The organism is Bacillus sp. FG16 (assembly GCF_057809515.1).
In genome coordinates this window covers 1-57,281 of the sequence record NZ_JBMDKC010000031.1, presented here as the reverse complement: position 1 = coordinate 57,281, position 57,281 = coordinate 1, and the positions used below count along the sequence as shown (strand labels likewise).

The following is a 57,281-nucleotide window of genomic DNA, read 5'->3' as shown; positions in this document are numbered from 1 at the left end:
TATCAAGCTGCCTAATGAAATAACCGTGTCTAACTTTTAGGGGTCACTTCATTTTGAATTGCTCTTTTTTTAAAACGTCTATGAATACGGTAAATGAAATTTTTTATTGTCTTATTACGCCGTTTTCAACACTTTAATACCTTTTACGATATTCCAAATGAAATAGTAAATTCCTACAAGAATGAACACTGCATATGTGATAATCATTCCAATTTCAGCACCGTCAGATTGATTAAAACCTAAGCCGTACATGCCTGATACTGCTAGTCCTCCAAATAAGATTGCGTATGGGAAAACATGTGACCAAAATGCTTTTTTCGCGTGATATTTCACTTCATCTTCTGCAACAAAGTACACGATAATTGGTAGTAAAAATGGTGCAAAAAAGATACTAAAGTAACATAACGAAGATAAAATATTATTTCCTTTCATCCGATTCACCTCTAAATAGTTTTTGTTACCTTCATTATGTCAGGAAACCATTCTAGAAACTATCGCTTTACCTTTCACTAACGTGACATATTTGTAAGATTTTCCTCAAATTAAATCCCGTCTGAATTTTCAGGCGGGATCACTTTCACTATATTCGATTCATAAACCAATACTGTGTAATTGCTAAATATTCTCGTACATTCGATGGAATGATGATTGGTTTCGGTGTTTTTGCCGGAAGACCTTCTAATTGTAAGCCTTGTTTGGCCGCTATTTTTTTCGCTCTAAACATATGAAAATCGTTTGTTACGATCATACCTTTTTTCATATCGGCTGGAATTAACGGTTTTGAGAATGTAATATTCTCATCTGTACTCGTAGATTTGTCCTCCATTATAATACGGTCTTCTGCGATGTTTTGTTTTATTAGTCCTTGTTTCATTGCTAATGCTTCTGAAATGTCTTCACCTTTTCCTTGTCCTCCAGATACAATAGCGATTGTTTTCTCATGTGATTTTAAATATTCAGCTGCTTTATCAATACGATATTGCAATGAATAAGATGGTTTCGTTCCATTTACTTTCGATCCTAGTACAATTATGTACTCAGCATCGTAGGTTGCATTCATATGTCCATGCTTATAAATGTGATATTGTAAAAACCCCGCATATACGGCGCAAATCATTATAACAACTAAAATGCACTTTATTATTCTCTTCTTTCTCATACTCATATACTCCTATTTTCTTTTACTTCCTTCATGATAATATCCATTTATTTGTTTGTATACAGACAAATTCCAATAAACCCTAATTTATCCTCTGAAAGGTAATATTTATATTACTTTCGGGAATAGTAAGTACAACTTTACACGAAGGAGTGTCTCTATTGCTTCTCTTTTTATGTAACGTGTCGTTCTTTTTCATCTTATTTTTACTATCGCTTAAGTTACTCGGTAAATCCGCGTTAGCGCAACTAACTCCTCATGATTTTGGGGCTATAATTTTTTTATCTTATTTAGCTTTCCAGGCCATCCCCGTCTCTGGTGCTTTACAAGCATTTCTCGGTATGGTTGTTATTACATGTTTACATTTACTCCTTACAAAATTAAGCCTATTCAACAAACTAAATCGTTTTATTCTCGGACACCCTATCATTTTAATTAAACATGGTGATATTATTTTTGAGAACTTACAAAAAAGTAGATATCCCATTGCCGAACTACTTTCTAATCTTCGCGTTGCAGGATATCCAAGTGTTCATGAAATTGAATACGCCATTTTAGAAGCGAACGGAGCTATTAGTATTTTACCAAAAAGAGAACTTGTACCATTAACTCCAAAAGATTTAAACATAGATGTTAAGTATGCTGGATTACCAATTGCACTTATCGTCGATTCACAAATTCAATATGATAACTTAAAGTTAATACATAAAGATGAAAAATGGTTATATAAAGAATTAAAAGAAAAAGGAATTACAAATATTAAAAACGTTGCCTTTGCTTCTGTTCAAGAAACGGATGGATCTTTTGCGATTAGTTTAAAAGAATAAGAAAATCCCCTTAATTGCTTAAGGGGATTTTTTATCATATCGCTTCTTTCTCTCCTGCCATATTTAATGGAACAGGATGTTTCATACGATTCATTGTAAATACGATAATTGCTGTCATTACTTCAGCAACTGGCATAACGAGCCAAATCCCATTTATACCAAATAATTTCGGCATAATCCATAACAATGGAATGATAAATAGTAATCCACGGCTCATTATAATAAGTACTGATTTCTTCGTTTGTCGCACTGATTGGAAGTACTCTCCATACACAATGTTATAACCTAAAAATACGTATTGGATAAAGAATAAACTAATACCTGTTAAAGTTAACTCCAATAATTCTGGAGATTGAACATCAAATAAATCAATGATATATTTCCCGAAGAATAATCCGACAATTATCGCAACGCCTCCGAGGACAACTGCAATTTTCACAGCAAACTGTAATCCTTCACGAAGTCTCTCTGATAAATTTGCCCCGTAATGAAAACTAGCAATTGGTTGCAATGCTGCTCCAACACCGAAGAATAATAGTAATGTCATTGCATGAATACTATTCACCATCGCATAGGAAGCTACTCCTACTTCTCCTGCATATTGGACAAATGCGATATTAAAACCAATCGTTACGATTGCAACCGTGCTTTCTGCTGTAAAACTCGGGAAACCAATCACCATAATTTGTTTGACAGTATCCCATTCAAAATGGAATTTCGTCCATTTTAAAATGCTACTTTTTCTAAAGAAATGAGTTAATAATACAAGGAAACCAATCGCTGCTGAAAGAATAGTCGCTGAAGCAGCACCTGTTACGCCCCATCCAAAGATAAAAATAAAGATATAGTCAAACAGTATATTTAATACAGCTGTTACAACAAGACCAGCCATTGCTAAATTAGGATTTCCATCATTTCGTATAAATGTACTTAAAATATTTTCTAAAACGTATATCATTCCAAATGTTAGTAATACGTGTAAATAGTCTAACGCATATGGTAAAATCACTTCATTTGCACCAAATAAGTACGCTAAATCTTCTATTCTCCATAAACAAATAGCCGCTAAAACACCTACGATAACAACTGCTACCGTCATGGATTGAGTAAAAATAGACCTTGCTCTTTCTCTTTTATTTTCACCTAATGCAATAGAATATAACGTTGCCCCGCCCATCCCGATCCATAATGAAATAGAGAAGAAAATCGAAAACGCTGGAATAGCCACGTTTACTCCTGCTAAACCGTTCGCCCCAACTCCTCTACTAATCATGACCGCGTCAATTACAATATTCACTGACATTAAAACCATTCCAAGAACGGCTGGTATTAAATAAGAAATAAATAAACTTTTAACTGGTTTTTCTCTTAATTTTTCTGTTGCTTCCATACTATTATGCTCCTTTTTCAACGCTCTGTTCACAGTTTAAACCTTCAAGTAACTTGAAGGTCAAGAGAGAATTAAAAAAATAGGAAATTTAATTATCGGAATTGATGCAGGTTTGTAATTAATAAAAGTCCTACACTCTATTTTTTCATTACTGGAATTTGAATTTCTGTTACTTGCTCCTCTGGATTTTCTGTTACAGACCAATCAATTAATCCAATCTCAATTGAATCTCCACTTATTTCGTATCCTTCTTGATCAATGTATTCCATTAATTTCTTATATGTTTCACCTGTTTCTTCATATGATCCATGATGATAAGCGCACGCAAACATACCAGCTTTAATTGAATCTGAACTATGTACTTGATAAGGCATATAATCCAAAAGAATAAATACGCTGCTATATGCTTGAAACTCCTTTTGCATGAATGCTTTTTTGGAAATTGTCACACCTATATCTCCTGAAAATAGACTATCATCCATTTGCTTCATATTTTTTTGAAGCGAATGGATATAATAATCAAACATATCATCTGTCGTATTCGGCGCCACTGCAATCGCTGTTATTTTTCTTTTTGGTATTTTTTTAATAAGTATTCGATCGGTTTCCGCTTTCGTCGCCTTCTTTATTAAATGAATTCTATGTTCCATTTTTGCTAAAGCATATTCAATTTCTCTTTGTTTCTTCAGCATCATTTCTTGTTGTTTTTCCAGTAAATTGAGTGCGTATGTTGGATTTCTTTCATCAATATATTTCTTAATTTCCTTTAACGGAATATTTAACTGGCGTAAAAATTTAATCGTATCTAACAGTGAAAATTGATCGATTGTATAATAACGATAATTCGTTTGAGGATCAACAATGGACGGATGAAAAATTCCTTTTTCATCATAATACCTCAATGTAGATTCTGCGATATTATGCATTTTTGCCATTTCTCCAATTGTAAAGCGTTTATTTAATAACATGTTTCCTTCTCCAATTCATTAAAAATATTGCCTTATTTCTTCTTATTATATAGCCATTCCCTTCATACCTAAATCAAATTCCATCATGAAAATCTGCTATTTTTCCATTGATTTTTAATAAATTTTATTATATATTAATTACAGGTTCAAATTACGAGTTCAAAAGAACTTGTAATCAGACCCTTTTGTTTAATGGGTTTTACATATTTTCATTAGGCAAATTCCGAGAAATCGTATGATAAAACTAAAAATGATGAGGAGAGGATCAGATGGAATTCGAATTTTTCTTTCAAATTGCACTTATTTTATTAAGTACAAAGCTTGCTGGTGATCTTAGTGTTAGATTAGGTCAACCTTCTGTATTAGGTAAATTAATTGTCGGTATCGTTATCGGTCCAGCTGTATTAGGTTGGATTGAAAATTCAGAGCTTCTAACTCAATTAAGTAATGTCGGGGTTATTCTTTTAATGTTTATGGCTGGACTTGAAACAGACTTAGAAGAATTAAATGCAAATCGTAATTCTTCCTTAGCCGTTGCACTCGGAGGTATCATTCTTCCATTCGTAGGTGGTTACGTTTCCGGTCTTGTTATGGGAATGGAACAAGGAAACGCTGTATTCTTAGGATTACTTCTATGTGCGACAAGTGTTAGTATTTCCGTACAAACACTTCGTGATTTAGGTAAAATGAAAACACGTGAAAGTACGACGATGCTTGGAGCCGCTGTATTTGATGACATTCTTGTTGTTATTTTATTAGCATTTGCAATGAGCTTCTTAGGTACTGATGATGTTAACTTAACAATGGTTATCTTGAAGAAAGTAGTATTCTTCGCTTCTATTATTTTAATCGGATGGAAAGGTGTTCCTGCGATTATGCGCTGGTTATCACCACTACGCGTATCTGAGTCTATCGTGAGCGCGGCTCTTATCATCTGTTTCTCATTCGCATATTTCGGCGAATTATTAGGAATTGCTGGTATTATCGGTGCTTTCGCAGCTGGTATTGCTATTTCTCAAACGAACTACAAACATGAAGTAGAAAAGAAAGTAGAACCAATCGCTTACGCTATGTTCGTTCCCGTGTTCTTCGTAAGTATCGGTATGAATATTACATTTGACGGTATTGGCAATCAAATTTGGTTCATCTTAGCATTAACTATTATCGCTGTATTAACGAAATTAATCGGTTGTGGTGTTGGTGCACGCATGACTGGATTTGACGCTAAGTCTTCTGCAATTATCGGTGCTGGAATGGTTTCTCGTGGTGAAGTTGCACTTATCATCGCAGGAACAGGACTTTCTTCAGGTCTATTAGCGCAAGATTACTTTACAGCAATTGTTATTGTCGTTATTTTAACTACAATGATTACACCACCAATGTTAAAATACACTTTTGGTGCAAAAGATAAAGCAATGAAAGCAAGTAAATAAATTTCATATTAATAAAAGGAGATTGCTATCTTATAAGATAGCAATCTCCTTTTTATTTTATCTTTAAACAATCCCGTTCTTTTTTAACCATTTTTCAAAAATAATTCGTACTTCATTATCATCAATATCATTCTCAAATGAATACACCATAATGCCATAATCATCTATATATTTACCTAGCTTCATTCCCTCCACTTTCTTATAAAAATCGTCTGCCTCATAGTGCGGAATATAAGCATCCCAAACTGGTTCATTTATTCTTTTGTACGCCGTCACTTCTAAATCATATCCGTCTTCATAATATCCGATGTGATAATGTTTGTTAGGATCATATTTCTCCATTAAAAGTCCCCTCCTACTAAACAAAAGCGAGCCTTATATTACAGCTCGCTCCTCTCTCTATTTATTAAATACGCTCCATCGCTGTCTTCAACGTTCCAACAACGAAAGCAATCTCTTCACTTGAAATAACAAGAGGCGGCGCTAATGTTAAAACGTTATTATATCCTGCTGTTGTCATACCGTTTCGTCCTATAATTAAGCCCTTTTCTTTACAAGCATTTACTACACTTGCAATTTTGTCATTATCAATTGGCTCTTTCGTCTCTTTATCATTTACTAATTCAATTCCAACTAATAGACCTTTTCCTCTAATATTCCCAACAAGTGGATGTTCCCCAATTTCATCTTTTAGTTGCTCTAATAAAAGGGAACCCATTTGTGCAGATCGCTCAATTAAATTTTCATTTTCCATAATCTCTAAATTTTTAAGTGCTAATGCACAAGCTGCTGGATTCCCACCAAATGTATTAATATGGCGGAAAAATTCATATTCTCCTTTACCTTTAAAAGCCTCATATATTTCTTTTTTCACAGCTGTTGCAGATAATGGTAAATATGCGCTCGTAATACCTTTTGCCATTGTAATAATATCAGGCTTTACATCATAATTCATAAATCCAAATGCTTTTCCTGTACGTCCAAAACCGCAAATCACTTCATCACTAATAAGCAAGGCACCGTGTTTTTGACACGTCTCATGAACAGCTTTCATATAGTCTTGTGGTGGCATTAATATGCCCCCGCCTGTAATAATAGGTTCCATAATAAACGCAGCAATTGTTTCACTTAATTCCCACGTCATAACACGATCGACTTCTTTCACACATTCTACATCATAAATATGCTGCCCTTCAATTTCAGGCATACGGTAACAATCCGGTGGTGTTACATGTAAAAAACCTGAAGCAAACGGCTCATATTGATATCTACGCTGCGCTTGTCCCGTCGCTGCCATTGTCGCCATTGTATTCCCGTGATACCCTCGATAACGTGACATAAATTTATAACGATGTGGTTCACCTTTTTGAGCATAGTATTGTCTTGCTATTTTAAAAGCTGTTTCGTTCGCTTCTGAACCACTATTTGAGAAGAAAATAACATACTCTCCCCCAAGCCACTCATTTAACTTTTCAGCAAGCTTTATAGCTGGCTCATGGGATTGTGACATTGGAAAGTATGATAATGTTTGTAATTGCTTATAAGCCGCTTCTGCGAGCTCTTTTCTTCCATATCCACTATTCACACACCAAAGGCCACTCATACCATCTAAATATCTTTTTCCTTGTATATCTTCAACCCAGCACCCTTCAGCTTTTGCCCCTACCATTGTACTATTTGGACTAAAGGGACGCATTCCGTGCCAAACATATTGCTCATCTTTTGCTAATAATTCATCAGTTTGCTTCGTTTTCATCATTACTTCCACCTTCCATAACAACTTATTTTTCACAAAAGCTGCGCTGGTGCCATGATGACTTAAATTTCTCCCTGCTATTTTCATTCCACAAAATTAAGACAAATCCTACTTACAAATCAGTAATATTTACAAGAAAATGACAAAAGAAAAAAGAGCTTTTCTTATCTATCGAAAAGCTCCTCTTTTATTTAATGTGAAGACGCATCGCTAATGCCATGACCAGTATTAGATTTCACGAGAATTTCATCAAATTTCGCTGCATCTTCTTTCTTACTAGATAAAACCGTTCCTAAATATGCTGCAAGAAATCCGAGTGGAATTGAAATAATTCCTGGTGTCGTATATGGGAATAACGCTTCCCCAACAAAAATAGCTTTTCCAGCTACAGGGTTCCAAACATTCGGACTCAACGCTACGAGAACAATTGCTGATACGAGACCTACAATCATACCCGAAATAGCACCCGTTGTATTAAAACGCTTCCAATATATTGTAAATAAAATTACTGGTAGATTTGCACTCGCTGCAACTGCAAATGCTAATGATACTAAAAATGCTACGTTTAATGTTTGGGCAAATAATGCAAGTATGATAGATAGTATCGCTACTCCAATAGATGCATAACGAGCCATAGATACTTGCTCTTTTTCCGTTGATTTTCCTTTACGAATGATTTCATTATAAAAATCATGAGCGAATGCTGATGCTGCTGTTAATACAAGACCTGCCACTACAGCCAAAATCGTTGCAAAAGCAATTGCTGATACGAAAGCAAATAAGAAGTCCCCACCTAACGCTTTAGCTAATAAAGGTGCTGCCATATTACCCGCTGGATTCGCTTTAATAATTGCCTCATTTCCTACAAACGCTGCTGCTCCAAACCCTAAGAAAATCGTCATAATATAAAACGCACCAATTAACCACGTCGCATATACAACAGATTGACGTGCTGTTTTTGCATCACGTACTGTAAAAAAGCGGACAAGTATATGTGGTAATCCCGCTGTACCGAGAACTAGTCCTAAATTTAAAGAAAGTGTATCAAGGCCAACTTTATACTTTACTCCTGGATTTAAAAACGAATCTTTTAATGGCGTAGCTGTTTTCATTTGTGCAAACATTTCAGTCACACTAAAATTAAACTTTGCGAAAACGATAACAGAAATAATAAACGTACCAGCCATTAGTAGTACCGCTTTAACAATTTGTACCCAGCTTGTTGCTGTCATCCCTCCAAAAATAACATACACCGTCATAAGTGTTCCAACGATTAATACAGATGTCGTATATTCAATCCCTAATAATAATTTAATAAGTGCACCCGCGCCAACTAATTGTGCAATCATATAAAAGATAGAAATCGTCATCGTATTAAGAGCTGCAACTCCCCGAACTTTTTTCGCATCAAAGCGTGCTGCAATCATATCCGCCAAAGTATACTTCCCTAAATTTCTAAGCGGTTCTGCAACAAGATATAGTACAACTAAATAAGCAACTAAAAAACCGATACTATAAAAGAATCCATCAAACCCAGTTAATGCGATTGCTCCGGCTATACCAAGAAATGAAGCAGCAGACATGTAATCTCCAGCGATGGCCAGACCATTTTGCCAACCAGTTAATCCCCCCTCCAGCCGTATAAAATTCACTCGCATTTTTCGTTTTTTTCGATGCAAAATATGTTATGACGAGCGTACCAAGAACAATAATTAAAAATAGTGCAAATGCAGTAGTATTCAAGTTCAGCCCCTCCTTTTTTGCATATCTTGCAGAATTTTTTGGGAGATTTCATCAAATGATTCTGCTTTTTTGCTATAAATCATACATAGTGCCCATGTCATGATAAATTGGGAAAAAGCAAATACCCACGCCCATGTAACGTCACCAAATGCAGGTGTATTAAGCACCTTTGAATACGACGTTAAAATAGGCAGTGCAATAAAAAAACTAAAAAAGAAAATACTCATTGGAACGATAAACTTCTTTTTCGTATTTAATAACAATTGAAATTCTTCCGACTGAACGACCTCTGTATAATTCACTTCATTTTGCAACTTACGTGCTGACGTATCATCTCGTTTCATTAACCGATCCCCTCTCTTACTTGAAATACACTTCCTCCTTGTATACCTAAAGACTAAATTTTATAAATATTCAGAAACTTATACTTATTTTAGACAATCCATGCATTCATGCAAAGATTTTTCGATAGACATTTTTCGGCAATTTCTCCTAAATTTTTAATATACTTTTTCAAAATAAAGTGACACCTTACTTATTTTTTCCTCATTAAGACAAAAGCAGTGCTTAACGCACTACTTTTGTCTTTTTTTCCTTTTCTAAATTACGAGCTGTTTCGCTTAACTCAACATCTTTTCCGTCTTTAAGTGTTCCAAATATAAAATCGAATACTGGATTTGAAACACCGAACCAAAACTTTTCGTTTTTATAATGGTGTAATATATGTTGTTTTTTTAGCCATCTTCCAAACTTAGTGACGGGACGAATCGGTCTATGGGCAATATAATGTTTCCATTCGTAAACGAGCAGCATGATAATCATTCCGATTCCAAATGAAAGTGTAATAGTAACACTTTTTGTAATACCATATGCTATAAGCAAATAAATAGTAAAACTAGGTATACTAAACCATACAGGTAAAAACAAAAGTTTTAAATCATCTGGATATACGTGGTGATCATAATGTAATCTTCTTAACATTTTTAATAGAAATGTGTTTTTAGGCGGCTTAATATGGAATAAAAAACGATGTGTCATGTATTCATTAAGTGTATAGAAAACAATCCCAAACATACATGCTAACATGCCAAACCACGTGAAAAATTGCATTTTTAAAATAATAATGAAAATAAATAGAATGCTATACATAATAACGATATCATGTTGTAAAAAGAACTCTTTCCCCACTTTCTTCATCTTGTTTCCCCCTTTTCCAAAAAAACAGCCGCAACATATCGTTACGACTATTTCTTTTCTATTCTTATTCTATTCATTTTACAAATTTGCCTGCTGTTCTATTGTCGAGAAAAAATTGTTCGGTCCAAATATATTTTGCTTCGGAATAATATGTTCCACCGCAAACACTGTTACTTCTCCTCTTTGCACTTCTCCAATAATGAGACCAAATATTTCATGATTTACTGCAAACGTCGGTTGCTTTGTTTGTAGCAATCTTGCAGCATTATGAAATACCGCTTCATATAGTGGATTTCTATCAGTAATTTCTCTTCGGACTTTTGGCGCTAACGTAATTATAATTTCTTTTCCGTCAATAGTGGTTCGATACATAAAAATCTCCCCTTCAATCTTATGTGAACAACTGTAAAGCTTTGTATGCAAAATGTATAGAGTACCCTACTAAAATAATACCTGCTCCGGCTGTTATATAGCCAAGCGCTTTTGGTTTTAATAAAGTTCTTCCAAAATGTACAGAAAAAGCAATATTTAAATTCCATAAAATAATACCGGCAATAATGCAAAGACTGTACAAAAAAGCTTCTTGTTTCGTTACCTTCGTAAGTAATGAGCTAAGTGTACTTCCGTATATACCAAACCAAAAAACAAGATTTAATGGATTGGATATCGCAATTAAAAATCCTGCCATAAACGATTGCTTAAGGCCACCTACCTCTTCTTTTTTATATTCCATATTCGAGTGGAAAATTCCTTGTTTTACACTTTGAAATCCTAAATAAAATAACAAGAAAAAACCCGTGCAATACATGAAGGCTTGTACATATGTATACATAAACACAGAAGATAAACCGAAATAAATGAGAAGCATAAATAAAACATCTGCAGTCATTCCACCAATTCCAACAACCCAAGCATGCCAAAACCCACGTTCAATTCCTCGTTTTAACATTTCAATATTAATCGGCCCTACTGGCGCAGCTAATGAAATACCTAATACGATTTGCTGTATAATTGCTCCAAACATCGCTCTATCCTTTCTTCTCTTTTTACTACTAGTTAATGATGTAATTTTAAAAAATAGACTAGCTTTCATAATAAAATACCCTTTTTTATCCAAAATATACAAAAGAGCCATCCAGATGATGGCTCTTATTTTTCTATCCTATGAAGAAAAGGACATTTCCCTTTTATTAGCTCTACATCGTCTCCTATGAAATATTGTTTCCATTCACGATGTTCTGGGTCACCGTAATGACTAATGTTAGGATGTTTCGGCAATTGATCCCACTTTTCAACTCGCTCACGGACCATTTGTCTTGAATATGCTCCTTTAGGACGATCTCCCTCTAATCCATCAAAAATAGTGCGTGGCTGAAACCCAATAACGAGAGAATTCCCTAAATGTCTAGTTTTTCGTTGTTTATAAGCTGGCGCATTTCCAAATGCAAATATTGGCTCACCACCAAATGAAAATTCCCATAAATAATGGTCTGGATCTTCAGGAATTTGCTTTGGCCATGCTTGATTATCGTTTTCATGTAAATACTGTAGCACTTTCCAAAAGGAATCACGGTAATATTCGAGTGATTGTTCTTCACATTCCGGTTCTACAAAAAGGAAAAAGCCTCTTCTCACAATCGGCCTCTCTTTCATTAACTCTAAAAAAGATAACATTGTATGTGGCAAATGACTCCAATCATTATGAGAAAGAAATGAATAGCGAAGTTCATTCTTTTTCAAAGCTGTTAAACCGAAATAACATGGAAAAGTTGGTTCTAACACGACACTTGAAAAAATCTCAAATTCTTTTGCAACCCAATCCGGTATGTCGGTTCTCGTTCTCATTTCTTCATTATCTAATAAGTAAGACTTATTCATTCTTTCACCTCATTATGTATAGCATTCAATTAAGAATATTACATACTCGGCCTGTCCTATACCTATTTAAAAATTCGACTGAAAAATTATTTAAAAATACAAAAAATAAAATCGCTTACTTGACTAAATTCTCCCAATTCGTGTATATTTAAATTAATCATTTAGCAGAATATTCAAGAATATAGCATTTTTAGTTTATATTATTTTTCAAATGAATTTCACTAAATGAAAATAGTAAACGCTTTTAGGAGGAATTATAACATGCAAGGAAAAGTAAAATGGTTTAACAACGAAAAAGGTTTTGGATTTATCGAAATGGAAGGCGCTGACGATGTATTCGTACATTTCTCTGCTATTCAAGGAGATGGCTACAAAGCTTTAGAAGAAGGTCAAGAAGTATCTTTCGACATTACTGAAGGTAACCGTGGACCTCAAGCTGCTAACGTAGTAAAACTTTAATCCAACATATAACAGGAGGTTACCTTACTTGGTAACCTCCTTTATTATTCCTTTGTATATTTCCGTTTTACAGAGCAAAAACTATGTGAAATGCGCAATATACAAAGGAGGCAGTAACAATGGGATCAGAAGTAAATGATTTTGAAGAAGTAAAATTCCGTGTAGAAACAGCACAAAAGATGGTAGGTTCTGCAACAATTTCAATGGATCCAGACACATTAGAGCATGCCACTACTGCAGTAGAAGCAGCTCGCTCACAGCTTGAAATTATGAAATCTGTTGCAGTAGATTTAGATGAACCATTTTTAATGAACGAGGAAAAGAAACTAAGCAAATGCGAGCAGCAATTAAACGAAGCAAAGCACTAAAAAAACATCCAGAGAATTTTCTCTGGATGTTTTTTTATGACAACTGTTCTCCATACTTTTTCAATGTTTCTCCAACTGTACATTGTCTTATACAAAATGAATGAGCATAATACTTACTATTTGTCTTTCGATTATGTTCTCGCAAGAAACATCCTTCACAGTATGTTTCTAATAAGTCATTTACCTCTGTAATGAGTTGCTTTTTATCCACCGTTGCACCTCTCTATTCGGTTATTTCTTTATGACTATCAATGACTGTCCCTTCTAATGCTTGCGTTGCTAATTGATGTGCTTCTTTATTTTGTTTTCTAGATATTGGTTCACATACAAGTTTTAATTTCATTTGCTTCGCCTTTTGTTCAATTTGATCTAAATAATGGTTTAAATGCTCATCATAACAAGGCCATTCTCCGGCTAATTGCTGCAATACAACTTGAGAATCGCCGCGAAGTGTAACTGCTTCATATTTAATCCCTAATTCCTCGAGTATATTCATACCGTATAATAGTGATGCATACTCCGCTTCATTATTATCATCTATACCTTCTATATATGCATTGCGGCGAATGCGGTAGTTTGTATTTCCTTTTTTATAATACACACATATACCAACGCCAGCTTCTTTCGTTTGCACATCATACCCCCCATCAAAATAAACGAGTATTTCTTGGGGCTCTTCCTCTACTTGCTTACTTAACTTTTTCATCTCTTTTAATGACCATTCTGCGTCCATTTCATCATAAAATGAAAATTCTTTTACTCTTCCTGTTTTCTCAAAATCCTCTGCAAATTGAAGTACTTCTTCTATGTTCATATACTCTGTTGTTAATTCCGTCTGCAATCCACGCTTCGTTTTATACAACCAATGAATTTTATATTTCATACTACATTCCCCTTATGTAAGACTTCTTATATATATCCGGCTAATTGAAGCCTCACTTTATTTTATTATATTTTATCTAGAGTCACAGCATTATATTCAATATGATTACATACAAAAAGAGCTATCCCTATAGGAATAGCTCTTTCATCTATTACATAAATCTTTCAAATTGTACTCGCTTATTAATCCAGTACATTACAGGCATACCGATCGCCATGACAACAAATTCACCAATTGCACAAGTTAACCAAGACAACATAAATGGTAAACCCAATGCAAGATGAAGTTCAATTGCAATCATAAACATTGTAATCGTAAAGATAACTGTATTAAAAATCATACGAGCCCAAACACCTTTAATAAATCGCATAGAAATAATCGTTGCAACTAATGCAAGAATAGATTGACCTACTCCAAATACTAAATCATAAGCGATCATAGGTGAGAACAAGAGATTCGTTAAAAATACACCTAATACAATTCCGTAAATTGCTTTCTTGTTAAATACAACGAGATGATTAAACATCTCTGAAATACGAAATTGTACATTCGTAAAGCCAAATGGCTGAATAAGCATAGAAACAGCAATATATAATGCCGCTAAAATACCATTACCGACTAAAGTTCTAATATTCATGACAAAATCTCCTTAGTTTTTTTACGTGGGATGGTTTCGAACCACGTTATTCGTTTTTTAAGCAACAAGATTATATTTTACGTCGTAGCCCCTCTTTCGTCAATAGATTCCTATCATAAACTACCTTTTTCCTTTTAGACAACGTATAATGAAACATATGAAAGATTTAGGAGGTTTCACTTCATGACAGCAACAATTCAAAATGAAAAAGTGATCGTTTCCATTTCTGACAAAGGTGCAGAATTACAGAGCGTTCGCTTAAAAGAAGACAACACAGAATATTTATGGCAAGGTGATTCTACTTATTGGGGACGCCGTGCACCAATTTTGTTTCCAATTGTCGGCCGATTAGTAGATAATACATACTACGTAGACGGTAAACCATATTCATTAACACAACACGGTTTCGCTCGTGATCTTACTTTCTCTGTGAAAGAACAAAGTGAAACAAAGATCACTTATATCGTTACTAGTAATGAAGAAACATTAAAAAAATACCCATATGAATTCGAATTACTCGTTTCTTATGAGCTAGATGGACAAAGCGTTCATGTAACATATGAAGTAAACAATCCTACTTCTAAAGAGATGTTCTTCTCAATCGGAGCACATCCTGGATTCAACTTCCCTTTATTGGACGGTGAATCATTTACAGATTATCACTTAGCGTTTAATGGTTCGGAACACTTAGAAACAAGCGTATTAGAAGGACCTTACCTTTCAAACAAAAAGCAATTAATCGCTGAAAATATGACTGAACTGCCACTTACATATGATTTATTCAAAAATGATGCGCTTATTTTTGAAAATATGAATACGGATGAAATTTCTATTCGTTCTCATAAACATAATAAATTTGTAAAAGTAGAATTTGATGGATTCCCATTTGTCGGCGTATGGACACCAGGGGATAACGCACCTTTCTTATGTATTGAACCTTGGTACGGAATCGCTGATGAAGTAAAACCAGCAAAAGATTTCAAGGACAAAAAGGGAATTCAATCTTTACAAGCGAATGAAACATTTACATGTCGTTACAGCATCACAATCGGATAACTACTCTATCCCCTACTTCAAAAAATATTTAAGTAGGGGATAATCTTATAATTTGGAGGTTTCTCATTTTGATTGAAGTATATATTGATGGTGCATCAAAAGGAAATCCTGGTCCTTCTGGTGCAGGAGTGTTTATTAAAGGCGTTCAGCCGCCTGTACAATTATCATTACCACTTGGAACAATGTCCAATCATGAAGCAGAATATCGCGCTTTACTTCTAGCATTAAAATATTGCATCGAGCATAATTATAGCACTGTCTCTTTTCGTACAGATTCCCAGCTTGTCGAACGGGCTGTTGAAAAGGAATACGCAAAAAATAAAATATTTGCACCTCTTTTAGATGAAGCACTGCAGTACATAAAAAACTTCGATCTCTTTTTTATTAAGTGGATTCCAAGTAGTCAAAATAAAGTAGCTGATGAATTAGCTAGAAAAGCTATATTACAAAATTAACGGGGGTATGAGTGTGAAAAAAGAGTGGATTGCTCCTCTTGCTTTATTATTTGTCTCTTTTATTTGGGGAGCTACGTTTGTTGTCGTTCAAAACGCTATGTCTTTCGTTGGTCCATTTACGTTTAATGGTATTCGCTTTTTATTCGCTGGAATTATTTTATTATTCGTTCAAATTATTTTCTCACAAAAAGCTTCAAAACAAGATATAAAACATAGTAGCACGGCAGGGATAATCGTTGGTTTTTTCTTATTTGTCGGTTATTTATTGCAAACATTTGGCTTACTCTATACAACATCTTCAAAAGCAGGTTTCTTAACTGGGCTAAGCATTGTTATGGTCCCAATCTTATCATTTATCTTTTTAAAACAAAAAGCTACCATTTTCATCGTACTTGGTATTGCTGTAGCTACAACGGGTTTATACTTATTAACAGCTGCTGATTCTTTTCAATTAAACATTGGAGACATACTCGTTCTCGGTTGTGCAGTCGCTTTCGCTGCCCATATTCTTGTTAACGGCTTCTTCTCTAAGAAAATATCACCTTTATTGTTAAGCACGTCGCAAGTATTAGCTGTCGGTATGTTTTCTTCTATTTGCGCCTTTTTGTTTGAAGATTGGGAAAAATTACTTTCAGTAGTACTATGGACGAATTCTTCCTTTTTATTCGCTCTATTTTTAACTTCCCTATTTGCGACATCCATTGCTTTTTTCATTCAAACATCAGCACAAAAACATACGTCTCCAACGAGAGTAGCAATCATTTTCGCAATGGAACCCGTTTTTGCTGCCTTAACAGGCGTTCTCGTTGCAAACGAACAACTTTCTATTTCTGCTATTATCGGATGCCTCTGTATTTTCCTAGGCATGATTTTTGTTGAATTACCTTCCAAAACAAAAAAAGAAGCGCAGGCTGCGTGAAGTTACGCTTGTAACTTCCGCATAAAAGCCTTAGCGCTTTTTTATCTGTAATTTCTTCCTCTTTCAATCGTTCTAATAACGCAACGAAATAACTACCATCAAACTGCAATTGATGTTTAATTGTTGCTTCTATTGCTGCGTTCACAATCCCATCAGACGCACCAGTATATCCTTGTCCGAACATAATAAACCCTTGTGCTTCCTCTGATAATTTAAATCCTTTCGTATGTAAGAATGAAAGATAATCTTCTACTGTTTGCATGTTATTCCCACCTACTCAAAAATTCTCCATCTCCTATCATACATGTTTTTACACGCTATGAGAATGAAATTTCTTTGACAACTTTGTAAATCAATCTTCTACTTCGCTTACAATGGAGGATTTCCTAACAACCTGAAGGAATATGTAAAGTGGAACTTATTTCATATTAAAGGGGAGACACGATGAAACAAGCACTATTAATTATCGACGCTCAACAAGAATTAATTGATGGAAATGAGCAAGAAAATGAAGTTTTTCGCAAAACCGAGCTATTATCTACACTAAATACAGCACTGCAGAAAGCAATAGATTCAAATGCTCTTATTGTTTTCGTAAGAGATATCGATGTTGCTTCTGGCAGCGGCGAAGGATTTGAAGTACATAATCAAATTCAAGTACCCCAGTCTGCAATCCTTATTAATAAAGCAGCAACCAATTCATTCTACGGCACTTCTTTACTTGAACTTTTAAAAGAAGAAAACATTAATCATATTGTTATAGGCGGATGTAAAACAGAACATTGTATTGACACTGCCGTTAGGACAGCAACTGTACAAGGATTTGACTTACATTAATTAAAAACGGGCATTCAACAACTGATTCTAACGTATTGTCTGCAGAACAAATTATTGGTCATCACAATAAAACTTTACACGGTCATTATAACGTTGATAATTTTTCTATGGTGAGAGATATCGAGGAAGACCTCTTTCAGCCAACTCATGACCAATATCGTGATTAAATTGGCTATAAAAAAGAATCCTTTTCACGAAAGGATTCTTTTTTCACCCAAAAACTTGTGCTGCAATGCTATACAGTTCATTACTCCTTTTTAATAATTTATCGCTATTTTTCATCATAATTGGTGGTGTATTAACCTTTTGAAAACCAGTAATCTCTAATTCATTCATGAAACCATTCTTTCCTTCTGGTACATCCATTCTTAATTTACCATGATGCTCTCTTGCTAAATAATGTACAATCCTCATTGCCATCGTATCATTTTTCGCAACAACTGGTCCTATTATTTTATTTTCTGATGTTTGTATACTTAAACCGTAACCTAATACATTTCGTTTGTTGTCCTTTACAACGATGCACTGTTCACTTTGTATCATTCTTTTCTTTAAGAATACTTTTCTATTTGTTCCAAACGCATTTTCATCTAATTTTATTATTTCTTCTAAATCACACTCTTCATACTTCACCATATAATCTTCATTTCCTACACAATAATCATTCACATTGTACGAGTTACAAATATATTTAGAAACATAGCTTACTACCCTAAATCCTAATTTTTCATATAAGGGCTTCCCTTCATCCGTAGCAATAAGTATAATGGGAGTTTGAACCGATACGCTCTTAATACATGAATTCGTTATCGCCTTTCCAATCCCTCTCCCCTTATAATCTGGATGTACAATGACCATTCCGATAGACGCTAATTTCTCCCCATATAATATTATTGCCGCGCTAGCAATTAGTTTCTCCCTCTCATTCCACACACCATATACGATACCTGAATCAAAAATAGTCTCAATTTCTTCTCTGTTATAATCCCAGCCAATATAAGAAGATAACGATACAATATCGCCTATTTGTTCTTTCCTAAGACGCTCCACCCTAATTTCCAATTCAATCATACTCCATCCCCTTATCTAGACATTTAAATCATTATTACTAAATCAACTTGTACATGTTTCCATTCATTTGTCACATACATATGTTATTTTGACCAAGACTATATTGTAAATGAGGTGACAACATGCCCATTACGAATCGATTTTCTACCACCACTAACGGCGCACTCGCTATTACTGGAAATACTTTAGGCTTAAGTAAAATTAGTAATCAAAACCGTGCTGGTACAATCGGGGCAATTGGTGCATTCGCAACTACGAATACTGCTTTACAAGTACCTACTTTTCCTGCTGGTACAACGTTAAACTATACACAAAATAGTTCTACCGCTATTTTAAATATCCCTGCTGGTAGTACTATTCTTTACGCAGAACTCGTTTGGGGTGGAAACTATTTATCTCGTGATCAAAACATTACGAGTGTATTAGGAAACCCAGTTTCTTTTACAACACCTGTTTCAACATACTCGATTACTCCTTCAGCTGTTACGGCTTCAAACCAAACATTCGTTTCAAACTCTATTACATTTGGATTTTACACTCGTTCAGCAGACGTAACAACCCTTATTCAAGCGGGAGGTTCTGGTTCCTATACTACAGGCGCGGTTCCTGGACTTGTAGATCCTATAGATGCTTCTAATGGAACAATTAATTCGGCTGGATGGACGCTTATCGTCGCTTATCAAAACGGGACATTGCCAGCAAGAAACTTAACCATTTATGTAGCGGGTAACCGTGTTTCTGCTGATACCGGTAGTGCAGATGTAGCTGTTTCTGGATTTTTAACACCTTCAGGAGGACCTGTAAGCGGGAGGTTATTTTTAAGTTCTATTGAAGGAGATGCAGATTTAATAGGGGATCAAGCTTTATTTGGACCAAATTTCAGTTCATTAAATGCTTTATCTGGGCCAAATAATGCTGTAAATAATTTCTTCGGTTCTCAAGTTAATAATGCTGCAGGAAACTTAGATACAACTGGGACATTTGGAACGCGAAATCAAAGTGCTTCTACAGGTACAAACATCTCCGCTGGAAGACAGGGCTGGGATATTACTTCTATTGATATTTCTCCTTATTTAACAAACTCACAAGTATCCGCCGCAATCCGTTTAACTACTAACGGAGATGCATATATGTTAAATACAGTCGGCTTACAAATTAATATAAACTCCCCAAATATACAAGCAACGAAAAGCGTAAATAAAAGTGTTGCTGCAATTGGAGATATTCTCACTTATACAGTTACTATCCCTAACACCGGGCTTCTTCCTGCCAATAACGCTATTTTTATAGATAGTCTCCCTAACGGTACTTCTTTTATACCCGGCACTGTAACAGTAGATAACGTACCACAAACAAATGCAAATCCCGCGGCTGGTATATCTCTTGGAACAATTAATAATGGTACTTCTCGCACAGTAACCTTCCAAGCTACTGTCGTTTCTCTTCCAAGTCAAAATCCTATCTCTAACACTGCGAATATTACATTTCAATATACACCAATCGCCGGAGGAACAACCTTTAACGGTCTTGCAACAAGCAATTCTGCTGGAACGCAAATTAACCTGGCAGATATTAATGGAACAAAATCAGTCAACAAATTTTTTACCGATATTGGTGAAACATTAACTTACAGTATTGCCTTAGCTAATATAGGAAATATCTCTGCAACAAATGTTATATATACGGACCCGATTCCTAGCGGGACTACTTTCATTCCAGGGAGCGTAACTGTGAACGGAGTTACTCAAGCTGCCGCAAATCCCGCTAATGGTATATCAATTGGGTCAATTGCTGCAAATTCTACTACTACTATTTCATTTCAAGTATTCGTTCCTTCTATCCCCCAAACAAATCCAATATTAAATAGTGGTACAACGACATATCAATACATTCCTGTACCAAATCAACCTGCAGTAAGTGGGACTGATACGACCAATATCGTATCTACTCAAGTAAATAACGCCACTGTAACAATGGCAAAAGCAGTAGATAAAAATTTCGCAGATATTGGTGATACACTAACGTACACCGTTTCCTTTACAGGTACAGGTAATACAAATGCGAACAATGTTATTTTTACAGATATCATTCCTACTGGAACAACTTTTGTTCTAAACAGTTTAACAATAGATGGCACGACACAAGTGGGCGCAAATCCCGCTACCGGCGTGAACATTGGATCCATCCCAAGCGGCACAATAAAAAATGTTGCATTTCAAGTAGTAGTAAACACAATACCCGCGTCAAATGTCGTATCTAACGGATCAAGCGCTTCTTATCAATATACCGTAAACCCTAGCCAATCTCCCGTTACAAAAAACATTTCTTCTAATCTCGTTTCCACTCAAATTAACAATGCGAATTTAACTTTAACAAAATCAACTAACAAACAATTTGCCACAATTGGCGAAACGATAAGTTATACAATCCTTATTACAAACAGCGGAAATGCAGCCGCTAATAACGTTCAACTAACAGACCCACTTCCAAACGGAACGATATTGACTCTTGGCACTGTAACACTAAACGGAGTTTTGCAGAATGTAGATTCTCTCGTTGCTTTACCTATCGGCACAATTCCTGGTGGAGCTACTTTTACCTTATCCTTTCAAGTAACAGTCATTAACATTACTGCCCAAAACCCTATTATTAATAACGCTTTCGCCTCTTATATTTACACTGTAAATCCAAGTTTGCCACCTACTTCAAAAACAGCAAATTCTAATTCTGTTACATCAACAATTAGACTAGCAAATCTCCATGTTAATAAATCTGTAGATAAAACGTTTGCGGAAGTTGGCGATGTATTAACTTACACCTTTGCTCTTACTAACGATGGAAATGTTGCAGCGAACAATGTATTACTATCTGATTCAATTGCGAATGGAACCGCCTTTGTCCCAAACAGTGTTATAGTTAACAGTGTTACTCAGCCAGGCGTTACACCAGCTAGCATCAATATTAGTAACATCAATGCTAATACTACAATTACAGCTTCATTCCAAGTAGTAATAACTAGCATTCCAAATCCAAACCCTATTTCAAATAGCGCTTCCATCTCCTATAACTTTATCGTTGATCCAAACACTTCACCTGTAAGTAAGAACACTACTTCAACCACTACATTTACTCAAGTAAACGATGCAAATGTCATTTCAGCCAAAACAGTGGATCGAGAGTTCGCTACCGTAGGGGATATATTAACTTATACTGTTACTTTGACGAATGCAGGAAGTGTTTCTGCTGATAGCCCTACTTTCGTAGATACGAATCCAGACGGTACTACCTTTATTCCAAACACTTTTCTTATTAATGGTGTACTTCAAAATAACGCAGATCCAAATATAGGTGTTCCGCTACCTTCCATTGCTGCTAACGGTTCACTTACCGTCTCTTATCAAGTAACCGTCAACTCTTTACCAACACAAAATCCAACATTAAATTCATCTAGTACACAGTATAGCTTTATTTTAAATCCGGGCGATCCACCAACTATAGAAACATCTGTAAGTACACAAATTAATTTAGCAAATGTCGTTATTGTCAAAGAAGTAGATTTAACTATCGCCGACGTCGGGCAACCAATCACATATACAATTTCTTTAGCTAATCTTGGCAATACTACAGCCAATAATGTTATCGTTACCGATATAATCCCTAATGGCACCACTATCGTTCCAAATAGTATTTTTATAGGTGGTGCTTTACAACTAGGTGCAGACCCTAGTGCCGGTCTTCAAGTGGGCTCCATTCCTTCGGGTGGTTTTACAACGATTGTGTTTCAAATAAGTGCAAATGGGCTACCTTCACCAAACCCAATTCAAAACAGCGCTGCACTTCAATATAGCTTTATCGCTGATCCAAACTTACCTGCTCTTGTTAGAAACACTGCTAGCAATATAGTAACTACACAAATTAATACTGCTAATATCGTTGCTACAAAACTAACGAGTACAAACTTCGCTGATGTCGGTGATGTCATACTATATGCGACTATTTTAACGAATAACGGGAATATCCCTGCTGCTAATGTAACATTTACAGATATCATTCCAGCGGGTACCCTCTTCATTCCTAATACTGTAACGATTAATAATGTCCCTATAGCTAATGCAAATCCTGCTAATGGCATTTCGATTGGTACGATAGGAGCGAGTTCATCACGCACCGTTGCATTCCAAGTTTTTGTACCAACTATCCCTGCTGTAAACCCAATTACAAATCAATCAGGCACAACATTCCAATATACGTATGATCCATCCAAACCAGCTGTAATGCAGATGGTTGCTTCTAACACTGTACAGACAACTATTAATAACGCCTCAATTGCCGCTACTAAATCGGCAGATAAACAGTTTGCTAACGTAAATGATATTATTACGTACACGACTACTTTAACGAATAACGGGAACACACTTGCATCAAATGTAATATTTACAGATGTAATTCCAAACGGAACATCGTTTATTCCTAATAGTGTTACTGTAAATGGGAATACACTGCCTAATGTCAATCCAGCAAGCGGAATTGCAATCGACCCAATAAATCCGAATGCAAATACGATTATTTCATTCCAAGTACAAGTAAATTCTATCCCGAATCCAAATCCAATCCCGAACCAAAGCAATACAACGTACCAGTATGTCGTAGATCCTAACTTACCTCCAGCATCCGCCAATACGTTAAGTAACGTAATAACAACTCAAATTAATAACGCTACTATTGTCGCTACTAAGTCTGTGAATACACCGACAGCTGCAATTGGTGATATCGTTACCTATACGATTGCAGTAACAAATACGGGTAATATCCCTGCTAGTGCAACTGTTTTAACAGATGGGCTTGGCGCAGGAGCTTCATTTATCCAAAACTCCGTAACTATCAATAATGTTCCACAACCAGGATTAGATCCGTCACTTGGTGTTCACTTGGCAGATATTTCGCCAGGAGATACTGTATTCATTACTTTTCAAGCACAAATTTTAGCGATACCACCTAGTGGCACATTAACAAATAATGCTCTTGTAAATTATGAATATACCGTAAATCCAAACCAATCTCCTGCTGTTGGTAGCACCGTAACAAATACAACAGTTACACCAATTATTGACGCTACTTTAGTAATAAATAAAAGCGCTAGTACAACTTTCGCTACAATTGGTGATACAATTACATTCACTTCATCTATTACAAACACCGGAAATACTATTGCGAACAACATTATTTTTACTGATACAATTCCAAACGGTACTACCTTTATCCCAAATAGCTTTAAGATAAATGGTGTAACCGTTCCGAATGCAAATCCACAAAACGGTATCAATATTGGTAACTTGAATTCAAATGCATCTGCTACACTCAGTTTTCAAGTAAACATTACAACACTTCCAAACCCTAATCCAATCCCGAACAAATCATCGCTTCAATATAGCTTTATTGTAGATATAAATGAACCGCCAGTTTCACGAACAATTAAATCTAATAAAACTTTTACACAAGTAAATACTGCTTCTGTTATCGCAACAAAAACTGCAAGCAGTGCTTTTGCTGCTGTTGGAGATACAATTACGTATACAACTACCCTCACCAATAGCGGAAATACTACCGCAAACACACCTGTTTTTATCGATATATTACCACCTGAACTTTCATTCGTTCCTGATAGCGTACAAATTAATACCATCCCACAACTTGGATTTAGACCAGATAGCGGGATCTCTTTAGACTCAATTCCAGTTGGAGGAACGACAACAATTAGCTTTCAAGCTATCGTTGGCTCAATACCAGCTACCAATCCAACTTTGAACCAATCTAGCACAACATACTTGATCATTATTGATCCTACCCAGCCGCCTGTGACGGAAACAGCTACAAGTAATCCAACTTTAGTTCAAATTAACGAAGCGATTATTCAAGCAACGAAAAGTGTGGATCGACTATTTTCTGACGTAGCACCTGGAAATTCATTTTTAACGTATACTATTTTATTGGATAATATAGGAAACGCAACTGCTACGAATATCATTTTTACAGATCCGATTCCAAATAATACAGTGTTTATAGAGGATAGCGTTCGAGTAGGCGGGGTTTTATTACCTGGGGTAAATCCAGCGAATGGGATACCAATTGGGGATATTATTGCAGGAGATTTTACAAACGTTACCTTCCGTGTGCAAGTAGTTAGCATTCCAAATCCAATTTTCACAATTGGACCTGGGGGTCCAAACTCACCTGTTGTAAACGGAGCTTCTATTGATTATCAATTTATGACAGGACCTAATTTACCACTCGTTTCAAGAAATACGACATCTAATCCCGTTTCGACACAAATAAATTCTGGGGAAATTGTGGCAATCAAATCTGTAGATAAAACTTTCGCAACAATTGGCGATACAATTTCTTATACGATTACATTAAGTAACCCTGGAAATGTCACTTCACAAAATATAATTTTCACAGATATTTTACCTGACGGAACAACATTTATTTCCGGAGCTCTTACAAACGATTCTGGTACACAGCAAATCGGAAATCCAGCTAACGGGATTCAGATTGGAAATATAAACCCAAGTGGAACGGCCGTGATTACTCTCAACGTACTTGTTACAAACATTCCAAGTATAAATCCAATTTCTAATTCTAGTTCTGTACAATTTGCACATGTGGTCGATCCTAGCCAACCTGCCGTATCACAAACGAATGTATCTAATGCGGTTTCGACAACTATTAATAGTGCAATTTTAACAACCCAAAAAAGTGCTGATAAATCTATAGTTTCAGTTGGAGATACGATTACGTATACAACTACTATTACCAATACAGGAAATACAGCCGCAACGAATATTACTTTCACAAGCGCTATTCCAGCTAGCACTACCTTTATACCAAATTCAGTCACAATCAATGGTGTTCAGCAGTCTGGTGCGCAACCAGCACTTGGAGTAAATATACCAAATATCGCTCCTGGTGAAACAGTAACTGTTACTTTCCAAGTAAATGTTATTTCTGTTCCCCCTTCCAGTTCGATTATGGGTAATGACACAATTTTATATTCTTATACTGTTGATCCTAACAGCGCTCCTGCTACTACCTCTACTTCAACGAATATTGCTACAAACCCTGTATTAGATGCTATGATAACGATGGTAAAATCGGTCGATCAAACGCTTGTAACACTAGGTGATACCATTACCTATACGACAATTTTAACGAATAGCGGTAATACAAATGCAACGAATATTACTTTCACTGATCTTATACCAGATGGCACAACATTTATTACTGACAGCGTTACAATAAATGGAATCACACAAATTGGATTGAATCCTAATACAGGCATAACGATTGGATCAATTGCCCCTAACAGCTCAATATCTATAGCATTTCAAGTGACCGCTACTTCTACCCCTGTTCAAAATCCTATTGCCAATTCCGCTACTGCTTCTTACACATTTATCGCTGATCCAAATGCACCGATTGTTTCAAGAAATGTTACTTCAAACACAACGTTTACTACAATTAATACTGCTACCATTCTTTCATCGAAACAAGTTGATAAAGCTTTTAGCCACATCGGAGATACACTCACTTATACTGTCACTTTAACAAACAATGGAAATTCCTCCGCACAAAATGTGATTTTCACAGATGCTATGCCGAGCGGAACTACATTTATTACAAATTCATTTTCTATTAATGGAATTCCTCAAAGTGGTGCGGATCCAACAAACGGTGTAAATATTGGGCCAATAACAGCTGGGGCTACAATAACTGTTTCATTCCAAGTAAATGTGACCTCATTACCAACCCAAAACCCAATTGTAAATTTCTCATCAACATCGTACCAATTAGTCTCACCACCTGATGCAGAAACTTCAATTAGTAATCCTGTTTCAACACAAATTAAAGAAGCAATATTATCTATGACGAAAAATGAAAGTGTATCCTTTGCAGATATCGGGCAAACTGCTTTTTATACTACTTCCATTACCAATATAGGCAATACCGATGCAACTAATATAGTATTCACAGATGCATTACCAAATGGACTCACATTTGTTCCTAACACATTAACGGTCGATGGCGTTTTACAACCAAATGCGAATCCAAATACAGGCGTATTACTTGCAACACTTCCACCAAATGAAATATATAGTATCGTCTTTCAAGTTACGGTGAACAGCATCCCACCTATTAATCCTGCACCAAATACAGCAGCAACGACGTATGAGTTTACTGTTGATCCTGTTAATCCTCCCATTTCAAGTACAGCTACTTCCAACACTACACTTCTTCAAATAAACAACGCAACTATTATTAGCACAAAAACAGCAGATCTTACTTTCGCGGATATTGGTAATACAATAACATTTACACTTAACCTCCCTAATACCGGGAATACGGCTGCAACTGATGTAACTATTATCGATATTCTTGATAGTAATTTAAGTTTCGTTCCAAATAGTTTCACAGTTAATGGGCAAACCATTCCAAACGCTGATTTATCTACTGGTGTAAATATTGGTTCCATTAACGGCGGTAATGCAGCAATCGTCACATTCCAAGCAACTGTTACCACACTTCCTACACTTAATCCTATTTCTAATTCTGCTTCTATCACATATCATTATGTCGTTGATCCTAGCCAACCATCTATTACAACGTCCAATCAATCTAATACAACGACCACACAAATTAATAGTGCTATTCTTACTGCACAAAAAAATTCAAATGTATCTACGGTAGATATCGGGCAGGATATTACCTACACCGTTACAATTACAAATAGCGGCAATGTTAGTGCAACAAATGTTATTTTTACCGACCTTATTCCAGACGGAACTTCATTTGAACCGAATAGTTTTACACTGAACGGAACTAGCATCCCAAATGCAAATATCATTACAGGCGTTCCAATTGGTGATATCGCGCCAAACCAGTCTGTAATCGTAGCATTTCACATTAATGCCAATGAAATTCCACCTATAAATCCAATTACTAATCAAGCTAGCGTTAGCTTCCAGCATATCGTTAATCCAGCTAATCCTCCAGTTTCAAAAAACATTGCTTCTAATAGCGTTTCAACACAAATTGAAAGTGCAATTTTAAACACTACTAAAATAGGAGATAAAACATTTGCAACGATCGGTGATACGATTACGTATACAACAACGATTACGAACACAGGAAATATTCCAGCTAACAATGTTGTATTCTCAGACCCTATACCATCGTGGACACAATTTGTTGTAGGATCAGTTGTTGTTGATGGAACTCCATTACCATCCGCTTCTATCATTGACGGCGTTGGCATAAATACAATAACTCCAAATCAAATCGTAACAATCGTATTCCAAGTTCAAATTGTAAGCAATCCAACAACGCTCACACCTGAACTCCAAAACTTAGGATTTGTTAACTTCCAATATAACGTAGGCAATGCATTACAGGCTCAACCTGGCAATGTGGAAACGAACGTCTTCGTTACCTCTATTAATTCAGCAATACTTTCAGCTGTAAAAACTACTAATACAGCCTTTGCAAATATTGGAGATACGATCACTTATACAGTTTTGATTCAAAATAGCGGCAATACAAATGCAACGAATGTAAATTTCTCAGACATGGTTCCAGCAGGTACGACCTTTGTTGAAAATAGTTTTGCTGTAAATGGAAGTACCATTCCAGGCGCAAATCCAAATAATGGAGTTAATGTCGGAACAGTTAGCGCAGGTAGTTCCTTAACCGTTACTTTCCAAGTCATAGTTACATCAACTCCACCTTCAAATCCGATTACAAACGTAGCATCTATTCAATACGCATTCATCGTTGATCCGGCCTCTCCTCCTGTTACAGGCACGATAAATTCTAATAGCGCTTCAACACAAATTAATAACGCAACTGTTACAACTGTTTTACAAGCAAATCGAACAATCGTATCTATTGGAGATGTAATTACGTATACAGCAACATTAACGAATACTGGAAACTTCCCTGCAAACTCTGTATTACTCATTAACGGAGTTCCTGAAGGAGCATTATTTGTTCCAAATAGTGTTACGCTCAACGGGATTTCACTTCCAGATGCAAGTCCAACTCTTGGTATTCCAGTTGGTATTATCGCACCAGGTGATTCCGCTACTATTACGTTCCAATTTCTTGCAAGTTCTATCCCGCCGCAAGGAGCGATTATAAATCAAGCACTTACAAGTTACACGTATATTGTCGATCCAAGTCAACCTCCTGTTACAGCAACATCCTCGTCTAATACAGTTAATACAGCTGTTGTTGATGCATCGTTATCCGCAATTAAAAGTACAGATTCTCTCGTACAATCTACTGACGGTACAATCACTTACACAGTAGTCGTTCAAAACAACGGAAATACTACTGCAAATACAGTTACTTTAACAGATTTGGTCCCAGAAGGAACTGCATTTATTCCGAATAGCGTAACTATTAATAGCGTTTCCGTTCCAGGTGCCGACCCTAACGTAGGAATACCAGTAAACCCCATCACACCGTCAGAAATCGTCACTGTAACATTCCAGGTTATCGTTCAATCTATTCCAAGCGTGAACCCAATTTCTAATACAGCCCGTATTGACTATACTTTTATCGCCGATCCAACTGCTCCTATCATCTCTCGAACAATTACTTCGAATCCAGCTTTCACACAAATTTCGGATGCGACTATCCTTTCTTTAAAAGGAGTCAATGCACAACAAGCAACAACAGGTGATATTTTGACTTACACAATAACACTAGAAAATACCGGAAATATTCCAGCTACTAATCTCATATTTTCAGATACTATCCCCCAAAATACTACATTCGTAGAAAATAGTTTTACACTTAACGGAACAACTATACTTGGTGCTAATCCAAATGTAGGTGTTACTTTACCTACCCTAGCAGCAAACGCTACTCATCTTATTTCATTCCAAATTCTTATTAACGATTCACTCTCGCAAGAATCGATTACAAATCAATCCAATACAACATATACAATCCAACCAGACCCAGGGCAACCGCCTATTACTGAAACATCTACTAGTAATATCGTCATTACAAATTTCGTGCAAGCACAATTGACAATTACAAAAACATCCAATCCAACAACTGTAGATATCGGTGGAACTATACTTTATATTTCTGAAGTGAAAAATATCGGTAATGTTGACGCAATAAATATTAATTTCACAGATTCTATTCCAGCTGGGACTACATTCGTTCTCGATAGTGTCACAATTAACGGTGTCCTTCAGCCAGGTGTAAATCCAGAAAACGGAATACCGATTGGAACAATTCCAGCAAACAGTTCCAAAACGATACTATTTCAAGTGCAAACAAATAATCCACCTACTGAAACCGAAATTGTAAATCAATCTTCAGCAACTTACCAATATGTAAGTATCCCTACAGCCCCACCAGTAAATCGCTCTGCAAATTCTAACATTGTTACAACATCACTTCAAAACGCAAATATTATTTCTGTTAAAAGCGCGGATGTAACTTTCGTATCAATCGGGCAAATTATTACCTACACAAATACACTACAAAATATAGGAACCGTTCCAGCTAACAATACCGTGTTCATTGATAACATTCCGGAAGGTACTATATTCATTGAAGATAGCTTAGCAATAAATAATGTCATCCAGCCTGGTGCGAACCCAGAGAATGGCGTAACTCTCGGCACGATACAACCAGATGAAACAGTCACTCTTTCATTCCAAGTACAACTTACAAATATACCAGAGGGCAATACAGTCATTAATATTTCAGACACTTCGTACGAATACCAAATTGACCCTAGTTCTCCAATTATTCAGCGTAGATCGTTATCAAATGCAGTAAATACTGAAGTACGGACAGCAAATGTTAGCGCCATTAAATCCGCCAATAGATCCATTACACGTATCGGTCAAATCATCACATATACAGTCGCAGTTACAAACGCTGGTACAATACCTATTACAAATACGCTTCTACTTGACGCAATTGCTGCTGGTACCACATTCGTTCCAAATAGCATTCTTGTAGATGGCGTACCAAGACCTAACGAAAATCCAATTACCGGTATCAATCTTGATATAATTCTTCCAAATAATACGATTATTGTTACGTTCCAAGTAAGCGTAGTCTCTATACCGCCACAAAATAACATTAATAATATCGCCGTCATTCACTATGAGTATCGACCAGACCCAAGCGCACCACCAATTTCAGAAACAACCTCTTCCAATAGTACAAATATACAATTTATTGATGCTATTCTTATTGCTACAAAATCCGCTAATACTGTATTAGCTAACATTGATGAAACCATTGAATATACAGTATTCATTCAAAATAATGGATCGACTACAACTAACTCCATCTTTTTTACAGATACTATAGCGGATGGAACAGTATTTATTCCAGGAAGTGTAATAGTTAACAATACTGTACTTCCTGCAGCAGATCCGAATATCGGCTTTTCCATTCCTAATGTTGCAGCAGATCAAATGGCTACAATAACATTCCAAGTTTCCGTTACGAATTTACCTGCTGTAAATCCAACACCTAATACTGCAAACATCGTCTACGACTTTATTTTCAATCCTGACTTTGCACCAATTCAAAAATCTACGACTTCCAATACTACTTTCGTTCAAATTAATGATGCTGATATCGTTTCACTTAAAACGGTTGATCTGACCTCTGTAACAATTGGTGACATTTTAACTTATACAACAACTTTAACGAATACAGGGAATACGGATGCCACTGCTGTTGTATTTACAGACAATATACCTGATGGAACAACCTTTATTGACGGTAGCGTTTTAGTAAATAACATTCCTCAGCTTAACGCCAACCCAAGTGCAGGTATACTTCTAGGAACGATTGCTCCTAACATTTCTATCCCAGTCACATTTTCTGTTACCGTCGTAGCTCTTCCTACTAGCGGCCATGTTCAAAATCAATCAACTTCTCGTTATACAATAAACGTGGAAGAACAAATATCGACTAGCAATATTACTTTCACTGAAGTTATTTCTGCTAATGTAATTGCGACAAAAACAACGCCTATCCAATATGCTGACTTACAAACTATCATCCCTTATACAATTTCCATCATAAATAACGGAAATATACAAGTGGAAAACATTATTGTTACAGATATCATCCCAGCAAATACGAGCTTTATAGAGAATAGTGTTATCGTGAACGGCAACGCTCGGCCAAATGACAACCCTCTTAACGGTATACAAATTGATAACATTCCGCCTAATACGACAGCAACTATTCTATTCCAAGTACGAGTTACTTCGATTCCACAAACAAATCCAATCTCTAACACGAGTACAATTGAATATGAATACACGGTACCAGATCGACCACCTATTACCGAAACTATTATTTCATCAGCTGCCGCAACAGAAATTAATCACGCGAATTTGAATAGTAATAAAGCTGTTGACCTTGCATTTGCAACGGTTGGTGATACGTTAACGTATACGATTACACTAAATCAAACCGGTAATGTTGCAGTAAATGATGTAATCATTCAAGATATTATTCCTCAAGGTACTACGTTTATAGAAAATAGCGTCATTGTAAACGGAGAAACTCTTCCAGGAGTGAATCCAGTAAGCGGCATACCAATTGGTACTATAATTGTAGATGGAGATGCTATCGTTTCATTCCAAGTAACTGTGACTACTATTCCAACACCAAATGAACTAAACAACAACGCAATTACTACTTTTAACTATATAGTCAACCCAAATAACGTACCCGTTACAAATACGACTACAACAAATACCGTCACAACTACTGTCCAAAATGATAATGTCATTGCCATAAAATCTGTTGATGTAACGAATGCCTTACCTGCTCAAACTTTAACGTATACAATTACGATTATGAATAGCGGTAATGTAACGATTGAAGACCTTCTTGCTATAGACACCATACCAATAGATACGACTTTTGTTGCTGGTAGTGTTACGATTAACGGAATCAATCAGCCTAATGAGAATCCTGAAAATGGTATTACGTTAGGAAACCTTGCTCCTAATGAATCTGTTATTATTACGTTCCAAGTGACAATATCTTCTTCTACCCTTCAATCTACAATTAATAATGATGCTTCTGTTTCCTATACCGTTATCATTGATCCAACAAAACCACCTATTACAATTACAAAACAAACAAATACCGTTACAACGACATTAATCGGGCCAATAATTAACATTGAGAAAACAGCAGACAAATCTATCGTCGTTATAGGAGATATCATTACATTCACATTAGCGGTATTTAATCACTCCCCAATTCCGACAATCAGCACTTCTGTTATAGACAGCATTCCAGCTGGTACAACATTTATAGAAAACAGCGTAACAATTAACGGTACTCCCGTTCCAAATGTTCGTCCAGACACTGGTATTAATATCGGCTCTTTACCTGCAGATTCAGTAGCAACTATAACATTTCAAGTCCTCGTAACTTCTATTCCTTCAAACAGTACAATTATAAATTCTGCAACAGTTACCGCTGCCTTTCAATTGACACCACAGGATCCAATTATTACTTTCATTGTTAATTCAAATATCGTTCGTATACCAGTTCAATTTATAACTACAACAGTCACGAAAAATGCTTCCGTCAGCTCAGCTTATTTAAATCAATATTTTGATTACACGGTGCGTATTACAAATACTTCCGAAATTTCACTCTCAAATATTTCTTTACAAGATACCATTCCAGCAGGTTTACAATTTATAAACGGCACTGTCTTTATTAACGGTGAACGCTCTCCACTAGCGAATCCGAATATCGGTTTCCTAGTTGCCACTAATTTAGAGCCAAACGAAACAATTATCGTGTTATTCACAGTACAAGTAATAAGTCCACCTGTTAATAATCAATTTAAAAATACGGCCAATATTTCGTTACAACTTCAAGTCTCGCCTACCGATCCACCAATTACAGTAACCGTTACAAGTAACGAAAACATCGTCACCTTTGTTCCAGAAAATCCAGATGAAACACTTCCAAATTTAAATTGCTTCTTTGACGGTGAACGCTTCATTCGCATTACTCCTCGAAATGTACGAAATTACCTTTGGACTTGGATTTGGTGGAAGTAATTTAAACAAAAAAAGAGATTGTAGTTTGGTTGAAACCAAATTACAATCTCTTTTTCATTACCTTTATCACACTACAATGGAACTCGTCCAAGGATATATAATTAAATATCATCTTAAGTTATCTTAGTCGTAATAAGTTGGCCAGCTTCATTAATAGTAACTTTCCATTTCACTCCACTAGCAGTCTTCATGATTATACCTTTACTTGCCTCTATTTCAATATCTCCAAACATTCTTCCACCAGTTGTCGCTAACCAAGCGCTCCCATTTTCCATAGAAGACCTTGCAAAAATACGATTAATTCGAAAACGCTTATGATCTTGAGAATACCCACTTAATGTAATTCTAACTTTATATAACTGACTCGCCTTCATATTCGATATAATTGTATCGCCAACATTTAATGGAACATCCAACGCAATAACCCAACTTCCAGTTGCACTTAATGCATATTCAATTTTAATTTTCTTTGGACTCTCTCCCCACCCAAAATACATTCCAAAACAATTTAACATTTGTATTGGTTTTTTCGTAAAATCCAGTTCAATTACAACTGGATTACTATCTGGAACGTCAATATAGTTTACACTTTGTTCATCTATTAAATTAAAGCAATTTGTGAGATTCCCCCCGTACGGCACTTTCCCACTTACTTGCTTAACATTATATTTCTGCTGAGCATTTACTAAAATATCATCTTGGTTTCCTATTAAATGAGGTCTATTTAACGTAATCGGTAACTGAATTCGAAGGGATTCTTCATAGGTAGACTTACAAACATTGTATTGTCCTTTATCTACAATAGTTGTAGAAAGTAAATTTGAAAAAAGGTAGTTACGATGCGAATTAGAAGAAAATTCAATGACAATCTGTTCACTACTCATCCGGTACGTATCCCAGATCATACAATCAAATGTATTATACGCACCTGAACAACGAATTACTTTGTTCGTTTGTTGTCTACATTGCACTTGAATATCATGAAACGTATTTCCTGAACTTTCATTTGGCAAATCACTATTTCCATCTACTTCAATCCCATACCCGCATCCATCAATAAATATAGATTGAAATACATTGGCGTTAATCCAGCAAGGTGTATTAATATCATCTATATACTCTGTTTTCAAATATATTGCAGTTTGAAAGTTTTTAATTTGAATAAATTTAACTTGAAAGAAACTAATATAATCCCATGCCTTTTGACAATAAAAATATATAGCTTTTCCTTTATACGATGGAGTTGTATTTATTATATTTATATTTGATATAACAGATTGATTAGGTACTTCGATTTGTTGTGAACCAGAAACATAAATAACAGCAGATTGAAACAATGGATTTATAACTTGAATAGTACCACCAACTATCGAAGCGTTACTTTGTAGCTCAAATGCATTAAAATCTCCATCAATTTGCAGCGTTACGGTAGGATCTAACTCTAATCTTACGTTTGATTTAATAACAATCGGCTTTACAATTTTGTACGTATTTACTCCTGTAATTTTTACTGTCGAAATTCGGTTAGCTACACAATAATCAATAGCTTGTTGAATTGCTAATGAGCTATCATTTACCGAGTTTGGAACTGCGCCAAAACAATCAATGTGAACGCTACTTTCTGGCGCACAATCTTCTTGGGAAGAAATATATTCTGACAAAATAAATTCACTCCTCATATTACCTTTTTTCATATAATATGTGAGTTCTCTCTTAAAAGTTTCTATAATAAAAAAAACAAACGACCTACCCGGTCATTTGTTTAACTCATATATATTTTTCGTTTCTTCTATCATTTTAGTTAACGAGAAATACCTCACTGCTTTCTCTCGTGCTTTCAATCTAATATCATTTACCCTTTCTTCATTCCCTTGTAGTTCTTCAAGTGCACTTGCGAATTCAGATTCGCAATATTCAGATATCAAAACACCTGACTCTCCATCTATTACCGCTTCATTTATTCCGCCAACATCTATTGAAACAATTGGTGTCCCTGTAGCCATCGCTTCAATTACTACCATTGGAAACACTTCACGAAAAGATAATAAAAGTAAGGCATCCATATTCCCTATAAACTCATGCGGCTCTGAAATATTCCCTATCATCTTCACCCTTTGCTGCAATCCATATTTTTCTATTTCTTTCATAATCGATTCTTTCTCTGGTCCATCACCAGCAATATAAAACATAAAATCATTTCTCTTTTTCAACACATTTGCAATTTTGACAAATAGTTGATGGTTTTTCTCTTTGGATAATCTAGCTAATATCCCTATTTTATATGTAGGTTCTTTCTTTTTCTGCTGGAATAAAAACTTTTCAATATCGACACCGTTATAAATTGTATTTATTTTTTCTTCTGCTACATGAATTGAAATTAAATTATTCTTTTCAAACTCACTTACTGTAATAATATTGTTTACATATTTATTCATGAAATAACGAAAAAGCGTTGGCATTTTCTTTTCTAATATCGTTATATTATGTTTCGTATAAACAATTTTCATCTTTTTTTTAATAAACTTTTGAATTAGAAAAGCATATAATACCATTCGCAAACTATTTGCATGAATAAGTTCTATCTTTCGTTTACAAATTTCGTTTCGTAAATAATAAATATTTCTCAAATGATTCCATCGACTAAGTAATATAAAATTTTCTTTTCTAGTAAGAGATTCATATAGTTCTCCATCACCTGCAGCTGTATAAATCTTAAAATCATCATAACGCAAATTACTTTCCAATTTACAGAAATAGCTTTCGGCTCCGCCAGTTATCAATTTATCTGTCATCAACAGTATATTCATAATTGCGTCTTCCCAACTACATTGATTTTATTTTTTTTATAAGCATGATAAGCATACTTACTAAAATAGTAAAAAATTTGCACCGAATTCAGTCGTTCTTGTTCCCTTAACAATTTCCAATACCGAAAAGCTGCTCTAATTTTATTTCTAGAAACAGAATTTGTAACAATTCTATATTTTGCTAACACTTGCTGTATCCCTTTTGCTTCATACCCTTCATGTAATAAGTTCAGCCATAACGCTGTATCCTCCGGCTGTATACTAGGCATTTCGACATACGGAATTTTTTCACGATCAATCATCACTGTTAAACACCCGATAATTGTATTTCCTACTAAATAATGATAGTCAACAGATTTTGGTACACTCACTTCACGATTTAATTCATTACCATTTTCATCAATTAAACTATACGACGCATATGAAAAAGCTATATTCATTTCTTCCATAAATAACAATTGTGTCTTCAATTTATGTGGCAACCATATATCATCACTATCTAAAAAGGCAATGTACCTTCCTCTTGCCTCTTGGATCGCTAAATTCCGAGCTTTAGCAGCACCAACATTTTCTTTTAATGATAATAACCTAATTCGTGAGTCTCCTTCTATTATCTCTTTAATTTTTGCGGCAGATTGGTCGGTTGAACCGTCATCAACGATAATCATTTCCCAGTTTTCATACGATTGATTCTGTACAGATGAAATTGTCTCACCTATAAATCGTATACTATTATAAGAAGGTGTTATTACAGAAACATAAGGCGGCTCGTTATGTGCTGATAGACATTTTACCATCTATCTTTCCCCTTCCTTCATATATTGAAATATACTTCACAACAACTGCTAAAAATAAAAAGAACGCTTCGTTAATAATAAGTGACAATGACATCATCTGAAATAAAAATGCAATCATAGTCAATAGAAGATATGGTTTTTCACGAAACAAAGTATGCTGCGCTAGCTTGAACATTAATATGAATAAAAACGCGCTATATAGAAGAAAACCAATTGTACCCGATTCAGACAAAATTTCTAAAAATGTATTGTGTACATATAATTTTTCATTAAATTGATACTCATAATAATTCGAAAAGTTAAAAGCGCCAATTCCAATATATGGATTGGATAAATAATATTTAAAAGCAGCTTCCCATAATGTAAATCTACCACTTCCATTATCATGAGAAAAATCAGAAATTCGTTTATTTAATATGTCATCTAATTGGCCCCCCATTACACTGTTCGATAAACTAAAAATAACTACACTAAACAATACTAAACTCATAATTATTTTTATTTTTTTGGCGAAACTAGACATACATATATATACAAAAACGACAAGCACAAGCGCTAATATACCCCCCCTTGAAAAGGTTAATAGACTCGTCGTAACACATAAAATTAACCCTAGGATGTTAGTGATATTTTGTAAATTCGTCATATAGTACATAAAAAATATTGTATTATAGAAAATAAAAATGTTAGGATCATCTAGCAATCCAATTAACCGTGGATATCCTCTATCCACTAATAACCCAGCAAAAATTTCTCTCTCTTCTCCACCGTATAAACTAAAGTATTGTAAACCGATTATATAGAGTATTAGACTTACAACATTAAATACTACTCCTACATAAGCAATAGATGATTCAAGTACCACTATTTCAGTATTCCCCAATAAATTCCTCATTATAAAATAGCATCCTAAAACGAGTAGCACGCCAAAAATCATACGAATACTAGCATTTAAATACATAGAAAGAATTCCACTTAAACAATAAATGAAATAAAACAGTAAAAATACAACTTCATGAAAATATAACTTTTGAATATGCAAGTTTTTAATTGTTAAACAAAAATATATGACTAAAAAAATCATATATATCTTCAATGAAAATCCAATATATAAATTGTATTTACTTAACATAACAAATAATATTAGAAAAATAATCCATCCCATCGATACTTTCATATTATTTTCCATAGGCTATATCCCCTGTTTCGTAATATAATCCTTTTTGCGTATTTTTCTTATAAAAGAAAGAAGAAGTTTTTTCAGCTCATAATCATATAGGAATATGGCAGCTACTACGATTAGTATATTAAGAACAAGCGCAATTAAATGATATGTATGCAATATATATTGCACTCCAATAAAGGTTACACCAAAATAAATTGTATACGGTATTACAATTTGGAATACAATTTTTTTCTTCACTACACTTACCGCTATGTATCCCACTAAAGCGACGATTTCAAATAAAACCATAGCATATGCCGCTCCTATCACTCCACCAATACTACTAAAGCTATAAAGCATAACCCCACCTATCACCAATGCTACACACTGCACAACAGTCCTCTTATTTTGACATCCACTCGTCGTTAAACCGTCAGCAATGGCAATATTTAAACTTTGTAGCACAATAAGAAATGATAATATTTGGAGTGGTTCTACTGCATTGCTCCATTCTTCATGAAAAAATATAGAAATAAAGTATGGTGCTAAATGATATAAACCGATCGTCATACATATTCCTACAATCGCCATTGATTTAATTTGAAGTAAATTTAATTTCGTATGCTCTTCTATATTATTCTGGTTATAATGCTTAAAGAGCACTGGAAAAAATGCACCTGCAATCACCCCTGGTACTTGATATAAAGCTGCCGGCATCCGGTACGCCACTGCAAAAACACCTACCATACTTAATGGTAATGTATAGTTAAGCAAGATAGGCGCTAATTGTGGCGTACTCATTATTAAAAAACCGCTAATAATAAAGGGAGTTAATTGCCAAAATAACGCTTTATGAATTACGACTTTCATATTCATTTTCGTCTTTCTTCTCATGATATATATACTGAATAAACCACCAATCATATACCCAAAAGCATATAAGCGAGCCGTTACATACACCGATAACTCTCCGAAAATACAAAAACATGTAATTATAATGACAACTGATGCTGATACAACTTTTATGAGCGCTATATACTTCATACGTTCCGTCAGTTGAAAATAGACAATCCCTATGTTTTGCCAAGTTAATCCTATTAACATGAAAAACATTACGTTTATCATCATATAAATTAAATTTTTATCCGCATACATATAATGAATAGCAATATAACCGATGATAGAAATAAAAATAAGTAAAATCATCCTTATTTTTATATACGATGATAAAATCTTCTCTAAATCTGCCCCATCCTTTGCACCTTCTCGAAGAAACGTATTACTAAGTCCTAAGTCTGTAAAAAATAACATAACAAACGTCACTGCTATGGCAACACTAAACATCCCATAATGTTGTGCGTTAAAAAAGTTTGCTAAAATAATTAAACTGACAGCCTGAAGAAGGTTAGCTAAAATCGTACTATAAAATAGATGGATAATATTATTTAGAATAGATCTACCCATACCAGTTCTCCTTTGCAAGTAACCTACTTACATATGTTGTTTTGTTTGCATATAAATTTATCTTGCACCATTACCGTTCAATACAATTAAAACGGTCTTACATAAAATACGGATGTCCATCCGAATCGTTTTCATTTCAATATACTCCATATCCAGCCTCAACTTTTCCTTTGGATCAAGATTATATCCTCCATTTATTTGTGCCCATCCTGTTAATCCTGGTTTTACCATTAAACGATCCTTAAATTCTGGAATATACGTATCAAATTCATTATAAAAAAACTCTCTTTCTGGTCTAGGGCCTACAAAAGACATATCTCCTCTTAAAATATTTAAAAGTTGCGGTAATTCATCAATTCTCGTTTTCCTTATAAACAATCCAACTTTTGTAATTCTTGGATCATGTTCTTTTGCCCATTGTGGGCCATTTATCTCAGCATCCTTTACCATCGACCTTAATTTAAATACATTAAACTTCTTCCCGTTTATACCTAAACGTTCTTGAAAGTAAATTGGAGCCCCTGATGTTTCTAAAGTAATCATAATACAAAAGAACAACATAATTGGTATCGTTAATAGTAACAATATGAGTGAAAATATAATATCAAACAAGCGTTTTACACTTCGATTCAATATGCTAGGCTTCTCTTGAGCCGGAATCGTATACAACTTGGCTTGATTTGTTTCACGAATCATGGATCGTTACCCCCACATTCAAGAATATAAAATTATACCTATTAATTCACATTCTTTCCTATTTATATCAGCTATTACTTTTTGCACTGTACGTAGTGAATCTTTTCGCTTTTTAACTGCTAAGACCACTCCATCGCATTTCCCTGCAATAATGTGCGTAGCAGGAAGCTCAAATACTTCAGAAGAATAAAAGAAAATGTAATCAAAATCTTCTTTCCACTTAGCAATCGCATTATCAAATTCATCCATAGCAACTAAGGGCGTCCCTGTGTGTACTGTTTTTTTTGCAGGAATACAATATAAGTATTTAGACAAATTACTAGAAAAAGATTCATAATTACAGGGGGAAGAGCTTATGATATCATTTACTGTTATCATGTGATCACTTTGTAATAATACATGTAGTTTAGGGTCAGAAAAATTCACATCAATAAGTAATACCTTTTTCTTCATTTCCGCAAACACTAGACCCATATTTACTATAAGCGAGGCAACAACCCCTCTGTCCTTCGTTGAACTAACTGTGAACAGTTGTTTTCCAGATTTTTTCAACTCGTGATACACCGTATAAAACTGCTCTTTCATCAGATCATCATGCAGATCGAATGGCAGCTGTTTCTTTGTCCTAAACATCGACATGTTCACCTCGATATATAGATGATTGTTTATCAAACTCTGTAGGTTTCTTTTTTCTATTCGGTTTCATATTTATGTGACCAATAACAGAGACTGTTGTTATTTTCTCTAAATCCTGTTCCACGTATATACGTTCATCAAAATAATCTCGAAATACAGCTAAACCTATCCCAACAAAAAAACTAACAATTAAAGAAATAGGAATAATCAGTTGAAATTTCGGAAACAATTTTTCAGCCTGTTCCTGTAACTCAGGATCAGTCAATACTTTCACTCCTTGTACATTTGTGTACTGTTGAAAGCTTTTTTGTGATTGCTCTGCCAATGTCTTTACAATGTCTTTCACGACTTTCGGATTGGAATCTTTTACTGTAACAGTTACAATTTGTGAGTTGTCCGTATTCACCACCGAGATTTTTTGTGCTAATTCATAACTTGATTGCTCTAATTTCAAAGTTTTTTTGACTGTTGAAATAATTAATGGGCTTTTTAAAATATCGACATACGATGTTACTAGTTGCTTATTTTCTTGTGTTTTATTTGTTGAATTTTCCTTATTAAACTCATCTAAATTCCCAACAAGAATTTGCGTTGAATATTGATATGACGGCTTTAAAACATACATAGAGATAAGAACTAAAGAAGCGGTTAAACAACACATCGTTAAAATAATCGTTACGAATCTTCTTTTCAATAATTGTTGAAAATCTTTTATACTCATTTCTTGCTTCAATTATTTCACCGCCCTTTTCTGAATAACATCCTGCAAGTCACTCTTTACAGTTAACCCTTTCTCCTTTCTATCCACTTGTTTTGTTACATACTTTCCGACTCTAAATGCAAATTTTTCTACATATATATACGAGAGCATTGCAAATATAAACGAAAAAATAAGCGAGAAAATTAAAATAATAGGCAACGGTAATATTTCATGGAGCATGTATACAAGGGAAAATAACGATATAATATGATATAAATAAAGACTGTAAGAAATCTTCCCCAAATATAACAAGTATTTATTACGTAGCAAGGACGACAAAGTTGATATTGACAAGCTTAATATAACAAATAGACATGCACTTATCGCCACTACGTAGTCTCGAAATATAAAATTATTGAGCACTTTAATTTCTCCAATAAGTCCTTCATACATAAAAAGTAAAATCGCAAATAAAAACCATGCAATTTTCGTGTTTTTAGTACAATTACTATAAAAAACTATTAAATTATTTTTATACTTCGCAACTAGTGCTCCTAGTAAAAACAGCACCGTGTAATGCAACGTTAACGCATAGCTCGTTAACGTTAAGCCCGAGCGAAACAAAAATAATATTACGACAGAACATATACTAAAACTAAACAATAATAGTAATGAACGCCTTAACGTTTTTCGTAAACAAATCATCAAAATTAACGGAAAAATTATTGATATTCGCATTTCATGGACAAGTGACCAAATCACACCGTTATATGCATCTGTATTATATTTCCCAACCAATAAAATATGTTGCGCTATTAAGCTTGGAGAACTTTCAATCGTCCATGAGCGATTAAACCATTCACTTAAATAAGAAATACCATATTCACTAATTGTAGCCTGGCATATAATAGCTATAATTAGTGCCACAATATAGGGAATATATATTCTGCATATACGTTTTAAAAGGTATGACCCATAGCTACTATAGGTTTTTTGAATAGATTCATACAAAACAAATCCGCTCAAAACAAAAAAGATAATAACAGATTCGTTACCACTACTAAAAATAAGACGAGCAGGCGTTTCTTTTAATAGATACACAACAAATGGTTTATTATCTTCATAACTGTAATTTTGAAATGCTGAAAAAATCATTAAATGATGACCAATCATTACTATTAATGAAGAAATCCCTCTTATAGAATCCAATTCTTCGTATCTCTTCATCTTTTTACATCAACTCCTAATGAAATGATAATAATCATTTCAAAGCGACATCTTTATTCATATTCCTCTCCTTTCTTTTCATTCCAATTTTTCATATTAAAATGATTTTATAGTATAAATTTGAGTGTATTGTAACATTTTTTGTAATATTATGAATAGCGAATCTCAAAAATTGGTATATACCAATTTCAACCTCGAAAAATGAGTAATATTGATAGAAAAACACTATAAAAATATCTTGCATATTTACATAAATTAAAGAGATGAATAGCGTTTTTTATTTTATTTAATTACTGGCACCACTATATGCTACATGTCGTTTCTCAATTCTCTCTTCAATTTCTTTCATATTTTCTTTATTATTTAATAGTGATTGTTTATTTTCAATTAATAATTGTTTAAAAGATTTTCTCACTTTTTTTCTCATTTTCATTGTCCTCCTTGGGGGATGGTTTATATAAAAGATAAAGAATTATCTGTGTGTCCTTATAATAATTGATTGTTGTGAATTCTATTTGAACTTCATATGAAAATTCCGTTTATTTTCTGACAACTTTGTGAACACGAAAGAAAGACTCTCTAAAACTATGTTGAAATTAATTCACTTCATTATAAAAATTACTATTCCCATCAACTTTTATCATTATATCTTGTCGAAACATTTATATATTTAAAATTGAGTTCGACATAATTTTATTTACTATAATACTGTTTACAAAAACAAAAAGAAGGAGTCACCAAGTCAAATTTCGACTTATGCAACATCCCTCTTTCCAAACTATTTATAGCATATTTATTAATATTTCAGGTCTTCCCCAATTCATTTCTTCACAAACAAATCTAAGTTTTTCTTCATCCATTGTGTGTAATCCCTCTTCTAGTGAACATGAAATTGGAACTTCACAGTGAATTTGTGCTAATTGCAACGAAATATTTAAGTTCTCTAAATCACTTTCAATCTTCGTACGCTGCGCTTTTGTTAATGATTCTACATTTTCTAGTACAGCGGATACTGTTCCGTGCTCTTGAATAAGCTTATACGCTGTTTTTTCACCGATACCTTTTACACCTGGATAATTATCACTTGTATCTCCCATGAAAGCTTTTGCATGGACGATTTGCCACGGCTCTACACCTTTTTCTTCCATAATTTTCTCCGGTGTGTAATATTCGTAATTTCCAATTCCTTTACGCAGAAGCATAACTGTAACGTTCTTATCAACAAGTTGAAGTAAATCTGTATCACCAGTTAAAATATAAACTTCAGCTTCATTGCAATATTGTTTTGCAAGCGTACCGATACAATCATCGGCTTCGTAGCCTTTCATACCGATAACTGGAATGGATAATTTCGCAGTCATTTCTTGCACTAAATCAAATTGAGGAATTAATTCTTCTGGTGGCGCCGCACGATTTGCTTTATAATTCGAGAACGATTCTGTTCTAAATGTCGTACTTCCCATATCCCAGCATGTAACGATATGTGTTGGTTCGATCGCTTGCGTAGCTGTTAACAAGTGTTTCATATAACCATGAATCCCGTTCGTAGGGGTTCCATCTTGTCGTTTCATAAATTGTCCGTAGACACTTGTTGCGTAAAAAGCACGAAATAATAGTGCCATACCATCAACTAATAATACTTTTTTCATAATTCCTCTCCTATTAAAAAAATAATAACCTCACGTTATCACGTAAGGTTATATAAATAGATTACCATTCTACGTTTTTGCTCAACTTTGTCTATTATACATGGTTTTTGTATATTTAGCACCATTAACACATTAAGACATCCTACTACAACAAGTATGCAATATGCCTGAATACGTATTTTTCCCAGTAGAAACAACGACAGCCTTTGCATTTCCACTAACAATATGCGAACCTTTAAAACATACATTTTCAAGCTCAAGTGGATTATAATCTTTCATCCGTTTTAATGGAATAAATCGTTTACGTTCAAGGTGATAGCAGCTTTCAAACTTCTCTATACTCGCTTCGTTTCCCGTTAACACAGACTCATTCACTAATAAATCATCTGCATAAATAATACGTACATCAGCTGGCACAGCATCTCCAGCCGAAAGAAAAATCATATCTCCAGGTACAAGTTCTTGCACTGGTATCTCCATCATTTTCAGTTCACTATTTAGCCCTGTACTACTAGAACATTCTACTCTAGATACAGTAATCGTTTCACGTTGTAATTCATCACACACACGTTGTTTTGAAAAACCTGGAATCATGCCACCAAGCTTCATCATTACTTCTGCAAGAATTGCTCTTTTTGAAGTTAGTTCATTTCGGCCATATACTTGAATACGTTTTTGCGCCTCTTTCATTGATAGTCCGTCTCTTGTTGTTTTAAAATATGCAAATACAGATTTTACATCTCTTGTTGCAATTTCAATTAATAAATCTTTATTTTTTTGGAGCATTGTTTGTTCTTTTATTGATTTTTTATTTAGTTTATATGACGTGTTACCCACAGTTTTGTTTGCATATAACATATTATCGTCTCCTCCTTTACAACATAGGAAGAAACGCTTTGTTTCTCAATTTATCCACTTTGCTGTGAAAGTGTCTAGCGCTTTATAAACGCTACATTGTGATAAATATAGAGGGAGGAACAAATCGTTTCCTGCCTACATCATATATTTTTGATTTGAAGTATATGGGTAACGGAACCGAGTCAGAATTTGACATGCTCCTCACCTCCTCGTTTAATTTTATATTTTATACTATGATATTACTCATAGCTTGGTAACAAAAAAGACCCCTACCCTTAAGAGAGTAGTGGCCATTACATACACAAATAAACGATTTCTAATATAATTAGAAATCTACGGACCTCTCCCTCGCCGAGTTTTAGCACTGTATAGCATAGGTACATTACCAGCTACGTTAAGAAAAACCTTAATTCGATCATTCCTGTTGACCCATTGGCGTCTCTCGACATTTTTGGGCAGTAGCATTTCTCTATACAGGAGCCTCACCTAACAGAGACTTATTTTCATTACATTGAAAATGTTACTCTTATTTAAATTAGATGTCAACAGTAGCCTACAATTTTTTCAAAAGGTATGGCAAACTAACGTATATAAAGTGAAACTTTAATCAGTGGGGGTTTTGTTCATCCCCCACTGATTATTAGCCCTCACCAATCGGGCTGCCCGGCAAATAGCGGGATAAAATAAAAAACTTTACGTTTAAACGTAAAGTTTTTAATAAGTTATACAACCAGCGATTACAATCCCAATTGAAAGCGATAAAAACATAAGAAAAAGACCGACTGCTTGATTATCTTCTTCGAGACTTTTGTTTATATTAAAGCGTGGTGTAAGCCACTCAGCTAAATAAAAGACGATAATTTGAGCCAAAATCCCAACTGCTCCCCACGAAATCATATCAAGAAGTGAAATTGAATTAGCTGCTGTCGAATATAAAACAATAGCTAACCCAAGTAATCGTCCTCCAAGCACATAGCTTACCGCCTTATTCCCTTGAGCCATTAACTTAAATTCCTTAACTTTCGTTGTCACTTCCATCAAGAACAGACCAATACATAAAAGGCCGAGTGTTACTGCTAGATATAATAAAAAATTAATCATTTTTTCCCCCTCCTTTTTATACCTACCGGTAAATAGTACGATTCATTTCCTGTAATCTTTTCTCCCGCGCGAATACCGATACTACTCGCTTTTCCAGCAATTAAAAACGAACCAAACACATACGACAGTTTCTCCATCCCTTTTTCTGTTTCCAAGGATACGACTGGAAGTTCTATATACTTTTGAAATATCGGCAGTGACGCTTTATACGTTTGGTGTGCATTTTGAAGCATAATATTTTCGTCTTTATCGCGAATCGTAATTGTATCTCCTTCTCTCCCAAATGAAGGTTTTTGAACGAAAGAACCTTTGCCTAAAAATAAATCTGGTTCTAAATATGTAGGTAACATATATTCTTTAATCCACTGTTGTTCCTCATTTGTATAAAAGGCCTCTTCTTCTGCTAACCCCCAAATAAGACACTGAATTGATTTTGGCTGAAGTAAAAATGCTGACAAAGGATTTATTATAAAAAGCTTTCCGGCTTTTACAAGTTGTAACAGTTCCACACCTACCAAATCTCCTGTTTCAGGATCTTGATCCTCAATTAAATCTTCTATCGGATATGTTTGGCGATATAAAACATCAATCTTCGCCCCATCTTTATCGACTAGAGCATCTTTCGTAATTCTAAGTTCTGACATTGGCACTACTTTATTTTCAACATGGCATAACTGACTCAAATACTTAGTCGTATTCCAATCCTCAATATGTTCATGATGTGCTGTAAAAACAACATTTGGATTGTCTAATCCCTTTGTCGCTTCCATTACGGCTTTCGTAACACCAGAAGATAGTAATCGTTCTTGATCCGAGTTTGGATCATCATATCCTAGGTTTTCACAAACTTTTCCATTCATTTGAAAGCATTCCATAATAAAAGTTGGTGTATCACTATTAAACTCAAGCATTTTAATTTGGTTATCGTCCGTTATAACGAAATCAAATCGTGAAATAACAGATTCAGGATATAATTCTTTCATTCTAATGAATGATAAGCTCGCAGGAGGAAAACCAAGCTCAAGAAGCTGTTCGTCACTTAAATTACGTAAAAGTCTAGCAGTCTTAAAAAATATTTTCCCCATTCGTTCAGTAGCTAATTGCAATTGTTCCAAAGTCTGATTTGTTATAGAAAAAACATGAAACAAACTATACTCACATTCATATAAATCCGACCAAAAATTTGGATATTTCAAATAAAACTCTTTTCGATTTCTTATGTATTGCGACATATTTTAGCCCCCAAATCCTCCCTTTGAACCGCTTCCAATTCCACCTTTAAATTCAGCAGACGATTGATACGATTTAAACGCCGATGAATTTTTAAAGGTGGACTTATTTTGATAGTATCGCCCACCATAGAAATAATGCCCACGATAACCTGAACTACTATCATCACACTGCCATACCCCAAGTTCATCATCCCAATCCCAATCAGAACAACTATTATCATTCGGTTTTGGGGGAAGATCTTGTGCGCAGCCAAATAAAGTGCCAGTCATTAAAGATGTTACGACACCACCTACTAGCCATTTCGTTTTTGTCACCTTCGCACTCCCCTTTTTAAATTATATTTCTATTATATAAGACGGCATGATAAAGTAGAAGAAAAAGGAAGAAGAGGGATTAAATGCGCTTAGAATATCGACTTAATGATGAAACAAAAGGGTATCCTGCTTTATGGAACTACGCAAATATTTCTAATTCTGAAATTATCGCACGCATGACTTGTGAATATTTTATTAAAGAGAAAAATACTTATGTTGTTACTGCAACTTCGGTTGATCCAGACGGAACAGTAGTTATTTATATTCAAAAAGAAGTTTTCGCAAATGACCCTTCAGACCCTACATACTCCTACATCGGTTTTGAAATTAGAGAACTAAGTGAAACGAGTTCAAACATAGTAGATAGTCAAGATGTATGGAACTACGAAGAAATTTTACCATCTCTTCATTCAGATATTATATATATTCAGCGAGACGGCATGTCTATGGAATTCTCCTTGGATTCAAGAGAGATTGATGAAGACAGAAAGTGCTACATTTATTACGGAAACTTCACAGGTGAATCAAGATAATATTGATATATCTATGCAACAAAAAAACCTTACGTATAAAACGTAAGGTTTTTATATAGCCCCACATATGCCGTTCTCTCTAGATGTCCATAAACCTGCTCTCACAGGTGGATGCTCTCACAAATGTTTGTAACTTCCTTCTTAAAAAGATGGCATGTTAGCTACATTTAAATATTGAACTTCCATATTAAACTTATTGGTTTAAGACATGCATAAGCTACGTACACCGTAGGAATTTTATATAAGGTTAGTTGAAATAAGACCCCCGCACGTGCCGCTCCTCGTAAATGTCCAAAAACCCGCTACTCGCAGGTGGATGCCCTCACAGTTACCGTACATCTTCCTCCACAAGGAAGGCTTGATGATGGTCGCTAAATATTGAGCTTCCGTATAACTAACATCGGTTTTAGACATAAATAAGTTACGCACACCGCAGGATGTATTATTTACTTGTCGTTATATTATCACATTGTTTCTAATGTGTAAAATACAAAGTTTTTCGAGCAATCTCTTGCTTGTGACCTTATTTTAATACAAATTATTTTTGCATGCAAGTGATTAATCTTCTTCTTTTGCAATTTGATTTTCTGGATAAGAAATCCAATCACTCCAGCTACCTGCATACAATTTAACATTTTGGAATCCAGCCAATTTTAATGCAACGATATTTGGACATGCCGTAACACCAGAACCACAATATACAATGGTTTCCTTATCTTTCGACAGGTTTTGGAATCGTTCTTGTTGCTCAGCTTCATTCTGAAATTGTCCTGATTGCAACATTCCATCCTTCCAAAAATAATTTACTGCTGTCGGAATATGTCCTGCTTTATGATCGACAAGTTCCTCTACACCAGCATAACGTTTTGGCTCTCTTGAATCAATTAACGTAACATCTGCACCTGCCTGGATATTCTCTCTTACTGTTTCCATCGATACAAGCATCTGATCTTGTATGTTTGTTTTGAATGTTTTTCGTATAACAACAGGAATTTCCGTTGTTGTCGGTAGTCCATTCTCTTTCCAAACCGGGAAACCACCATCTAATATATATACTTTCTCATGTCCTACATAGTTACATAACCACCATAAACGAGCAGCATTTGCACCAGCTTGACTGTCGTACGCAATTACTGTCGTATGTTCATCAATACCAACCTCCGAAAGCTTGTCCGCAAACTCTTCAATGCTTGGCAACGGATGGCGGCCACCATGTTCTGCTATAGGACTTGATAAATCTAAATTCAAATCAAAATATAACGCATGAGGAATATGTTCTTCTTTATACTTTTCTCTACCCCAATTAGGCTTCGCTAAATCAAAACGACAATCGATTACACGGACGTTCTCATCTTCTATATGCTCACGTAACCATTCGACTGTAACTATCATCTTTAACGACCTTCTTTCTCTTGTAAACGACTTACATACTCCATAACCATTTCTTCTGTAACATATTTACGCTGCAAGGTAACACCATTTTTTGCAAGATCATTAATTTGCTTTGTTACAACATTAATGACATCAACCGAAAATTCTTTCCCATTTGACGCAAGAGATACGGCTGCTTCAATAGCTGCTTCACGCTGCGCATCTAATTGTAAACATGCTTTTACACTTTCATTTTGTTTACGAGAATGTGCTGTAATTGCTTTATGTACTTCCATCTTCTCTTCCCCCTAAATAAGTTATACGTTCTAATTCAATTCCATTGCAAGCCGAATCATATCACGACATACAATCCCATTTTCAATAATCTCTTCTTCATAATGCTTTGAAAAGTAATCAAAATCAATAGAAAAAATACGAAATCCACATTTTTGATATAAAGCAAGTTGTGAAACACTAGAATTACCTGTACCAATTTCAATTTTGGACATACCATATTCCTTAGCTGTTTCTACAGCATGCTTTAATAGCTTCTTTCCAATACCTTTTCCTTGCATATGTTCTACAACCGCAATATTCATGATTTCCATCGTCTTCGGCCTTGTTTCCAAAAGAACATACACACCGATGACGCTGTCCCCTTGCTTTGCTACGTATGTTAACCCTCTTTGTACATATGTAGCTATTTGCCGTTCACTTGGATCAGCAAGTAGCAATAAAGACTTCGGTATAGCCTCTTTTAAAATACGTTCTATTACAAAAGACATAAAAAATCCCCCCATCTCTATTGTTCTAAACCCTCCTTGTCTACCATAAATAATAGAAAGGAGGGATTCACCATGGACAACAATGAGAAAAAATGCAACGTCATCTCTATTGATGGAAAGAAGAAGAAAAGCGACACGTATTCCTACCCAAAATTAGTAGTAGAAAACAAAACATATGAATTTTCTTCATTCGTCTTATGCGGTGAAACACCAGATGGCAGACGACTCGTTCTTACTCATATGATTTCTACCGATGAATTTGCTGGATTTGTCAAATCTTTAGATACTGTACTGCAAAAGAAAATTGAACGAATCTTTTTCTCATAACGACTATATAACATAAATTTCTTTTTCAATCTCTACTAACTGCTTTTGCAATTGTTCTTTACTTTGTTCATATAGAGATACATCGATCGTTTCAGCCAATGCAAACAATATACTTTCATAATAGTTCATCACATCTTGTTGCATCACTTTTTGGAATAAGTTCCACTTCATATCCCATTCTTGCTTATAATGATGAACAAATAAATCTTTTTCATCGGCTACATAGTTTGATACGAGCGGTTCTAATACAGATTTAGCGTCTTCTTGCATAAAAGCTTTGTCATTCTTTTCAAAAAAGCTTTTCTCATTTTTAAAATGTGCCAGTGCTTTTTTGAAATCTTTTATTTCAACTGAAGGGAACGGTTCTTTATGTGTAATATCTTTATATTCATACTCCACTGTTCCATTCATAGAAATTGATTGATTTTCTACTTTACAGTTCACTACAATTTCGTCCTTTGCACGCTTCATCGCTTCGTCTATCCATTTTTCAAGACGTAATGATGTCGCACGCATTTCTTGTAATAAATCATGCTGAATAAATGCTACCAATTCCATAACACACTGTTGCAATTGTGTTTTCACATTTCCATCCGTTCGAAGTGACGCCGGATTAATAAATTCAGTAAACACATCGTTATAGCGTAGGAATAGACGCTGTTGCACGTAATAAAGCAACTCTTTCACTTCATTTTGCATCGCCTGTTCTTCAGCAAGTACACTATATGATGAAATGATATGAAGTAGTTGATCACGCTCTGCTTCATATTTTTTCGTTTGCTTCTCTTTCTCTTCATTCCCCTGCTTTGCACCATTTATCATGTTTACTAAAAGCTGATCTGCCCCTTGCAACGCACCGTATAGAGCATGCACAGAAACAAGCATTAAATCTCTCATCATAAAGGACGTAAATGATTCCTCAAACTTAGTAATTCCAGAGTTTTGTAAAATACCATACTTCTCTTTTTCAACATTCTTTCCTTGTTTCTCTTCAAGCGCACATAAACTTGAAATTGCAAATAAACGCGGATTTCTAATACCGTATTGCAGTAGCTGATCTGCGATATAACCTTTTACCATTTCAAGTTCTTCTTCAGACTCTGCTAAATCCGCCGCATTAATTAAGAAGAACATTTTATCAAGGGCAAAAGTATCCTTTACACGACCAAGCTGAATTAAAAATTCACGATCAGCACGAGAGAATACATGGTTATAATATGTTACAAATAAAATAGCATCTGCGTTTTTAATATACTGGAATGCAACATCCGTATGGCGAGCATTAATAGAATCCGCTCCAGGTGTGTCTACAAGCGCTACTCCCTGCCTTGTTAAAGCACAATCATAATAAAGCTCCATATACTCAACGAAGCATGATTTTTCTTCATTCGCTACATAATCAGAGAACTCTTCTAATGTGACTTGTACTTGTTCTCCTAAATAAGTAGAAACTGCATCATACCCTTTTTGTACCGCTCGTAAGAAGCTAAATGTTGTTTTTTGCTTCCCAGTCGGTGAAGGATATTTCATAACTTTATCAATTTGTGCTAACGCCTCATCTAACGTAGTAATCTCATAATGAAACAGCTTATAAACAGCTTTCATATCTTCTAATAGAGCTTGCTTTGATTTGAATTGAACCATTACTGTTCCGTGTGGTTTTTCCTCTGTAACCGGCAAAATTTGATTAATCGTTGCCGTCGTCGGATTTGGTGATACAGGAAGTACCTTCTCACCAAGTAAGGCATTGGCAAATGATGATTTCCCAGCACTAAAAGCTCCGAATAACGCTACTGTAAATTGTTTCGTTTCCACACGACGCCTTTTTTCTATCACCTCTTGCTGTACATGTTTCAGCGCTGGCAATGGCTCTAATATCATTTCAGCTTTCTTCACTTTCTCTAATATACGCTGAATATTTAAAGCTGCCGTTCCTTTTATCTCTTCTTCATGAGCCGCTACGTTATCATTTACCATTTCCTGCTCTTGTAGTGTGAATTTCTCACTAACAATTTGTTTTTCACGTTGCAATATCTCCTCTATTTGCAATCCTTCTGGTGTAGCAACACGCTCGTGCCAAACATTTTGTAAATAACTTTCATATGTCTCTAAATTGTTACTGTATTGTAATTCCGTCTCTTTTGCCGTTTGCAACATCGTATATTTTTCAATCTCTTCTTCCATACGAGCAACTGCTTCCTTCACTTTTTGCTTTAAAACGACTGCACTTTTATCAAAAATTTGCTGTGCTTTTGTAAAATAACGTTTCTTCAGTTCATTCGCTACATCCGCTGTATAAAGAAGTAAGTAATCACCTGTGAAACCTGCACCTTGTTTAATGACTTCAGCTAACATTTCTGGTCCAAAAGCAATTTCTAAAGCATATATGTCTTTCCCAATTTCCTCCGTGAACAATCCTTCTTCTTTTAAGAAGGCTACAATAAATTCTTTCACATGAAAATCAAGTTGCGTTTCAACAGTCTTTTGAAGGGCAGAATAAAACGCCTCTACACGTCTTTGTTTTTCTTGCTCCGTCTTTCCTTTCGCAAATAGCAAACCAACTTTAAACTTTGTTAATTTCGTTTCTAAATATGCATTTGCCAATTCTCTCATTTCAAATGGCATTAAATACGCGTTATCTAATATAGCTTGTAAACCTTTTATAAATTCGTTTCTCACATGAGATTCTTTACTAGCCTCGCGATGTTTAGTTTCCGTTAGCTCTTCTTTCTTTTCAACTATTTCTGAAATCGAAAGCGGTGATGCTAACTCTTCCTCATATGTCAAAAGAGCTTTTTCATTTTCAGAAACAATAAACGAGAAATGTTCTCCCATTAAATGTTCTGTTTCTCGCTCCATTCCCTCTCTTACATACTGCTCTTTTTCTTTCATAATAGAAGTAATTAATGTTTCTAAACTTCCAATTTCATTATGTGGATGGTTCATCATTCGTAATGACGTATAATAAACTCCATCTACTTCAATATCCCAGTTAGAGAACGATTGTTTCACACTATCTTTATAATCCTCAAATGATAATTCGTTTTCTTTATGTTTATCTATTTGATTTACAACGAGATAAACCGTTTTATTACGTTGTTTCAATTCTTTAACAAATTGCAAATTCACTTCCGATTGGACGTGATTATAATCCATCATATAAAAAATTACGTCTGCTAGATGTAGCGTTGATTCTGTCGCTAGTTGATGGGCATCATCTGTTGAGTCAATCCCTGGTGTATCAACTAACATAACACCCTCAGGAATTGGTGCATCATTCCGATAAATATGAACACCAATTACCTCATCGCCATCTTTACAAATTTGCTTTAATTCTTCTGCTGAATATGCACCGTCATATTCGTACTGTTCTCCAGATTTAATCGTAACAACAACACGATCAAATCCCTTTTCAATTTTAACGACGTTAGCGCTTGTCGGAATTGGACTTGTTGGTAACAACTGCGCTTTATATAGATGATTCATCATCGTTGATTTCCCTGCTGAGAAGTGACCGCAGAACGCTATCATAAGCTGCTCTCGTTTATATTTTTGAATTACTTCAAACAACTTTAAGCTATTCTCTGCATCGCCGTGTTTTTGCCACTCTTCATAAAAACAAACAAGTTTTTTCATACCGTTTGTCTGTACTATGTTTGTCATCCCCTTGTTCCCCTTTATCCAAGATGTATATACTTTTCCCCGCTAATTGCGAGCTCATAACCAGTGAGAGTTACACCTACCCATTGATTACAGTTTCACTTTACTATCATACTAAATTTTCAGCATATTCTCATTAAAAATAAAAAATCCCTTTCATTCTTTTTACAAATGAAAGGGATTTTATGTCATATCACTCATTTTGCTGTTCCTACTCCATTTAAAACATACTTTGCAATAACTGCATATACAGCAACTGTACCTGCTACTAATGCATATACCATACTCATGCACCAACCTTTTTTTGATAATGATTATCACTTTTGAATACATTTTATCATTAAAGAGAATCATTATCAACACTTTCCATAAAGAAAGCTCCTTATAAGAAGGAGCTTTACTGCCTGTTTTGAAAAAGGTTAAAACTTGTTGTGCACTCTTATTATATCTCATCCTACATAACTTAACAGTTTAAAAAAATGGAAATATCCCCTATCCCCTCCATCTTACATTTTGTATAATAAAAGGGAATTACTTAACAAGGAGGAAAAAAATGACACAAAATCTTACACAAGGCGAGAGGATACACTCCATTGATATTATTAGAGGAATAGCTGTACTAGGTATTTTTCTTGTAAATTGGCCTGTTATCGCCGGGGTTGACTCACGTGATCTTTCAGGAGTTTATGAGGGGCTAGATAGCTATATCCGTCTATTCTACGATATGTTTATTCAAACAAAGTTTTATACTATCTTTTCGTTTTTATTTGGCCTAGGATTTTATATTTTTATGACTCGTGCTGAAGCGAAAACAGATCGTCCAAAAACTTTATTTGCTCGTCGCTTACTTATTTTATTATTATTTGGTTTCTTACATTACGTTCTTCTATGGGACGGAGACATTTTACATACGTATGCAATCGCTGGATTTTTCTTATTTTTATTTTATAAGAGAGAAGCTCGTACCATTTTAATATGGGCAATCGTTTTATTAAGTATTTTTCAGTTTCTTATGCTAATTGCTAGTATTGGTATTGCCTTCATGCCAAAGGAGGAGCTTGGGTTATCCTTACCAATCATGCCACTTGAAGACTGGGTGTCACAAATACAAAATCGTTTCCATGCATTTTATGCTGATGGAATTAGACTAAACGTATTCATGCTACCAGAAACAGTTGGGCTATTTTTACTTGGTTTATATGCCGGTAAAAAGGATATTTTCCGCCGTACGAAAGAGTTAGATCCAAAGCTTAAAAAATGGCAAATTATTATGTTCATTTTAACATTGCCAATGTGGTTCTTCATGGTCCGTTATTTCTTATCAAAACCATCTTATGAACCAATTTATATGCAGGCCTTTACAATGTTTAGCGGCAAAACATTATTCATATTCTACATTTTCACGCTCATGCGTTTATTACAAAAAGAAAAATGGCAAACATTATTACGTCCATTCCAATACGTTGGACGAATGGCATTAACAAATTACATCTCGCATACAATTGTTACATTACTTGTATTCGGGCTATTGTTTAAAAATGATTATCTTGCTCCACTATGGGTTGGACCACTATTCTGCATTAGTTTCTACACGTTACAAATCTTTATTAGCCGCTGGTGGCTTTCACATTACCAATACGGGCCACTTGAGTACATTTGGCGTCTTGGTACTTACGGGAAAATGATGCCACTAAAAAAGAAAAGCAAGGTCTCATAACGAGACCTTCAGAGTGTTGGGAAACCCTTTAGGGGTTCCCAACATTCTGGAATCATTTTGAT

At 34.9% G+C, this 57,281-nt stretch carries 45 protein-coding genes, 2 other RNA genes, 3 pseudogenes and 2 riboswitches; of the genes and pseudogenes, 12 read left to right on the top strand and 38 right to left on the bottom strand.

The genetic code is table 11. The features are described 5' to 3' along the window. Window positions 1-114: 114 nt before the first annotated feature. Both ACODS7_RS13810 and ACODS7_RS13805 read right to left on the bottom strand, forming a co-directional pair. Entirely contained in the window at window positions 115-432 is a 318-nt protein-coding gene (locus tag ACODS7_RS13810; protein WP_098629003.1) for a magnetosome magnetite crystal formation protein family, read from the bottom strand. A gap of 148 nt (window positions 433-580) precedes the next feature. Then, window positions 581-1,159, bottom strand: coding sequence for a YdcF family protein (locus ACODS7_RS13805; RefSeq protein WP_029441890.1), 579 nt, complete (start codon window positions 1,157-1,159; stop codon window positions 581-583). A 161-nt stretch (window positions 1,160-1,320) separates the two neighbouring features. On the opposite strand from ACODS7_RS13805, the gene ACODS7_RS13800 reads away from it, so the two are divergent. After that, window positions 1,321-1,986, top strand: coding sequence for a DUF421 domain-containing protein (locus tag ACODS7_RS13800; protein ID WP_000923922.1), 666 nt, complete (start codon window positions 1,321-1,323; stop codon window positions 1,984-1,986). A gap of 34 nt (window positions 1,987-2,020) precedes the next feature. Here the strand turns inward: ACODS7_RS13800 and ACODS7_RS13795 are convergent, their stop codons facing one another. Both ACODS7_RS13795 and ACODS7_RS13790 read right to left on the bottom strand, forming a co-directional pair. Further along, window positions 2,021-3,376 carry an MATE family efflux transporter gene (locus tag ACODS7_RS13795; protein ID WP_029441889.1) on the bottom strand — a complete coding sequence of 452 codons (1,356 nt, stop codon included), beginning with the start codon at window positions 3,374-3,376 and terminating at the stop codon, window positions 2,021-2,023. Between the two features lie 137 nt (window positions 3,377-3,513). Continuing rightward, window positions 3,514-4,344 carry a MerR family transcriptional regulator gene (locus ACODS7_RS13790; protein WP_016082204.1) on the bottom strand — a complete coding sequence of 277 codons (831 nt, stop codon included), beginning with the start codon at window positions 4,342-4,344 and terminating at the stop codon, window positions 3,514-3,516. A gap of 269 nt (window positions 4,345-4,613) precedes the next feature. Here ACODS7_RS13790 and ACODS7_RS13785 point away from each other — a divergent pair, with 269 nt between their 5' ends. Continuing rightward, window positions 4,614-5,777, top strand: a complete 1,164-nt coding sequence (locus ACODS7_RS13785) for a cation:proton antiporter (protein WP_029441888.1) — start codon at window positions 4,614-4,616, stop codon at window positions 5,775-5,777. A 63-nt stretch (window positions 5,778-5,840) separates the two neighbouring features. On the opposite strand, the gene ACODS7_RS13780 is transcribed toward ACODS7_RS13785, so the two are convergent. The 8 genes and pseudogenes from ACODS7_RS13780 to ACODS7_RS13745 form a co-directional block, all read right to left on the bottom strand. Further along, complete coding sequence (locus tag ACODS7_RS13780; RefSeq protein ID WP_029441887.1) at window positions 5,841-6,119, bottom strand: DUF3986 family protein; 279 nt, start codon at window positions 6,117-6,119, stop codon at window positions 5,841-5,843. A 64-nt stretch (window positions 6,120-6,183) separates the two neighbouring features. After that, the gene (locus tag ACODS7_RS13775; RefSeq protein WP_000850962.1) at window positions 6,184-7,533 is read right to left on the bottom strand and encodes an aspartate aminotransferase family protein; all 1,350 of its coding nucleotides are present in this window, start codon (window positions 7,531-7,533) and stop codon (window positions 6,184-6,186) included. 191 nt (window positions 7,534-7,724) lie between these two features. Beyond that, a pseudogene (locus ACODS7_RS13770) lies at window positions 7,725-9,276 on the bottom strand (solute symporter family protein). A gap of 2 nt (window positions 9,277-9,278) precedes the next feature. Next, a complete protein-coding gene (locus ACODS7_RS13765; RefSeq protein ID WP_048565245.1) occupies window positions 9,279-9,620 on the bottom strand; it encodes a DUF485 domain-containing protein in 342 nt (113 codons plus the stop codon). 223 nt (window positions 9,621-9,843) lie between these two features. Continuing rightward, window positions 9,844-10,473 carry a sterol desaturase family protein gene (locus ACODS7_RS13760; RefSeq protein ID WP_000755397.1) on the bottom strand — a complete coding sequence of 210 codons (630 nt, stop codon included), beginning with the start codon at window positions 10,471-10,473 and terminating at the stop codon, window positions 9,844-9,846. Window positions 10,474-10,551: 78 nt separating this feature from the next. Then, the gene (locus ACODS7_RS13755) at window positions 10,552-10,845 is read right to left on the bottom strand and encodes a hypothetical protein (protein ID WP_016082208.1); all 294 of its coding nucleotides are present in this window, start codon (window positions 10,843-10,845) and stop codon (window positions 10,552-10,554) included. 19 nt (window positions 10,846-10,864) lie between these two features. Next, the gene (locus tag ACODS7_RS13750; RefSeq protein ID WP_016082209.1) at window positions 10,865-11,608 is read right to left on the bottom strand and encodes a LysE family transporter; all 744 of its coding nucleotides are present in this window, start codon (window positions 11,606-11,608) and stop codon (window positions 10,865-10,867) included. Between the two features lie 14 nt (window positions 11,609-11,622). Beyond that, entirely contained in the window at window positions 11,623-12,351 is a 729-nt protein-coding gene (locus tag ACODS7_RS13745; RefSeq protein WP_001043750.1) for a YqcI/YcgG family protein, read from the bottom strand. A 261-nt stretch (window positions 12,352-12,612) separates the two neighbouring features. Here ACODS7_RS13745 and cspB point away from each other — a divergent pair, with 261 nt between their 5' ends. Next, window positions 12,613-12,810, top strand: coding sequence for a cold shock-like protein CspB (gene cspB, locus ACODS7_RS13740; protein ID WP_001161731.1), 198 nt, complete (start codon window positions 12,613-12,615; stop codon window positions 12,808-12,810). Window positions 12,811-12,929: 119 nt separating this feature from the next. Continuing rightward, a complete protein-coding gene (locus ACODS7_RS13735; RefSeq protein ID WP_000534400.1) occupies window positions 12,930-13,178 on the top strand; it encodes a DUF2564 family protein in 249 nt (82 codons plus the stop codon). A 34-nt stretch (window positions 13,179-13,212) separates the two neighbouring features. Here the strand turns inward: ACODS7_RS13735 and ACODS7_RS13730 are convergent, their stop codons facing one another. From ACODS7_RS13730 to ACODS7_RS13720, 3 genes are all read right to left on the bottom strand, one after another. Further along, on the bottom strand, window positions 13,213-13,389 hold the full coding sequence (locus ACODS7_RS13730) for a zinc-finger domain-containing protein (protein ID WP_000358801.1): 177 nt from the start codon (window positions 13,387-13,389) through the stop codon (window positions 13,213-13,215). 12 nt (window positions 13,390-13,401) lie between these two features. After that, on the bottom strand, window positions 13,402-14,061 hold the full coding sequence (locus ACODS7_RS13725; RefSeq protein WP_071714518.1) for a ribonuclease H family protein: 660 nt from the start codon (window positions 14,059-14,061) through the stop codon (window positions 13,402-13,404). Between the two features lie 151 nt (window positions 14,062-14,212). Next, the gene (locus ACODS7_RS13720; RefSeq protein WP_001026480.1) at window positions 14,213-14,698 is read right to left on the bottom strand and encodes a QueT transporter family protein; all 486 of its coding nucleotides are present in this window, start codon (window positions 14,696-14,698) and stop codon (window positions 14,213-14,215) included. A 6-nt stretch (window positions 14,699-14,704) separates the two neighbouring features. Continuing rightward, window positions 14,705-14,749: riboswitch (PreQ1 riboswitch) on the bottom strand. 132 nt (window positions 14,750-14,881) lie between these two features. Between ACODS7_RS13720 and ACODS7_RS13715 the strand changes: the two genes are divergently transcribed. The 3 genes from ACODS7_RS13715 (at window position 14,882) to ACODS7_RS13705 (ending at window position 17,128) form a co-directional block, all read left to right on the top strand. Beyond that, window positions 14,882-15,754, top strand: coding sequence for an aldose 1-epimerase family protein (locus tag ACODS7_RS13715; protein ID WP_098629004.1), 873 nt, complete (start codon window positions 14,882-14,884; stop codon window positions 15,752-15,754). Between the two features lie 68 nt (window positions 15,755-15,822). Continuing rightward, on the top strand, window positions 15,823-16,209 hold the full coding sequence (locus ACODS7_RS13710; protein WP_000573877.1) for a reverse transcriptase-like protein: 387 nt from the start codon (window positions 15,823-15,825) through the stop codon (window positions 16,207-16,209). Between the two features lie 13 nt (window positions 16,210-16,222). Continuing rightward, window positions 16,223-17,128, top strand: coding sequence for a DMT family transporter (locus tag ACODS7_RS13705; protein WP_142333767.1), 906 nt, complete (start codon window positions 16,223-16,225; stop codon window positions 17,126-17,128). Window positions 17,129-17,130: 2 nt separating this feature from the next. On the opposite strand, the pseudogene ACODS7_RS13700 reads toward ACODS7_RS13705, so the two are convergent. Then, a pseudogene (locus ACODS7_RS13700) lies at window positions 17,131-17,390 on the bottom strand (DUF6123 family protein). 182 nt (window positions 17,391-17,572) lie between these two features. Between ACODS7_RS13700 and ACODS7_RS13695 the strand changes: the two are divergent. Then, window positions 17,573-18,132: pseudogene (locus ACODS7_RS13695) on the top strand (cysteine hydrolase family protein). Window positions 18,133-18,175: 43 nt separating this feature from the next. Here ACODS7_RS13695 and ACODS7_RS13690 read toward each other — a convergent pair. Continuing rightward, on the bottom strand, window positions 18,176-19,036 hold the full coding sequence (locus ACODS7_RS13690) for a GNAT family N-acetyltransferase (RefSeq protein ID WP_061666865.1): 861 nt from the start codon (window positions 19,034-19,036) through the stop codon (window positions 18,176-18,178). A 122-nt stretch (window positions 19,037-19,158) separates the two neighbouring features. Between ACODS7_RS13690 and ACODS7_RS13685 the strand changes: the two genes are divergently transcribed. Further along, on the top strand, window positions 19,159-34,179 hold the full coding sequence (locus ACODS7_RS13685) for a DUF11 domain-containing protein (protein WP_243168819.1): 15,021 nt from the start codon (window positions 19,159-19,161) through the stop codon (window positions 34,177-34,179). A gap of 113 nt (window positions 34,180-34,292) precedes the next feature. Here the strand turns inward: ACODS7_RS13685 and ACODS7_RS13680 are convergent, their stop codons facing one another. The 15 genes from ACODS7_RS13680 to ACODS7_RS13610 form a co-directional block, all read right to left on the bottom strand. After that, window positions 34,293-35,840: a glycoside hydrolase family protein gene (locus ACODS7_RS13680; protein ID WP_142333768.1), complete on the bottom strand. Its 1,548-nt coding sequence runs from the start codon at window positions 35,838-35,840 to the stop codon at window positions 34,293-34,295. Window positions 35,841-35,933: 93 nt separating this feature from the next. Beyond that, complete coding sequence (locus ACODS7_RS13675; RefSeq protein ID WP_098629007.1) at window positions 35,934-36,986, bottom strand: glycosyltransferase family 4 protein; 1,053 nt, start codon at window positions 36,984-36,986, stop codon at window positions 35,934-35,936. Next, window positions 36,983-37,783: a glycosyltransferase family 2 protein gene (locus ACODS7_RS13670; RefSeq protein WP_000237686.1), complete on the bottom strand. Its 801-nt coding sequence runs from the start codon at window positions 37,781-37,783 to the stop codon at window positions 36,983-36,985. The genes ACODS7_RS13675 and ACODS7_RS13670 overlap by 4 nt, the downstream gene beginning before the upstream one ends. Beyond that, entirely contained in the window at window positions 37,758-38,972 is a 1,215-nt protein-coding gene (locus ACODS7_RS13665) for an O-antigen ligase family protein (RefSeq protein WP_243169342.1), read from the bottom strand. The genes ACODS7_RS13670 and ACODS7_RS13665 overlap by 26 nt, the downstream gene beginning before the upstream one ends. A gap of 3 nt (window positions 38,973-38,975) precedes the next feature. Beyond that, the gene (locus ACODS7_RS13660; RefSeq protein WP_029441879.1) at window positions 38,976-40,412 is read right to left on the bottom strand and encodes an oligosaccharide flippase family protein; all 1,437 of its coding nucleotides are present in this window, start codon (window positions 40,410-40,412) and stop codon (window positions 38,976-38,978) included. Between the two features lie 57 nt (window positions 40,413-40,469). Continuing rightward, a complete protein-coding gene (locus ACODS7_RS13655) occupies window positions 40,470-41,108 on the bottom strand; it encodes a sugar transferase (protein WP_016082220.1) in 639 nt (212 codons plus the stop codon). A gap of 18 nt (window positions 41,109-41,126) precedes the next feature. Then, the gene (locus ACODS7_RS13650) at window positions 41,127-41,747 is read right to left on the bottom strand and encodes a CpsD/CapB family tyrosine-protein kinase (RefSeq protein ID WP_016082221.1); all 621 of its coding nucleotides are present in this window, start codon (window positions 41,745-41,747) and stop codon (window positions 41,127-41,129) included. Further along, entirely contained in the window at window positions 41,734-42,477 is a 744-nt protein-coding gene (locus ACODS7_RS13645) for a YveK family protein (RefSeq protein ID WP_016082222.1), read from the bottom strand. Before ACODS7_RS13645 ends, ACODS7_RS13650 begins: the two co-directional genes overlap by 14 nt. Next, a complete protein-coding gene (locus ACODS7_RS13640) occupies window positions 42,478-43,671 on the bottom strand; it encodes an acyltransferase family protein (RefSeq protein ID WP_098629009.1) in 1,194 nt (397 codons plus the stop codon). Window positions 43,672-43,957: 286 nt separating this feature from the next. After that, window positions 43,958-44,098 (bottom strand): FbpB family small basic protein, encoded by a 141-nt coding sequence (locus tag ACODS7_RS13635; RefSeq protein WP_001228048.1) that lies wholly within the window; start codon window positions 44,096-44,098, stop codon window positions 43,958-43,960. 355 nt (window positions 44,099-44,453) lie between these two features. Continuing rightward, window positions 44,454-45,320: a 5'-3' exonuclease gene (locus ACODS7_RS13630; protein WP_000757072.1), complete on the bottom strand. Its 867-nt coding sequence runs from the start codon at window positions 45,318-45,320 to the stop codon at window positions 44,454-44,456. 132 nt (window positions 45,321-45,452) lie between these two features. After that, the gene (locus ACODS7_RS13625; protein WP_029441876.1) at window positions 45,453-46,178 is read right to left on the bottom strand and encodes a P-type ATPase actuator domain-containing protein; all 726 of its coding nucleotides are present in this window, start codon (window positions 46,176-46,178) and stop codon (window positions 45,453-45,455) included. Between the two features lie 335 nt (window positions 46,179-46,513). After that, a riboswitch (M-box (ykoK) riboswitch) is annotated at window positions 46,514-46,679 on the bottom strand. Between the two features lie 213 nt (window positions 46,680-46,892). Further along, window positions 46,893-47,279 (bottom strand): DUF350 domain-containing protein, encoded by a 387-nt coding sequence (locus tag ACODS7_RS13620; protein WP_000606857.1) that lies wholly within the window; start codon window positions 47,277-47,279, stop codon window positions 46,893-46,895. Beyond that, complete coding sequence (locus ACODS7_RS13615) at window positions 47,276-48,511, bottom strand: glutathionylspermidine synthase family protein (protein ID WP_043935520.1); 1,236 nt, start codon at window positions 48,509-48,511, stop codon at window positions 47,276-47,278. Before ACODS7_RS13615 ends, ACODS7_RS13620 begins: the two co-directional genes overlap by 4 nt. Window positions 48,512-48,514: 3 nt before the next feature. Continuing rightward, a complete protein-coding gene (locus ACODS7_RS13610; protein ID WP_000169030.1) occupies window positions 48,515-48,826 on the bottom strand; it encodes a hypothetical protein in 312 nt (103 codons plus the stop codon). Window positions 48,827-48,909: 83 nt separating this feature from the next. Here ACODS7_RS13610 and ACODS7_RS13605 point away from each other — a divergent pair, with 83 nt between their 5' ends. Then, window positions 48,910-49,359 carry a hypothetical protein gene (locus ACODS7_RS13605; protein ID WP_025688552.1) on the top strand — a complete coding sequence of 150 codons (450 nt, stop codon included), beginning with the start codon at window positions 48,910-48,912 and terminating at the stop codon, window positions 49,357-49,359. 54 nt (window positions 49,360-49,413) lie between these two features. Here ACODS7_RS13605 and ssrS (ACODS7_RS13600) read toward each other — a convergent pair. The 5 genes from ssrS (ACODS7_RS13600) to ACODS7_RS13580 all read right to left on the bottom strand — a co-directional run bounded on the left by ssrS (ACODS7_RS13600) (window position 49,414) and on the right by ACODS7_RS13580 (window position 51,515). Next, window positions 49,414-49,597, bottom strand: a non-coding RNA gene (gene ssrS, locus ACODS7_RS13600) — 6S RNA. Between the two features lie 21 nt (window positions 49,598-49,618). Next, window positions 49,619-49,801: non-coding RNA, 6S RNA (gene ssrS, locus ACODS7_RS13595), on the bottom strand. Window positions 49,802-49,917: 116 nt separating this feature from the next. Further along, window positions 49,918-50,751, bottom strand: coding sequence for a sulfurtransferase (locus ACODS7_RS13590; protein WP_243169155.1), 834 nt, complete (start codon window positions 50,749-50,751; stop codon window positions 49,918-49,920). Window positions 50,752-50,753: 2 nt separating this feature from the next. Further along, window positions 50,754-51,026 (bottom strand): YpbS family protein, encoded by a 273-nt coding sequence (locus ACODS7_RS13585; RefSeq protein WP_000451820.1) that lies wholly within the window; start codon window positions 51,024-51,026, stop codon window positions 50,754-50,756. 30 nt (window positions 51,027-51,056) lie between these two features. After that, window positions 51,057-51,515, bottom strand: a complete 459-nt coding sequence (locus ACODS7_RS13580; RefSeq protein WP_016082228.1) for a GNAT family N-acetyltransferase — start codon at window positions 51,513-51,515, stop codon at window positions 51,057-51,059. Window positions 51,516-51,587: 72 nt separating this feature from the next. Between ACODS7_RS13580 and ACODS7_RS13575 the strand changes: the two genes are divergently transcribed. Next, the gene (locus ACODS7_RS13575; RefSeq protein ID WP_000369740.1) at window positions 51,588-51,842 is read left to right on the top strand and encodes a DUF3931 domain-containing protein; all 255 of its coding nucleotides are present in this window, start codon (window positions 51,588-51,590) and stop codon (window positions 51,840-51,842) included. Window positions 51,843-51,845: 3 nt separating this feature from the next. Here ACODS7_RS13575 and ACODS7_RS13570 read toward each other — a convergent pair whose 3' ends face one another. Continuing rightward, complete coding sequence (locus ACODS7_RS13570; RefSeq protein ID WP_029441873.1) at window positions 51,846-55,505, bottom strand: dynamin family protein; 3,660 nt, start codon at window positions 55,503-55,505, stop codon at window positions 51,846-51,848. A gap of 550 nt (window positions 55,506-56,055) precedes the next feature. Between ACODS7_RS13570 and ACODS7_RS13565 the strand changes: the two genes are divergently transcribed. Continuing rightward, the gene (locus ACODS7_RS13565; protein ID WP_098629010.1) at window positions 56,056-57,219 is read left to right on the top strand and encodes a DUF418 domain-containing protein; all 1,164 of its coding nucleotides are present in this window, start codon (window positions 56,056-56,058) and stop codon (window positions 57,217-57,219) included. The last annotated feature ends 62 nt before the right edge of the window (window positions 57,220-57,281 follow it).

Coding starts and splice junctions, on each gene's coding strand:
- ACODS7_RS13745 (WP_001043750.1), bottom strand. CDS start 12,351: ATGAATAAGTCTTACTTATTAGATAATGAAGAAATGAGAACGAGAACC.
- ACODS7_RS13690 (WP_061666865.1), bottom strand. CDS start 19,036: ATGATTGAATTGGAAATTAGGGTGGAGCGTCTTAGGAAAGAACAAATA.
- ACODS7_RS13760 (WP_000755397.1), bottom strand. CDS start 10,473: ATGAAGAAAGTGGGGAAAGAGTTCTTTTTACAACATGATATCGTTATT.
- ACODS7_RS13715 (WP_098629004.1), top strand. CDS start 14,882: ATGACAGCAACAATTCAAAATGAAAAAGTGATCGTTTCCATTTCTGAC.
- ACODS7_RS13655 (WP_016082220.1), bottom strand. CDS start 41,108: ATGATTCGTGAAACAAATCAAGCCAAGTTGTATACGATTCCGGCTCAA.
- ACODS7_RS13805 (WP_029441890.1), bottom strand. CDS start 1,159: ATGAGAAAGAAGAGAATAATAAAGTGCATTTTAGTTGTTATAATGATT.
- ACODS7_RS13625 (WP_029441876.1), bottom strand. CDS start 46,178: ATGTTATATGCAAACAAAACTGTGGGTAACACGTCATATAAACTAAAT.
- ACODS7_RS13785 (WP_029441888.1), top strand. CDS start 4,614: ATGGAATTCGAATTTTTCTTTCAAATTGCACTTATTTTATTAAGTACA.
- ACODS7_RS13725 (WP_071714518.1), bottom strand. CDS start 14,061: ATGAAATATAAAATTCATTGGTTGTATAAAACGAAGCGTGGATTGCAG.
- ACODS7_RS13810 (WP_098629003.1), bottom strand. CDS start 432: ATGAAAGGAAATAATATTTTATCTTCGTTATGTTACTTTAGTATCTTT.
- ACODS7_RS13670 (WP_000237686.1), bottom strand. CDS start 37,783: ATGGTAAAATGTCTATCAGCACATAACGAGCCGCCTTATGTTTCTGTA.
- ACODS7_RS13675 (WP_098629007.1), bottom strand. CDS start 36,986: ATGAATATACTGTTGATGACAGATAAATTGATAACTGGCGGAGCCGAA.
- ACODS7_RS13640 (WP_098629009.1), bottom strand. CDS start 43,671: ATGAAGAGATACGAAGAATTGGATTCTATAAGAGGGATTTCTTCATTA.
- ACODS7_RS13735 (WP_000534400.1), top strand. CDS start 12,930: ATGGGATCAGAAGTAAATGATTTTGAAGAAGTAAAATTCCGTGTAGAA.
- ACODS7_RS13565 (WP_098629010.1), top strand. CDS start 56,056: ATGACACAAAATCTTACACAAGGCGAGAGGATACACTCCATTGATATT.
- ACODS7_RS13575 (WP_000369740.1), top strand. CDS start 51,588: ATGGACAACAATGAGAAAAAATGCAACGTCATCTCTATTGATGGAAAG.
- ACODS7_RS13765 (WP_048565245.1), bottom strand. CDS start 9,620: ATGAAACGAGATGATACGTCAGCACGTAAGTTGCAAAATGAAGTGAAT.
- ACODS7_RS13665 (WP_243169342.1), bottom strand. CDS start 38,972: ATGGAAAATAATATGAAAGTATCGATGGGATGGATTATTTTTCTAATA.
- ACODS7_RS13630 (WP_000757072.1), bottom strand. CDS start 45,320: ATGAAAAAAGTATTATTAGTTGATGGTATGGCACTATTATTTCGTGCT.
- ACODS7_RS13650 (WP_016082221.1), bottom strand. CDS start 41,747: ATGTCGATGTTTAGGACAAAGAAACAGCTGCCATTCGATCTGCATGAT.
- ACODS7_RS13585 (WP_000451820.1), bottom strand. CDS start 51,026: ATGGAAGTACATAAAGCAATTACAGCACATTCTCGTAAACAAAATGAA.
- ACODS7_RS13780 (WP_029441887.1), bottom strand. CDS start 6,119: ATGGAGAAATATGATCCTAACAAACATTATCACATCGGATATTATGAA.
- ACODS7_RS13620 (WP_000606857.1), bottom strand. CDS start 47,279: ATGATTAATTTTTTATTATATCTAGCAGTAACACTCGGCCTTTTATGT.
- ACODS7_RS13685 (WP_243168819.1), top strand. CDS start 19,159: ATGCCCATTACGAATCGATTTTCTACCACCACTAACGGCGCACTCGCT.
- ACODS7_RS13580 (WP_016082228.1), bottom strand. CDS start 51,515: ATGTCTTTTGTAATAGAACGTATTTTAAAAGAGGCTATACCGAAGTCT.
- ACODS7_RS13570 (WP_029441873.1), bottom strand. CDS start 55,505: ATGACAAACATAGTACAGACAAACGGTATGAAAAAACTTGTTTGTTTT.
- cspB (WP_001161731.1), top strand. CDS start 12,613: ATGCAAGGAAAAGTAAAATGGTTTAACAACGAAAAAGGTTTTGGATTT.
- ACODS7_RS13790 (WP_016082204.1), bottom strand. CDS start 4,344: ATGTTATTAAATAAACGCTTTACAATTGGAGAAATGGCAAAAATGCAT.
- ACODS7_RS13590 (WP_243169155.1), bottom strand. CDS start 50,751: ATGATAGTTACAGTCGAATGGTTACGTGAGCATATAGAAGATGAGAAC.
- ACODS7_RS13635 (WP_001228048.1), bottom strand. CDS start 44,098: ATGAGAAAAAAAGTGAGAAAATCTTTTAAACAATTATTAATTGAAAAT.
- ACODS7_RS13660 (WP_029441879.1), bottom strand. CDS start 40,412: ATGGGTAGATCTATTCTAAATAATATTATCCATCTATTTTATAGTACG.
- ACODS7_RS13775 (WP_000850962.1), bottom strand. CDS start 7,533: ATGAAAACGAAGCAAACTGATGAATTATTAGCAAAAGATGAGCAATAT.
- ACODS7_RS13605 (WP_025688552.1), top strand. CDS start 48,910: ATGCGCTTAGAATATCGACTTAATGATGAAACAAAAGGGTATCCTGCT.
- ACODS7_RS13795 (WP_029441889.1), bottom strand. CDS start 3,376: ATGGAAGCAACAGAAAAATTAAGAGAAAAACCAGTTAAAAGTTTATTT.
- ACODS7_RS13750 (WP_016082209.1), bottom strand. CDS start 11,608: ATGGCTCTTTTGTATATTTTGGATAAAAAAGGGTATTTTATTATGAAA.
- ACODS7_RS13615 (WP_043935520.1), bottom strand. CDS start 48,511: ATGTCGCAATACATAAGAAATCGAAAAGAGTTTTATTTGAAATATCCA.
- ACODS7_RS13720 (WP_001026480.1), bottom strand. CDS start 14,698: ATGAATATTAGAACTTTAGTCGGTAATGGTATTTTAGCGGCATTATAT.
- ACODS7_RS13755 (WP_016082208.1), bottom strand. CDS start 10,845: ATGTATCGAACCACTATTGACGGAAAAGAAATTATAATTACGTTAGCG.